The 55754-nt window shown below is 65.7% G+C and carries 50 protein-coding genes, 1 tRNA gene, 1 pseudogene and 1 riboswitch (1 of these 53 running past the window's edge); of the genes and pseudogenes, 21 read left to right on the forward strand and 31 right to left on the reverse strand.

The features are described 5' to 3' along the window. Positions 1 to 148 precede the first annotated feature (148 nt). From KYG_RS00010 to KYG_RS00025, 4 genes are all read right to left on the reverse strand, one after another. A complete protein-coding gene (locus KYG_RS00010; protein ID WP_008902767.1) occupies positions 149 to 1138 on the reverse strand; it encodes a tripartite tricarboxylate transporter substrate binding protein in 990 nt (329 codons plus the stop codon). A 71-nt stretch (positions 1139 to 1209) separates the two neighbouring features. Next, positions 1210 to 1881: a response regulator transcription factor gene (locus tag KYG_RS00015; RefSeq protein WP_008902768.1), complete on the reverse strand. Its 672-nt coding sequence runs from the start codon at positions 1879 to 1881 to the stop codon at positions 1210 to 1212. Continuing rightward, positions 1878 to 4067, reverse strand: coding sequence for a PAS domain S-box protein (locus KYG_RS00020; protein WP_008902769.1), 2190 nt, complete (start codon positions 4065 to 4067; stop codon positions 1878 to 1880). The genes KYG_RS00015 and KYG_RS00020 overlap by 4 nt, the downstream gene beginning before the upstream one ends. Positions 4068 to 4112: 45 nt before the next feature. Next, positions 4113 to 5165 (reverse strand): CDP-6-deoxy-delta-3,4-glucoseen reductase, encoded by a 1053-nt coding sequence (locus tag KYG_RS00025; protein WP_008902770.1) that lies wholly within the window; start codon positions 5163 to 5165, stop codon positions 4113 to 4115. Between the two features lie 48 nt (positions 5166 to 5213). Between KYG_RS00025 and KYG_RS00030 the strand changes: the two genes are divergently transcribed. Then, a complete protein-coding gene (locus KYG_RS00030; protein WP_008902771.1) occupies positions 5214 to 6158 on the forward strand; it encodes an SDR family oxidoreductase in 945 nt (314 codons plus the stop codon). 36 nt (positions 6159 to 6194) lie between these two features. On the opposite strand, the gene KYG_RS00035 is transcribed toward KYG_RS00030, so the two are convergent. From KYG_RS00035 to KYG_RS00045, 3 genes are all read right to left on the reverse strand, one after another. Continuing rightward, positions 6195 to 6923, reverse strand: coding sequence for a DUF4124 domain-containing protein (locus KYG_RS00035; protein ID WP_008902772.1), 729 nt, complete (start codon positions 6921 to 6923; stop codon positions 6195 to 6197). Positions 6924 to 6941: 18 nt separating this feature from the next. Continuing rightward, the gene (locus tag KYG_RS00040; protein WP_008902773.1) at positions 6942 to 7442 is read right to left on the reverse strand and encodes a hypothetical protein; all 501 of its coding nucleotides are present in this window, start codon (positions 7440 to 7442) and stop codon (positions 6942 to 6944) included. A 306-nt stretch (positions 7443 to 7748) separates the two neighbouring features. Then, positions 7749 to 8708: a chemotaxis protein gene (locus tag KYG_RS00045; protein ID WP_008902774.1), complete on the reverse strand. Its 960-nt coding sequence runs from the start codon at positions 8706 to 8708 to the stop codon at positions 7749 to 7751. A 283-nt stretch (positions 8709 to 8991) separates the two neighbouring features. On the opposite strand from KYG_RS00045, the gene KYG_RS00050 reads away from it, so the two are divergent. Continuing rightward, positions 8992 to 9477 carry a hypothetical protein gene (locus KYG_RS00050; RefSeq protein WP_008902775.1) on the forward strand — a complete coding sequence of 162 codons (486 nt, stop codon included), beginning with the start codon at positions 8992 to 8994 and terminating at the stop codon, positions 9475 to 9477. 137 nt (positions 9478 to 9614) lie between these two features. Beyond that, positions 9615 to 9785, forward strand: a riboswitch (FMN riboswitch). A 220-nt stretch (positions 9786 to 10005) separates the two neighbouring features. Next, a complete protein-coding gene (locus KYG_RS00055) occupies positions 10006 to 10548 on the forward strand; it encodes a 6,7-dimethyl-8-ribityllumazine synthase (RefSeq protein ID WP_008902777.1) in 543 nt (180 codons plus the stop codon). Positions 10549 to 10637: 89 nt separating this feature from the next. Here the strand turns inward: KYG_RS00055 and KYG_RS00060 are convergent. The 3 genes and pseudogenes from KYG_RS00060 to KYG_RS00070 form a co-directional block, all read right to left on the reverse strand. Further along, positions 10638 to 11039: pseudogene (locus tag KYG_RS00060) on the reverse strand (methyl-accepting chemotaxis protein); the annotation flags it as partial. Between the two features lie 196 nt (positions 11040 to 11235). Beyond that, positions 11236 to 12504 carry a CaiB/BaiF CoA-transferase family protein gene (locus tag KYG_RS00065; RefSeq protein ID WP_008902779.1) on the reverse strand — a complete coding sequence of 423 codons (1269 nt, stop codon included), beginning with the start codon at positions 12502 to 12504 and terminating at the stop codon, positions 11236 to 11238. 78 nt (positions 12505 to 12582) lie between these two features. Then, positions 12583 to 13779, reverse strand: a complete 1197-nt coding sequence (locus KYG_RS00070; RefSeq protein WP_008902780.1) for an acyl-CoA dehydrogenase — start codon at positions 13777 to 13779, stop codon at positions 12583 to 12585. Between the two features lie 175 nt (positions 13780 to 13954). Between KYG_RS00070 and KYG_RS00075 the strand changes: the two genes are divergently transcribed. From KYG_RS00075 to KYG_RS00085, 3 genes are all read left to right on the forward strand, one after another. Beyond that, entirely contained in the window at positions 13955 to 14899 is a 945-nt protein-coding gene (locus KYG_RS00075) for a LysR family transcriptional regulator (RefSeq protein WP_008902781.1), read from the forward strand. Positions 14900 to 14979: 80 nt separating this feature from the next. Continuing rightward, complete coding sequence (locus KYG_RS00080) at positions 14980 to 15195, forward strand: hypothetical protein (RefSeq protein ID WP_008902782.1); 216 nt, start codon at positions 14980 to 14982, stop codon at positions 15193 to 15195. 206 nt (positions 15196 to 15401) lie between these two features. Next, on the forward strand, positions 15402 to 16271 hold the full coding sequence (locus KYG_RS00085; protein WP_008902783.1) for a DUF6279 family lipoprotein: 870 nt from the start codon (positions 15402 to 15404) through the stop codon (positions 16269 to 16271). 157 nt (positions 16272 to 16428) lie between these two features. Here the strand turns inward: KYG_RS00085 and KYG_RS00090 are convergent. Then, positions 16429 to 16513, reverse strand: a tRNA-Leu gene (locus tag KYG_RS00090). Between the two features lie 40 nt (positions 16514 to 16553). On the opposite strand from KYG_RS00090, the gene cysM reads away from it, so the two are divergent. The 3 genes from cysM (at position 16554) to KYG_RS00105 (ending at position 18372) form a co-directional block, all read left to right on the forward strand. After that, positions 16554 to 17456 (forward strand): cysteine synthase CysM, encoded by a 903-nt coding sequence (gene cysM / locus KYG_RS00095; RefSeq protein ID WP_008902784.1) that lies wholly within the window; start codon positions 16554 to 16556, stop codon positions 17454 to 17456. A 98-nt stretch (positions 17457 to 17554) separates the two neighbouring features. Further along, the gene (locus KYG_RS00100; protein WP_008902785.1) at positions 17555 to 18139 is read left to right on the forward strand and encodes an NUDIX domain-containing protein; all 585 of its coding nucleotides are present in this window, start codon (positions 17555 to 17557) and stop codon (positions 18137 to 18139) included. 5 nt (positions 18140 to 18144) lie between these two features. Next, positions 18145 to 18372 (forward strand): sulfurtransferase TusA family protein, encoded by a 228-nt coding sequence (locus KYG_RS00105; protein WP_008902786.1) that lies wholly within the window; start codon positions 18145 to 18147, stop codon positions 18370 to 18372. Positions 18373 to 18456: 84 nt separating this feature from the next. Here the strand turns inward: KYG_RS00105 and galU are convergent, their stop codons facing one another. Together galU and KYG_RS00115 are read right to left on the reverse strand one after the other, a co-directional pair. After that, positions 18457 to 19344, reverse strand: coding sequence for a UTP--glucose-1-phosphate uridylyltransferase GalU (gene galU, locus KYG_RS00110; RefSeq protein WP_008902787.1), 888 nt, complete (start codon positions 19342 to 19344; stop codon positions 18457 to 18459). 86 nt (positions 19345 to 19430) lie between these two features. Then, positions 19431 to 22352: a valine--tRNA ligase gene (locus KYG_RS00115; protein ID WP_008902788.1), complete on the reverse strand. Its 2922-nt coding sequence runs from the start codon at positions 22350 to 22352 to the stop codon at positions 19431 to 19433. A gap of 301 nt (positions 22353 to 22653) precedes the next feature. Here KYG_RS00115 and KYG_RS00120 point away from each other — a divergent pair, with 301 nt between their 5' ends. Continuing rightward, positions 22654 to 24501 carry a M48 family metallopeptidase gene (locus KYG_RS00120; protein ID WP_034692318.1) on the forward strand — a complete coding sequence of 616 codons (1848 nt, stop codon included), beginning with the start codon at positions 22654 to 22656 and terminating at the stop codon, positions 24499 to 24501. 144 nt (positions 24502 to 24645) lie between these two features. On the opposite strand, the gene KYG_RS00125 is transcribed toward KYG_RS00120, so the two are convergent. From KYG_RS00125 to hemC, 8 genes are all read right to left on the reverse strand, one after another. After that, positions 24646 to 25266 (reverse strand): VOC family protein, encoded by a 621-nt coding sequence (locus KYG_RS00125; RefSeq protein ID WP_008902790.1) that lies wholly within the window; start codon positions 25264 to 25266, stop codon positions 24646 to 24648. A 156-nt stretch (positions 25267 to 25422) separates the two neighbouring features. Beyond that, a complete protein-coding gene (locus KYG_RS00130; RefSeq protein WP_008902791.1) occupies positions 25423 to 25995 on the reverse strand; it encodes a YceI family protein in 573 nt (190 codons plus the stop codon). A 44-nt stretch (positions 25996 to 26039) separates the two neighbouring features. Then, positions 26040 to 26615 carry a YceI family protein gene (locus KYG_RS00135; protein ID WP_008902792.1) on the reverse strand — a complete coding sequence of 192 codons (576 nt, stop codon included), beginning with the start codon at positions 26613 to 26615 and terminating at the stop codon, positions 26040 to 26042. Between the two features lie 121 nt (positions 26616 to 26736). Then, on the reverse strand, positions 26737 to 27303 hold the full coding sequence (locus KYG_RS00140) for a cytochrome b (RefSeq protein WP_034692321.1): 567 nt from the start codon (positions 27301 to 27303) through the stop codon (positions 26737 to 26739). A 260-nt stretch (positions 27304 to 27563) separates the two neighbouring features. Then, positions 27564 to 28841, reverse strand: coding sequence for a heme biosynthesis HemY N-terminal domain-containing protein (locus KYG_RS00145; protein WP_008902794.1), 1278 nt, complete (start codon positions 28839 to 28841; stop codon positions 27564 to 27566). Positions 28842 to 28987: 146 nt separating this feature from the next. After that, positions 28988 to 30109, reverse strand: coding sequence for a uroporphyrinogen-III C-methyltransferase (locus tag KYG_RS00150; protein ID WP_008902795.1), 1122 nt, complete (start codon positions 30107 to 30109; stop codon positions 28988 to 28990). Continuing rightward, positions 30106 to 30927, reverse strand: a complete 822-nt coding sequence (locus KYG_RS00155) for a uroporphyrinogen-III synthase (RefSeq protein ID WP_008902796.1) — start codon at positions 30925 to 30927, stop codon at positions 30106 to 30108. Before KYG_RS00155 ends, KYG_RS00150 begins: the two co-directional genes overlap by 4 nt. A 5-nt stretch (positions 30928 to 30932) precedes the next feature. Then, the gene (gene hemC, locus KYG_RS00160) at positions 30933 to 31874 is read right to left on the reverse strand and encodes a hydroxymethylbilane synthase (protein WP_008902797.1); all 942 of its coding nucleotides are present in this window, start codon (positions 31872 to 31874) and stop codon (positions 30933 to 30935) included. A 129-nt stretch (positions 31875 to 32003) separates the two neighbouring features. On the opposite strand from hemC, the gene ppc reads away from it, so the two are divergent. Further along, positions 32004 to 34793 (forward strand): phosphoenolpyruvate carboxylase, encoded by a 2790-nt coding sequence (gene ppc / locus KYG_RS00165; protein ID WP_008902798.1) that lies wholly within the window; start codon positions 32004 to 32006, stop codon positions 34791 to 34793. A gap of 21 nt (positions 34794 to 34814) precedes the next feature. Here the strand turns inward: ppc and KYG_RS00170 are convergent, their stop codons facing one another. Further along, entirely contained in the window at positions 34815 to 36128 is a 1314-nt protein-coding gene (locus KYG_RS00170) for an AI-2E family transporter (RefSeq protein ID WP_008902799.1), read from the reverse strand. A 190-nt stretch (positions 36129 to 36318) separates the two neighbouring features. Between KYG_RS00170 and KYG_RS00175 the strand changes: the two genes are divergently transcribed. Both KYG_RS00175 and KYG_RS00180 read left to right on the forward strand, forming a co-directional pair. After that, on the forward strand, positions 36319 to 37062 hold the full coding sequence (locus tag KYG_RS00175; RefSeq protein WP_008902800.1) for a hypothetical protein: 744 nt from the start codon (positions 36319 to 36321) through the stop codon (positions 37060 to 37062). After that, positions 37059 to 37646, forward strand: a complete 588-nt coding sequence (locus tag KYG_RS00180; protein ID WP_008902801.1) for a FlgO family outer membrane protein — start codon at positions 37059 to 37061, stop codon at positions 37644 to 37646. Before KYG_RS00175 ends, KYG_RS00180 begins: the two co-directional genes overlap by 4 nt. 128 nt (positions 37647 to 37774) lie before the next feature. Here KYG_RS00180 and flhC read toward each other — a convergent pair whose 3' ends face one another. The 5 genes from flhC to KYG_RS00205 all read right to left on the reverse strand — a co-directional run bounded on the left by flhC (position 37775) and on the right by KYG_RS00205 (position 42212). Beyond that, a complete protein-coding gene (gene flhC, locus KYG_RS00185) occupies positions 37775 to 38326 on the reverse strand; it encodes a flagellar transcriptional regulator FlhC (protein ID WP_008902802.1) in 552 nt (183 codons plus the stop codon). 44 nt (positions 38327 to 38370) lie between these two features. After that, positions 38371 to 38697: a flagellar transcriptional regulator FlhD gene (gene flhD, locus KYG_RS00190; RefSeq protein ID WP_008902803.1), complete on the reverse strand. Its 327-nt coding sequence runs from the start codon at positions 38695 to 38697 to the stop codon at positions 38371 to 38373. Positions 38698 to 39014: 317 nt separating this feature from the next. Next, entirely contained in the window at positions 39015 to 39917 is a 903-nt protein-coding gene (locus KYG_RS00195) for a sulfurtransferase (protein ID WP_034692324.1), read from the reverse strand. A 103-nt stretch (positions 39918 to 40020) separates the two neighbouring features. Beyond that, the gene (locus KYG_RS00200) at positions 40021 to 40932 is read right to left on the reverse strand and encodes a DMT family transporter (RefSeq protein ID WP_034692327.1); all 912 of its coding nucleotides are present in this window, start codon (positions 40930 to 40932) and stop codon (positions 40021 to 40023) included. Between the two features lie 140 nt (positions 40933 to 41072). Next, positions 41073 to 42212: an aromatic ring-hydroxylating dioxygenase subunit alpha gene (locus tag KYG_RS00205; protein ID WP_008902806.1), complete on the reverse strand. Its 1140-nt coding sequence runs from the start codon at positions 42210 to 42212 to the stop codon at positions 41073 to 41075. 270 nt (positions 42213 to 42482) lie between these two features. Between KYG_RS00205 and xseB the strand changes: the two genes are divergently transcribed. The 5 genes from xseB (at position 42483) to KYG_RS00230 (ending at position 48269) form a co-directional block, all read left to right on the forward strand. Next, the gene (gene xseB / locus KYG_RS00210; protein ID WP_008902807.1) at positions 42483 to 42725 is read left to right on the forward strand and encodes an exodeoxyribonuclease VII small subunit; all 243 of its coding nucleotides are present in this window, start codon (positions 42483 to 42485) and stop codon (positions 42723 to 42725) included. Then, positions 42722 to 43741: a polyprenyl synthetase family protein gene (locus KYG_RS00215; RefSeq protein ID WP_008902808.1), complete on the forward strand. Its 1020-nt coding sequence runs from the start codon at positions 42722 to 42724 to the stop codon at positions 43739 to 43741. Before xseB ends, KYG_RS00215 begins: the two co-directional genes overlap by 4 nt. A gap of 115 nt (positions 43742 to 43856) precedes the next feature. Beyond that, positions 43857 to 45767 (forward strand): 1-deoxy-D-xylulose-5-phosphate synthase, encoded by a 1911-nt coding sequence (gene dxs / locus KYG_RS00220; RefSeq protein ID WP_034692329.1) that lies wholly within the window; start codon positions 43857 to 43859, stop codon positions 45765 to 45767. A 126-nt stretch (positions 45768 to 45893) separates the two neighbouring features. Next, on the forward strand, positions 45894 to 46976 hold the full coding sequence (locus KYG_RS00225) for a TRAP transporter substrate-binding protein (RefSeq protein ID WP_008902810.1): 1083 nt from the start codon (positions 45894 to 45896) through the stop codon (positions 46974 to 46976). 210 nt (positions 46977 to 47186) lie between these two features. Then, positions 47187 to 48269: a TRAP transporter substrate-binding protein gene (locus KYG_RS00230; protein ID WP_008902811.1), complete on the forward strand. Its 1083-nt coding sequence runs from the start codon at positions 47187 to 47189 to the stop codon at positions 48267 to 48269. Positions 48270 to 48783: 514 nt separating this feature from the next. On the opposite strand, the gene KYG_RS00235 is transcribed toward KYG_RS00230, so the two are convergent. The 3 genes from KYG_RS00235 to KYG_RS00245 all read right to left on the reverse strand — a co-directional run bounded on the left by KYG_RS00235 (position 48784) and on the right by KYG_RS00245 (position 52576). Further along, the gene (locus KYG_RS00235; RefSeq protein WP_008902812.1) at positions 48784 to 50604 is read right to left on the reverse strand and encodes a TRAP transporter large permease subunit; all 1821 of its coding nucleotides are present in this window, start codon (positions 50602 to 50604) and stop codon (positions 48784 to 48786) included. Positions 50605 to 50622: 18 nt separating this feature from the next. Beyond that, positions 50623 to 51258 (reverse strand): TRAP transporter small permease subunit, encoded by a 636-nt coding sequence (locus tag KYG_RS00240; RefSeq protein ID WP_008902813.1) that lies wholly within the window; start codon positions 51256 to 51258, stop codon positions 50623 to 50625. 196 nt (positions 51259 to 51454) lie between these two features. Then, positions 51455 to 52576 carry a substrate-binding domain-containing protein gene (locus KYG_RS00245; RefSeq protein ID WP_008902814.1) on the reverse strand — a complete coding sequence of 374 codons (1122 nt, stop codon included), beginning with the start codon at positions 52574 to 52576 and terminating at the stop codon, positions 51455 to 51457. A gap of 74 nt (positions 52577 to 52650) precedes the next feature. Here KYG_RS00245 and KYG_RS00250 point away from each other — a divergent pair, with 74 nt between their 5' ends. The 3 genes from KYG_RS00250 to KYG_RS00260 are packed head-to-tail and all read left to right on the forward strand — an operon-like array spanning position 52651 to position 54937. Then, the gene (locus tag KYG_RS00250) at positions 52651 to 53388 is read left to right on the forward strand and encodes an ABC transporter permease (protein WP_008902815.1); all 738 of its coding nucleotides are present in this window, start codon (positions 52651 to 52653) and stop codon (positions 53386 to 53388) included. Further along, the gene (locus KYG_RS00255; protein ID WP_008902816.1) at positions 53385 to 54113 is read left to right on the forward strand and encodes a phosphate ABC transporter ATP-binding protein; all 729 of its coding nucleotides are present in this window, start codon (positions 53385 to 53387) and stop codon (positions 54111 to 54113) included. The genes KYG_RS00250 and KYG_RS00255 overlap by 4 nt, the downstream gene beginning before the upstream one ends. Continuing rightward, entirely contained in the window at positions 54110 to 54937 is an 828-nt protein-coding gene (locus KYG_RS00260; RefSeq protein WP_008902817.1) for an extracellular solute-binding protein, read from the forward strand. The genes KYG_RS00255 and KYG_RS00260 overlap by 4 nt, the downstream gene beginning before the upstream one ends. A 36-nt stretch (positions 54938 to 54973) precedes the next feature. Here KYG_RS00260 and KYG_RS00265 read toward each other — a convergent pair whose 3' ends face one another. Beyond that, positions 54974 to 55754, reverse strand: the final stretch of a protein-coding gene (locus KYG_RS00265) for an AarF/ABC1/UbiB kinase family protein (RefSeq protein ID WP_008902818.1). It continues 917 nt past the right edge of the window; 781 of the gene's 1698 nt are visible here — the last part of the coding sequence; its start codon lies beyond the right edge, outside the window; it ends in the stop codon at positions 54974 to 54976.

A 55754-nucleotide genomic window follows, 5' to 3' on the forward strand; every position in this document is an offset into this window, starting at 1 on the left:
TAAAAACACTTGAAAATCGTTCCCCACGCGCCGGGCTCACCCGCACCGTTTGAAACCGGTGCGGCCCAACGCCAGTCCCCCCGTGCAAGGGCCGCCCCGCCGCACCGGGGGCGTCGCCCTTGGGGGAAGCGGCGCAGCCGCCCAGGGGTCAATCAACCTTCGCACCCGAGGCCTTCACCACCTGCTGGTACTTCGCGCGTTCGGCGGCCATGAAGCTGTCGAACTGCTGCGGCGTGGTGGGCACGGGTTCAGCCAGCAGGGCGCCGAAGCGGGTTTTGGTTTCGGGGGCGTTGAGTGCCGCCACGAACGCCTTGTTCAGCTTTTCAATCACCGGCTTGGGGGTGGCTGCGGGTGCCACCAGGCCCCACCAGGTGTCGATGGAGAAACCCTTGAACGAAGCGGACAGTGGGGGCACGCCCGGCAGCGACGGGGAGGCGTCGAGCGAGGTCACGGCCAGGGCCTTGAGCTTGCCGGCGCGGATGTTGGGCGCAGCGGCGGCCAGGTTGTCGATGTTGAAGTCCACCTCCCCGGCCAGCAGCGCCAGCTGCGCAGGGTTGGCACCCCGGTAGGGGATGTGCAGGGCGTAGATGCCGGCTTTCTGCTTGAACATCTCGCCCGCCAGGTGGCCCGCGCTGCCGTTGCCGCCGCTGCCGTAGTTGAGCTTGGCAGGGTTGGCCTTGGCATAGGCAATGAGGTCGGCCACGGTGTTGATCTTGAGCTGCTCGGCCTTGGCGGCGTTCATCACCAGCACATTGGGTACGCGCACCATCTGCGTGATGCCGGCGAAGTCCTTGCCTGCGTCATAGGGCATCCTGGCGTACAGCCAGGGGTTGACCGCATGCGTGGCCGTGGCGGCGATGCCAATGGTCAGCCCGTCCGGCGCGGCCTTGGCCACGTAGTCGGCGCCGATGTTGCCGCCCGCGCCGCCCTTGTTCTCGATGATCACGGTGCCCAGCGAGTCGCGCACCCGCTCGGCCAGCGCCCGTGCCGTCACGTCGATGGGACCGCCCGGGGCGTAGGGCACAACCAGCCGGATCGGCTGGCCCGAGTCCTGCGCAAAGGCCGCGGTGGACGACAGGGAAAAGGCCGCTGCGGTGGCTGCGGCGCTGGCGAGGGAGAGGATGTTTCTGCGGTTCATGGACGCCATTGTGCAAAAAATTCGTAAGCAAGCTTACGAAGACCTTGTGAACGGCAGGTGGACCCGTCGTTTCAGGTGTCGCGTGGCATGGGCTGGGACAGGCCCAGGCCTTCCACCAGCAGGCCGAGTTCGTGGGAGCTGCGGATGTCCAGCTTGAGGAAGATGGCCGAGCGGTGCGTGTCCACCGTGCGCGGATCGATGGGGCGGTCCGGGTCGCGCAGGGTCAGGGCGCGGGCGGCCTCCTTGCTGCTCATGCCGGTGGCCAGGAGCCGCGCCACTTCCTGCTGGCGGGGGCTCAGGCTGCTCCACCGCTCGCGCAACAGCTGCTGGCGCTGGCTGCGGTGGGCCTGTACCTGCGAGAGCTCGGCGGCGCGGGCCACGGCAGCCAGCAGGGTTTGTTCGTCGCAGGGCTTTTCGAGCCAGTCCACCGCGCCGTGCTTGACGGCGGTGACTGCCGAGGCGAGCTCGCCGTGCGCCGAGAGGAAAACCGTCTTGACCACGGCGTCGCGCTCGCGCATGGCATCAAACACCTGCAGGCCGCTCATGCCGTCCATGCGCAGGTCCAGCAACACGCAGCCGGGGTGTGCGAGGTCGGCTCCGGCCAGAAACTCGGGGCCGCTGGCAAAGGTGCGAGGGGCGTGCCCGCCGGCCAGCAGCAAGGCGGCCAGGGAGTTGCGCACGCCCTCGTCGTCGTCCACGACATAGACATGGGCGGCGATCGTGGCAACGGGGGTGTTGGTCATGGTGTGGAAGGCAGGTGGGGCAGCCGGATTTCAAAGACCGCACCGCCGCCCTCGCGGTTGCGTGCGCGCAGCTCGCCGCCCATGCTTTCGACGATGGAGCGGCAGATGTTCAGGCCCAGCCCCAGTCCGTCGGAGCGCGTGGTGAAGAAGGGTTCGAACAGCCGTTCCGCGATCTCCGGCGGCAGGCCGGGGCCGCGGTCGAGCACCTCCAGGCAGGCAAAACGTCCATCGGAGATGGTGCGCAGGAGCAGTTCCCGGTCTGCGGGCGGCGTGCCGTGGGCCTGCATGGCTTGCAGGGCGTTCAGGCCCAGGTTCAGCACCACCTGTTCGAGCAGCACGCGGTCTGCGTTCACGCGTTGCGGGCCGGGCGCCAGCTCCAGCCGCACCGCCACGCCATGGCGCCGGGCCTCGGCGCGCAGCAGCAGGGCCAGGGACTGGTCCACGGTGGCATTGAGATCACAGGGCTCGCGCGCCTCGGGGTGCTGGCGCACCCAGCGGCGAATGCGCCCGACGATGTCGGCAGCGCGCAGGGCCTGGCTGGACAGCGCGGTGAGGCTGTCGTTCAGCAGATTGGTTTTGCCCTGGGCCGCGAGCGAGCGTGCCGCCGCCGCATAGTTGACCAGGGCCGCCAGCGGCTGGTTCAGCTCATGCGCCAGGGTGGACGCCATCTCGCCCACGGTGATCACGCGCTGCACGCGCTGCAATTGCGCCTCGCGCTGCTGCTGCTGTTCCTCGGCACGTTTCTGCGCGGTAATGTCCACCACCGAACTCATCCAGCCAATGTGCTGGCCGTCGCCGTCGATGAGCCGCGCGGTGTACACCATGGTGTGCACGTCGGATCCGTCGCGGTGGCGCAGCCGCGATTCAAAGCCCTGCGGCGCTGCCTGGCCTGCCAGTGCGGCCTCGCTGTTCTGCCAGTGCCGCTCCAGTTCGTCGGGGTGCCAGTAGGGGTACGGCGGGAGGCGCCCGATCAGCTCGGAGGCCGTGTAGCCCACCATGTCGCACATGGCGGCGTTCACGTAGACGATGCGGCCTTCCAGGTCGCGGGCGCGCATGCCCACCAGCAGCGAGTCCTCCATCGACTGCCGAAACGCCTGCGCCTGCTGCAGCGCGTGGGTGCGTTCGTGCACGCGCTGCTCCAGTTCCACGCGGGCCTGGCGGTTTTCCTGCAACCGCCGTTCGCGCAATTGCCAGTACAGGGCGCCCAGCACCAGCAGGCCGGATGCCAGGCTTGCCAGCGCCCAGGCCTGCTGGCGGGCCAGCGCCACCACCCTGCTGTCGGCCGTCAGGGTGAGGGTCCAGCCAAGGTCCGGCAGGGGTTCCTCCAACGCCAGGTATTCGCGTGCGTTGCCAGGCATGCGCAGCTCGGAGCCGGGCTGGTCGGGGCGTTGCACCAGCTCCCACGGCACGGCAGCCGGAATCCACTGCGGCCCGTACTGCTCATCGTGCTGCACCTGCCCGACCGCCTGCGGTGTGAGGGGCCTGCTCACGCGGTACAGCCAGGATGCCTCGGAGCCCAGAAAGACAATGCCCCGTTCGTCCGTGACGAACACCGGGTCGCGCAGCTGCGCCCAGGTGTCCACGATGGGCTCCATGCGCACCTTGACGGCCACCACGCCGATCACCTTGCCAGCACTGTCCGTGATGGGGCCGGAGGCGAACAGTCCGGGCGCGCCCGTGGTTTTGCCCACACCGTAAAAGCGCCCGGCCTTGCCTTGCAGCGCGTCCCGGAAATAGGGGCGGTTGCTGTAGTTGTGGCCCATAAAGCTGCTGGGCGTGTTCCAGTTGCTGGAGGCGAGGGTGAGGCCCTTGTCGTCCATCACATACAGCGTGTCGGAGCCTGCGTGGGCGTTGATGGCCTGGAGGTAGGCGTTGGCGGCTTCGCGCATGTGTGCGGAGTCGGGGTTGCGCAGCAGGTCTTTCACCACGGGCTGCTGCGCGGCGGTGAATGGCAGGTAGCTGTAGCGCGTGGCCACGCCGCGCAGGGCCAGCGCCTGCACCTCGGCAGAGCGGCGCAGGTTGTCCCACTGGTTTTCCATCTCGGCCCGCGTGGCCCATTCGCCCGCACCCAGCACCAGCAGGATGGCCACGCCCAACACGGTAAGCACCGGTCGTGTGCCGCGCAGCTTGGCGCGCGCCCGCGAGAGCAGGGACACAACGGCGGCCGGCGCGGGTACGGGTGCCATCACATCCTTGAGCGGGAGCGGTGGGGTGGGCAAGCCGTCGGGGCTTCAGCCGCCGTGTTTGTCTGCCTCCGAGGTGAACGAATCGGCGTAGAACTCCTCGGGGGGCAGGCCGCGGTGGGCGCTGTAGGCGTCGCGCGCAGAGTCCACCACGATGGGCGCGCCGCAGGCATACACCTGGTAGCCCGAAAGATCCGCAATGTCGTCCAGCACGGCCTGGTGCACAAAGCCGGTGCGGCCCGTCCAGCCGTCTTCGGGCAATGCATCCGACACCACGGGCACATAGCGAAGGTGGGGCATCTGTGCCGAGCGGGCGACGATCCAGTCGCTGAGATAAAGGTCTGTCGGGCGCCTGCCGCCCCAGTACAGCACGGTGGGGCGACTGATGCCCTTGAATTGCATGTGCTCGATCAGCGCCTTGATGGGCGCAAAACCGGTGCCTGAAGCCAGCAGCACGATGGGTTTGTCGGAATCTTCGCGCAGGAAAAAGCTGCCGAACGGACCTTCGACCCGCAGGATTTCTTTTTCCTTCATCGCGCCGAACACATGGTCGGTGAACTTGCCGCCCGGCATGTGGCGGATGTGCAGTTCCACGCCCGGCGCCTCGGCCTGCGTGTGGGGCGCGTTGGCCATCGAATAGGCACGGCGGGCGCCGTCACGCAGGATGAATTCGATGTACTGGCCCGCGTGGTACCGGAAGGTATCGGCGGCCGGCAGTTGCAGGCGCACCTGCATCACGTCGTGCGACTTTTTCTCCAGCGCAGCCACGCGCACCGGCATCTTCTTGATCGGATAGGCGCTCTCATCCGTGACCTGGCGCGATTCCAGCACCACGTCGGTCAGGGGCTGCGCGCAGCACGTCAGCACCAGGCCCGCTGCCTCTTCGTCGGCGGTAAGGGCCTTGGACTGGTGTTCACCGTGGTGCACGGCGCCGCTGAGTTTTTTGCACTTGCAGGAGCCGCAGGCGCCGTCCTTGCAGCCATAGGGCAGGCCGACGCCGTTGCGGATGGCCGCCGCCAGAATGGCCTCGCCCGCGTTGGCACTGAAGGCGCGGCCGCTGGGCTGCACGGTGATCTGGAAAGCGGTCTCTGCGCTGGTCATCGAATGGGTATCCTTGAGGGCTCTTGTAGTCAACAAACGGCCCTGATTTTGCCTTCAAACCAGAATCCCCTCGGCGCCCTGCCAGCGCGCTTTCGCCGCGAACGCCTTTTGATCGTGGGGTGTGGCGACGTTGGCCAGCGCGTTGCGCGCAACCTCAACACCGGCCCCGGTGCAGGGCGGCTGCAGGTGCTGGCCCTCACATCGACCCCCGGACGGGTAGAGGCTCTGCGCCGGCTGGGTGTGCGCCCGCTGGTGGGCAACCTCGACGATGCCACCACCCTGCGGCGCCTTGCCGGCCTGGCCACAAGGGTGTTGCACCTGGCACCTCCCCCCGGGGAAGGGGCCGCAGGTGGCCGCTGGTGGCTGGACCCCCGCACCGTGGCACTGGCCCGTGCACTGCGCCAGCGCAGCCTGCCGCAATCGCTGGTCTATGCGTCCACCAGTGGCGTGTACGGCGACTGCCAGGGCGCCCGGGTGCCGGAGACACGGCCCCTGGCGCCCGCCACGCCACGCGCCCAGCGCCGGGTGAATGCCGAGCGCGCCGTGCGTCACCTCGGCCGCGCGGGTGTGCGTGCGAGCCTGCTGCGTATCCCGGGCATCTATGCGCCCGACCGCGAGGGGGGCACGCCCGAGGCCCGCCTGCGCCGTGGCACACCGGTGCTGGTGGCCGAGGACGATGTGTTCACGAACCACATCCATGCAGATGATCTGGCGCGCGCATTGCTGGCCGCGATCTGGAAGGCGCGCCCGCAACGCGCCTACAACATCAGCGATTCGACCCACATGAAGATGGGCGACTACTTTGACTTGGCGGCCGACATGTACGGGCTGCCTCGCCCGCCCCGCGTGCCGCGCAACACGGCGCAGGACCAGTTGCCGCTGATGCTGCTGAGCTTCATGAGCGAGTCCCGCCGGCTGGAGAATCACCGCATGCAGCAGGAACTGGGGGTGCGGTTACGCTACCCGAGCGTGGCCGAAGGGCTGCGCACCTGATGCGCTTTCCTACCCACCTTGGCCAAGGCTTGCAGGTCAGCAGGGGGCTTGGCCGCCGTTGGAACGGCACACGCCGCCGGGGCCGGGGAACCGTCCCGGGCCGACACGGGGGTAGGTGTTGCCCAGGTTGTCGGTACAGCGGAAATCACCGCACTGGGTGAGCCGCGGCTTGGGCTGCACAGGGCCGGCCTGGGGGAACGGATCGGGAAAAAGCGGCCGATGGCGCGATGGCGGCACCACCACCACACGGGGTTGGGCTGCGCGGTTTTTCTCCACTTCGGCATAGCCCTGCGGACCCAGGCAGTCCAGGTCCATCTGGCGCTGGGCGGCCTCCAGCCGCAGTTCCTGGTCATAGGTAGACCGTGACAGGCCCGCAGCCACCAGATCAAAATTGCGCCGCGAGCGCGCGCATTCTGGCGAGCGCGCGTAGTCTTGCGGTTGGGGTGCGTTGGCGGCGGCCTGCGCGGCGCGTGCCCGGTCGCGTTCGGCATTGCGCCGAGCCTGCGTTTCAGCGGCAAGCGCTTCGGCCTCCAGGCGTTGCTGCTTGCGCTCCAGGGCCTCGGCAGCCAGCTCGCGCTCCTGCTGGAGTTCTTCGGGGCTCTTGCGGGCTTCCACCTCACGCGCCGCGGTGCCACCGGCGCAGGTTCCATCCGTATAGGTCACCTTGCCGGTCTGGGTATCCGTGCAGCGCAGCACCTGCGCAGCAGCGGGAAGCGCCAGGAGGCTCAGGCACAGGGCGGCATGGCTGAAAACATGGCCTGGCATATCCCGTCTCCCAGGGTATTAACGGTCGCTCAGTGGCGTCTGGCGGTTGCGCGGGTCGTTGTTGCTGCGCCATTGCTCTGGCGCCAGCTGGGTGCGTTCGCGGCGATCGTTCTCGCGCATCTGCTCGCGGCGAACCCGGTCGCGTTCCGCATCAAGCCGTGCGGCCTCAGCGCGCTCACGGTCGCGGTCACGGGCCCGGGCGTTGCGGTCTTGTTCGGCCCGCGCGCGGTCACGTTCACGTTCGCGCTCCCGCCAGTCGTTGCGGTTTCGGTCGCGGTCACGTTCGCGCCAGTCGTTGCGGTTGCGGTCGCGCTCCCAGCGGTTGTCCCTGTCAGAGTAATAGATATAGCCCGGTGCTGGCGCGTAGGCGGGATACACCGGGCTGGAGTAGCCCTCGTACCCCGGTGAGTAGTACGTGGGGCCCCCATCGTAGTACCCGTCGCCAGGAACGGTGGCACAGCCAGAAACGACGGCGCCCATGGCCGTCAGTGCAACGATGCGGGCGAGTGTGTTTTTCATGGTAGTCAGACCCCCTGCGCCGGGTGGTGTTCCGGCCCGTTCGTAAAGCCCCAGAAAAGCACCCCGGCGGAGTGTTACAAATTTCGGAGCTTGTGCCGTGAGGCGCTTTCAATGTAGCGCCCGGAGCCACCGTTTGGTTGACCTGCTTTTCCGTTGGGTGGCGTAGGACAGCACGCAAACAAGCACGATTCCCGGTGGTGCCTTGAAAAATTGATAGCTGTCCGCGCTTTACCAGCAAGCGATAGAGCCCTATTTTTTATAAAAACGGGCCCGCCCACCGCTCGCGTTGGCCCGAACCGGCGGTGCCTACTTCGGCAGCACGCGGCGGATCGTTTCGGCCAGATCTTCGGCCACGAACTTGGCCACGTAACCATCGGCGCCCACGCTGCGCACGTGATCTTCGTTGGCAGATCCGGACAGCGAAGAGTGGATGACCACCGGCAGCCCCTGCAAGCGGGCATCCTGCTTGATGTTGCGGGTCAGCGTGAACCCGTCCATTTCCGGCATCTCCAGGTCGGTCAGCACCATGGCTACACGGTCCAGCACGGTCTTGCCTTCCGCTTCGGCGCTGCGGGCAATGGCGTTGAGGCGGTCCCAGGCTTCTTTGCCGGACTTGACCATTTCGTAAGGGGCCGCCAGCGCCTTGAGCTCCTGCTCGATGAGAGAGCGCGCCACAAACGAATCGTCGGCCGCAAGGATGATGGTGCCAGGCTTGAGCTTGAGCTTGGGGCCCACCTTCTCTTCGGTGACCTCATGGCCGTCCGAGGGCGACACCATCTGCAGGATCGCCTCCACATCCAGCACCTGGGCCAGGCGGGATTGATCGGTGTTGCCGTCCAGGCGGGCGATGCTGGTGACCAGCTTGCCCGCGGCACCGCTGGTTTCGGCCGACAGCACCTGCTTCCAGTCCAGCCGCACGATGTCTTCCACCGATTCGACCGCAAACGCCTGCGTGGTGCGGGCGTATTCGGTCACCAGCATGATGTTCAGGCCCGTCTGGGGCTTGCAACCCACGATGGAGGGCAGGTCCAGCACCGGAATCACCTGTCCCCGCAGGTTGACCACGCCCAGGGAATGCGGCGTGCTGCCCGCGATGGGCGTGATGCTGGGCATCGCCACGATTTCGCGGATCTTGAAGACGTTGATTCCGAACAGTTCGGACTTTCCCAGCGCACTGTCCGTGCCCAGGCGAAACAGCAGCAGCTCGAACTTGTTCGTGCTGGTGAGGTTGGTACGCTCGTCAATGTCCTGCTGCACTGCTTTCATGGTGAATCCTTTGCGCGCAATGAAGAGATACGCGCGTTTACAAATTCTAGGATCAGAAAGCCTTGTGCAGTGCGCTAAAGCTTCAGGCAATACCCGAATAGTGCAGCGCAGCATTGTGGCGTGGCGGCGGCGTCACAGGGGCCGGGGTTGAGGTTTTCAATAACATGTCCGATCAGGACCCGTAATGGAATTTTCGATAACCATTGGCTCTTGAAAAAATGGGGGCCGCCAAGCCTTGCCGTTATGCTCTGCGCCCTTTCCCGCCATCCAGACCTTTTTCTCCATGACCGACGCACCCGACACGCCCGACACCATCCAGGAACCCCGCTGCTGGAGCGATGGGCGCTGGACGGCGCAGGTCATCAAGAACGAGGATGACGACGGCTGGGCCGTGTCCATGACGCTGAAGGGCGAGGCCGAACCCGCGCTGGTGGGCCCCTGGACCATGGGGCGTGACAAGAAGAACCCCAAGCCGCTCGATGTGTCGGCCTTCCACACCCTGGTCAAGACCGCGAGCGAGGTGGTGCGCCGCCACGAGCAGCAACTGCACGCGCAGCTGAACAAGAGCTTGCACATCATCACCGCCGACGGCCAGCGCCTGCGCGTGGCGCTGGCCATCGTGCCCGACGAGGATGGCGCCACGGCCACGCTGAGCGCGCAGGACGAGCTGGGTGAAGAGGTTGCCCGTGCGTCCGCGCCGCCCACCTTCAAGCTCACGCCCGCCAACGCAGCGGCCTGGGCCGAAGGCGGGTTTCAGCGTGTGCGCTGAGCAGACTTCGGCATTCAATACAGCCCACAGCCGCAGAAACCGGCACTGCCAGTGCTGGCAATCGCCTGCGCGACGGCGTGCCGCGTGCCCGCCGCCTAAAATCCCACCCGTCGGCCCCGGATGACCTTCGGGGCCGACAGCGTTCTCAGGGCGGGGCGAAATTCCCCACCGGCGGTATTTGTTGGCTGAAAGGCTAGCAAGAGCCCGCGAGCGCCTGCGGTGCCGTTTTTCGGAACAGGCCTGCAGGGTCAGCAGATCTGGTGCGAAACCAGAGCCGACGGTCACAGTCCGGATGAAAGAGATCGCGAAACGAGGGGGTGTCCTGCATAACCATCGCGAGACCGCGCTATCGCGGACCGCAGGGAGTTATGCCGGGCATCCCTGGAGCACCTGCAACGGGTGGCTGGGCCCTTGGCGTTTGCCCGCGTGCTTTTGTCGCGCGCTGGCATGGCACTGGGCCTGCGCCGCCTTGTGTTGGTGCCGTGCTCGCGCGCGCCCTGATTCTGGTCTCACCTTTTCGAGGAACCCATGAATCAGTTTTCTTCAGCTTCCGTTTCCCCCCTGGCCCCCGTCGCTGCCCACCGTGGCGCCCGCGTGGCCATCATCAGTGCCAGCTGGCACCAGGACATCGTGCACCAGGCGCGCGACGCGGCCCTGGCCGAGTTCGACCGCCACGGCCTGCCACCCGCGCAGGTGGCGCTGTTCGATGTGCCCGGTGCGTTTGAGATTCCGCTGTTGGCCCGCAAGCTCGCGCGCAGCGGGCGCTACGACGCCATCGTGGCTTGTGCGCTGGTGGTCAACGGCGGCATCTATCGCCACGAGTTCGTCACCACCGCTGTCATCGATGGCCTGATGCGCGTGCAGCTCGACACCGAGGTGCCTGTGATGTCGGCCGTGCTCACGCCGCGCGACTTCCACGACCACGAGGACCATGTGCGCTTCTTCCGCGAGCATTTTGTGAAGAAGGGCACCGAGGTGGCCCAGGCCTGCCTGCAGACCATGGCCTACCTGCGCAAGCTGGCCTCGCCCACGCTGGCCACCGTGCAGCAGGCAACCCCTGCTGAAGCTTGAAAAGGCGCCAGTTGCTACTATTTGTGTAGCTGTTGGCGCATGATGCACTAGCGCTTCAAGTCGATCGGGCTTGAAAAGGCTGTGCCGCTTCAGCCTGCGGCCAACCGGGGCTGGTGGCGGCCCGGTGCGGGCACGCTGGCCTGCCTGGGGGTGTTCGCGTCGGTGTCTGCCAACCGGAACACCGCTACTGCCTGCACCAGCTGCTGCGCCTGCACCTTGAGGCTGTCGGCGGCAGCGGCGCTCTGTTCGACCAGCGCCGCGTTCTGCTGCGTGGCCTGGTCCATTTCGGTGATGGCGTCCCCCACCTGGGCCACGCCTGCACTTTGCTCGCTGCTCGCGGCGCTGATCTCGCCCACGATGTCCGTCACACGGCGGATGGCGCTGACCACCTCGCTCATCGTGGCGCCCGCCTTGTCTACCAGCGTGGTGCCCAGTTCCACGCGCTCCACGCTGGCGTGGATCAGGGTCTTGATCTCCTTGGCGGCGTCGGCACGTGGGGCCGACGCAAGCAGGCTCCGTCAGTCGCTCGCTTTGTCATCCGGTGAATAGCGGATAGCGGATAGCGCAAGCCAGATAAGCGCCAGGGGCCGATGCAATGCAGACTGCGCAAACAAAACGGCCTTGCCGGTGAGGGCAAGGCCGTGCAGTGGTGAGGGCATGGCGCAGGCCGATGCCGAGAGCGTCTGGCTAAAAAACCCCGCTGGCCCGCAGCGCCGCAATGCGCGCCGAGTCCAGCCCCAGCTCGCGCAACACCTCGTCGGTGTGCTGGCCCAGTGCCGGCGGCGCATTGCGCAGCACGGGTGGGGTGGCCGACAGGCGGAGCGGGCTGGCCACGCCGGTGATCTGCTGCACGTTGTCGGTGGCGGCCTCGCCGTCCTTCCAGCGCGGCAGCGTCACGGCCAGGCCACGGGCCTGCACTTGGGCGTCGTCAAACGCCTGGGCAATGGTGTTGATGGGGCCGCAGGGCACGGCCTTGTCTTCCAGCAGCGTGATCCAGTCGGCCGTGGTGCGCGTGCGGGTCACGGCTTCCATGGCGGGGATCAGTGCGGTGCGGTTTTGCACGCGCAGGGTGTTGGTGGCAAAGCGCGGGTCGCTGGCCCACTGGGGCTGCTCGGCGGCGGCGCAAAAGCGCTGGAACTGGCCGTCGTTGCCAATGGCCAGCAGCATGTTGCCGTCCTGCGTGGGGAAGTCCTGGTAGGGCGCGAGGCTGGGGTGACTGTTGCCCATGCGGCCGGGCGCCTTGCCGGTGGCGAGGAAGCCCGAGGCCTGGTTGGCCAGCACGGCCATGCCCACGTCGAGCAGCGCCATGTCGATGTGCTGGCCCTGGCCCGTGCCGTTCACCGCGTTGTCGCGCACGTGCAGCGCGGCCAGGATGGCGTTGCTGGCATACAGGCCGGTGAACAGGTCGATCACGGCCACGCCCACGCGCATCGGGCCGCCGCCGGGCTGGTTGTCGGCCTGGCCGGTGATGCTCATCAGGCCCGTCATGGCCTGCACCATCAGGTCGTAGCCTGCGCGCTCGGCGTAGGGCCCGTCTTGCCCGAAACCTGTGACGGAGCAGTAGATGAGGCGCGGATTCAGCGCGCGCAGGCTCTCGTGGTCCAGGCCGTATTGCTTCAGGCCGCCGACCTTGAAGTTCTCCACCACGATGTCCGCCTCTTGCGCCATCTGCTTGATGAGCGCTTGCCCCTCGGGCGAGGCCATGTCGATGGTCACCGAGCGCTTGTTGCGGTTGCAGGCGGTGTAGTAGCTGGCTTGGTTGGTGTCGTTGCCCTCCGCGTCTTTCAAGAAGGGCGGGCCCCACTGGCGCGTGTCGTCGCCCACGCCGGGGCGCTCCACCTTGACCACATCCGCGCCCAGGTCGGCCAGGATCTGCGTGCACCAGGGGCCCGCGAGCACGCGGGAGAGATCGAGCACCTTGATGCCTGCGAGGGCGCCTGTGTTGGAAGAGGTCATGGATCGTGTTTTTGAATGAAAAATGCCGCCATCGCTTATGGGTTAAGCGCTAGCAGCTATCGTTTCAGGAGTACGGTGTCAGTTGGCGAACGCCGCCAGCCCGGTCTGGGCGCGGCCCAGAATCAGCGCGTGCACATCGTGCGTGCCTTCATACGTGTTCACCACCTCCAGGTTCACCAGGTGGCGGGCCACGCCGAACTCGTCGCTGATGCCGTTGCCGCCCATCATGTCGCGCGCCAGGCGGGCGATGTCCAGGGCCTTGCCGCAGCTGTTGCGCTTGATGATGGAGGTGCCTTCCACGCTGGCCGTGCCCGCGTCCTTCATGCGGCCGAACTGCAGGCAGGCCTGCAGGCCGATGGCGATTTCGGTCTGCATGTCGGCCAGCTTCTTCTGGATGAGCTGGTTGGCGGCGAGAGGCCGGCCAAACTGCTTGCGGTCCAGCGTGTACTGGCGGGCGGTGTGCCAGCAGAACTCGGCCGCGCCCAGGGCGCCCCAGGCGATGCCGTAGCGCGCGCTGTTCAGGCAGGTGAAGGGGCCCTTGAGGCCTTGCACTTCAGGGAACGCGTTTTCTTCGGGCACGAACACGTCGTCCATCACGATCTCGCCGGTAATCGATGCGCGCAGGCCCACCTTGCCGTGGATGGCGGGGGCCGTCAGGCCTTTCATGCCCTTTTCCAGCACGAAGCCGCGAATGGGGCCCACGGCGCCGCCTTCGGAGACTTCCTTGGCCCAGACCACGAACACGTCAGCCACGGGGCTGTTGGTGATCCACATCTTGCTGCCCTTGAGCTTGTAGCCGCCGTCGACCTTGTAGGCGCGCGTGGCCATGCTGCCGGGGTCGGAGCCGTGGTCGGGCTCGGTCAGGCCAAAGCAGCCAATCCACTCGCCGCTGGCGAGCTTGGGCAGGTACTTCTGGCGCTGGGCTTCGCTGCCGAATTCATATATGGGCACCATCACCAGCGACGACTGCACGCTGGCCATCGAGCGGTAGCCCGAGTCCACACGCTCCACTTCGCGGGCGATCAGGCCGTAGGCTACATAGCTCAGGCCGGGGCCGCCGTACTGCTCGGGGATGGTGGGGCCCAAGAGGCCCACTTCGCCCATCTCGCGGAAGATGCTCACGTCCATCTTTTCGTGGCGGAAGGCATCCAGCACGCGAGGGGCCAGCTTGTTCTGGCAATACGCAGCGGCGGCGTCGCGGATGGCGCGCTCGTCGTCGGTCAGTTGCTGGCTCAGGAGGAAAGGGTCATCCCATTGAAAAGCGGCGTGGGCCATGTGTGTCTCCGGTCGAAAAGAGAGGGAAAGAAACGGGTCTGGAGCGCATCGTAGGTCGTGGGGTAGCAGTCTGCAAGCGAGTTCTTTTCATTCAGATATGCGTTCATGGAATGTATGGAATACTTGTGGCCGTTATTTCAAAGCGTGGCAGCCTCGTTAAAAGTTCCTCCTCATCATGCGCCGAAACATCCCATCGACCCAGGCCCTGGCCTGTTTTGAAGTCGCCGCCCGACACGAGAGCTACACCCGCGCCGCGCAGGAACTCTCGCTCACGCAAAGTGCTGTCTCGCGCCAGATCCAGGCGCTGGAGGAGTTCTTGGGCGTGCAGCTGTTTCGCCGCACACGCCACGGCGTGGTGCTGACGCCAGCGGGCGCGCACTATGGCCGCCAGGTGGCGCGCTGGCTGCAGGGGCTGGAGCGCGACACGCTGGACGTGATGGCCCACCAGGGCGAGGGCGGCACTCTCTCGCTGGCCGCAGTGCCCACCTTCGCCACGCGCTGGCTCATCCCCCGCCTGCCGCTGCTGGCGCAGGCGCACCCCGACATCGTGGTCCACATCGACACGCAGACACGGCCTTTTTTGTTTGCCGACACCACGTTTGATGCCGCGCTGTACGCGGGCACTCCGGAGCAGGTGAGCAACTGGCCCGGCGTGCAGGCGCAGCTGCTGATGCACGAAGACGTGCTGCCCGTGTGTTGCCCGCGCCTGCTCGAACACGCCGCGCCACGCGGCCGGGGCCGCGCGCACCAGCCCGTGGCGGCCGAGGCGCTGGCCGAGTTGCCGCTGCTGCAGCAAAGCACGCGCCCGTATGGCTGGCGCCAGTGGTTTGATGCGATGGAGGTGGATGCGCCGCACGCGCTGGATGGCCCACGCTACGAGCTGTTCTCCATGCTCGCCGTGGCCGCAACCCATGGCATGGGCGTGGCGCTGATCCCGCCGCTGCTGATCGAGGCGGAACTTGCCAGCGGCGAGCTGGTGGTGGCCTGCAACCGCCCGCTGCGCGGCGAGCGGGCGTACTACCTCATCAGCCCCGCGCAGGCCCAGCCCCCGGTGCTGGCAAGGTTTGCGCGCTGGCTGCAAGGCATGGCCGAGGCCGGAAGCCCGGCGCCTGCGGGATGACTCCCTTGCGTCCACCCGGGGGCTGAACTAATCTGGCGGCGCTGGAGTCCGTCTGCACCTACCGATCCGGGAGTGAACCCATGACCACCTACCATGCCCCGCATTTCGACCCCACCGTGGACGAGATCGAGACCCTCAAGCAACTGGAAATGGGCCAGGTCATCACGCTGCCCCACGCGCTGAAAGACCATGTGTCCGGCCGTCTGCTGGAATGGGGGTTCATCACCAAAGGTTCGGGTGGTGAGCTGGCCATTACCCCCAACGGTCGGCAACTGATCCGTCGCCAGGACAACTAGCCCGCCGGCCTGCCTGCCGCCGGCGCCTTTCCTGCCTGCCGCCGGCGCCTTTCCAGCGCGCAGGTGCGTGCAAAAGCCGGCGCGGCAGCGGCGGGCAACCCCTTGGCGATTGACGGGTATTGCGCCCGGCCGAGCTCGCCTGGCAGCGTTGTGCCTATGCTGCGGGGCTCGCCACCTGCCATCCCTGAGGAGTCTTCTTGCGCGCGATGTCCTCCTTTCGCAAAGCACTGTGTGTTGCCACGCTGGCGGCCTGCGTGCTCATCCTGCAGGGCTGCAGCGCTGTCAAACTGGCCTACAACCAGGTGCCGCACCTAGCCTACTGGCAGCTCAACCGCTACCTGGGTCTGTCGGATATCCAGACCGAGCGCGTGCGCGATGAACTGGGCGTGCTGCACCAGTGGCACCGCGACACCATGCTGCCCCGGCATGCCGAGCTGCTGCAGACCGTGCAGCAACAATTGCCCGACGCAGTGGCACCCGACCAGGCCTGTCGCACCTATGACGCAGTGCGCACCCAGATCGACAAGGTCATCAGCCAGGCCGAGCCCAAACTGGTGTGGTTGGCCACGCAGCTCACCGACAGCCAGATCCGCAACCTGCAAAAAAAGCAGGCGGACAGCAACGCCGAGTGGAAGAAGGAGTGGGTGGACATCACCCGCGACCAACTGCGTGAGCGGCGCTTCAAGCTGCTGCAGTCGCGCGCTGAGGGCTTTTATGGTGCTCTCGAAGAACCGCAAAAGGCCGCGTTGCGCGCTTTCATTGCCCAATCTTTGTTTGAGCCGCAACGCCACTACGCCGAGCGCCTGCGCCGCCAGAAAGACCTGGTGCAGGTGCTGCAGAAAATCGCGGAAGACCGCACCAACACCGAGCAGGCCCGTAGCCTGCTGCGCGGCTACATCAGCCGCTTCAACGCATCGCCCGACGCTGGCTACCAGCGCTATGCGCAGGCGCTGCTGAAAGAAAGCTGCGAAGGCTTCTCGCGCGTGCACAACGCCATGACTGCAGCACAGCGCGCCAAAGCCGTGCAGTCGGTGAAGGGCTACGAGCAGGATTTTCTGGTGCTGGCGGCCCAGTGACGGGGCTCACGGCGCACGCGGTCGATGGCGCAGGGCCAATGTCGCCGACGCGCAAGCACAAGCTGCATGAAACAGGGCGGGAGCCCGCCGCAGAGCCTGAATGTGGCGACACAAAAACAAAAAGGCCGGTAGCTCGCTGGGAGCTACCGGCCTTGTCTGGTGCCCGGGGCCGGAATCGAACCGGCACGCCTTGCGGCGGGGGATTTTGAGTCCCCTGCGTCTACCAATTTCACCACCCGGGCTGGAATTCGTGAAGCCCCAAATTATGGCACAGTAGGGCGCATGAAATATCCGACGATTGAAGACGCGGTGGGCAACACGCCGCTGGTGGCACTGCAGCGCATTGGCGCCAAGGACAATGCGGCGCGTGGCAACGTGGTGCTGGGCAAGCTGGAGGGCAACAACCCGGCCGGCTCTGTGAAAGACCGGCCTGCACTGTCGATGATCCGCCGGGCCGAAGAGCGCGGAGACATCCGCCCCGGCGACACGCTGATCGAGGCCACGTCGGGCAATACCGGCATTGCGCTGGCGATGGCGGCGGCCATCAAGGGCTACCGCATGGTGCTGGTGATGCCCGAGGATTTGTCCATCGAGCGCGCTCAGACCATGAAGGCGTTTGGCGCGGAGCTGGTGCTCACCCCCAAGAGCGGCGGCATGGAACACGCGCGCGATCTGGCCGAGGCCATGCAAAAGCGTGGCGAAGGCAAGGTGCTCGACCAGTTTGGCAACCCCGACAACCCGCGCATCCACTACGAAACTACCGGCCCCGAAATCTGGGAGCAGACGGGCGGGCGCATCACGCACTTTGTGAGCGCCATGGGCACCACGGGCACCATCACGGGCGTGTCGCGGTTCCTCAAGGAGAAGAACCCGGCCATCCAGATCATTGGTGCGCAGCCCGAAGAAGGCTCGCGCATCCCAGGCATTCGCAAGTGGCCGCAGGAATATCTGCCCAAGATCTACGACGCCAGCACAGTGGACGAGCTTGTGTACGTGAGCCAGGACAACGCGGAAGACATGTGCCGCCGCCTGGCGCGCGAAGAGGGCATCTTTGCCGGCATCTCGGCCGCGGGCGCTTGCTGGGTGGCGCAGCAGATTGCGGCGCGCGAGAGCAACGCCACCGTCGTGTTCATCGTGTGCGACCGGGGCGACAGGTATCTGTCCACCGGCGTGTTCCCGGCCTGACCTGCTGTGCGCCTGCAAGGCGGTAAATTTGAATGAAATTGGCATCTGGCGCATGATGGGTAAGCGCTGATAGCTATAAAAACAATAGTAAATAATCTATGCACTACGAAGTTCGCCATTGCTCCCATTGCGGTACCGCACTGCAGCCCATCACGCTGGCCGAGGACGGTGGCGACAAGGAGCGGCTGCGCTGCCCCGCCTGTGGCTGGACGCACTGGAACAACCCCACGCCCGTGCTGGCCGCCATTGTGGAGATCGACGGCAAGGTGCTGCTGGCGCGCAACGCGGCCTGGCCGGGCAAGATGTTTGCGCTGATCACGGGCTTCATGGAGGCGGGCGAGTCGCCCCAGGAAGGCATTGCGCGCGAGGTGAAGGAGGAAACCAACCTCGACGTGCAGTCCACCACGCTGGTGGGCGCGTATGAGTTCCTGCGCATGAACCAGATCATCATTGCCTACCATGTGGTGGCCACGGGGCAGGTTCAGTTGTCGCCCGAGCTGGTGGACTACCGTCTGTACGATCTGGCAGACCTCAAGTGCTGGCCTGCGGGCACCGGCTATGCGCTGGCCGACTGGCTGCGCACCAGGGGCCATGAGCCGGTGTTTTTTACCGCCGAAGAAAATGCAGAGCGCCGCCGCGGGCTGGATGACCAAGCCCCGGTCGCGACGCCGCCTAAGGATTGATGACCATGGACGTTCACAAAGAAATCGACACCCGGGGCCTGAACTGCCCCCTGCCCATCCTCAAGGCCAAGAAGGCGCTGTCGGACATGGCCAGCGGCCAGCTGCTCAAGGTGGTGGCCACCGACAACGGATCGCTGCGCGACTTTCAGGCGTTTGCCAAGCAGACCGGCAACGAGCTGGTGGAGCAGCAGACGGTGGGCGAGGAGTTCATCCACATCCTGCGCCGTCGTTAACAAGTAAAAATAGCTGCCAGCGCTTGCGCATCAAGCGCTGGCAGCTATATTTTTGATAGTAATTTGAAGCGTTGGCGGCACGGGTTACAGCGCCAGCGTCTTCAGGTATTCGCGGAAGTGCTTGCCCACCTGCGGGTGCTGCAAAGCCAGTTCCACCGTGGCTTCCAAGAACCCTTCCTTGCTGCCGCAGTCGTAGCGCTTGCCCTCGTACTGAAAGGCGTACACCGCCTCGTGCTGCATCAGACGGGCGATGCCGTCGGTGAGCTGGATCTCGCCGCCCACGCCGCGTGGCTGGTTGCGGATCTCGTCGAACACGCCGGGCGTGAGGATGTAGCGGCCGGCCACGCCCATGCGCGATGGCGCGTCAGCGGCCTTGGGCTTTTCGACGATGCGTTCAATGCGGATCAGCGGGCCGCCTGCGGGCTCGCCCGCCACGATGCCGTATTTGTGCACCTGGTCTTCCGGCACCTCCTGCACGGCGATCACCGAGCGGCCTTGCTGGCGGAAGGCTGCAGCCATCTGCTTGAGCACGGGCTCGCCATCCTTCGGGCCCACCATCAAGTCATCGGCAAGCAGCACCGCAAACGGCTCTTTGCCGACCAGCGGCTCGGCGCACAGCACGGCGTGGCCCAGGCCCAGCGAGCGGGGCTGGCGCACAAAGGCGCAATCCATGTCGTCGGGCTGCACCGACCGCACCAGGTTCAGCAGGTCCAGCTTGCCAGCGGCCTCCAGCTCGTTTTCCAGTTCGTAGGCGGTGTCAAAGTGGTCTTCGATGGCGCGCTTGCTGCGGCCGGTGACAAAGATCATGTGGCGAATGCCAGCGGCGTAAGCTTCTTCCACTGCGTACTGGATCAGCGGCTTGTCCACCACGGGCAGCATCTCTTTGGGCGATGCCTTGGTGGCGGGCAAAAAGCGCGTGCCCAGGCCTGCAACAGGGAAAACGGCTTTACGGACGGTGGTGGCGGTCGTCATGGGGCTCCTTCAGTGCAATGGGGTGGTCGTCAACCGGGTGGCCTGCCGCAAAAAAGCAGGCCGCTCGGTCGAGTATCGGGGCGTCCTCAGCCCAGCCGTGTCAGCTGATCGCGCAATCTGCCCAGCGTGGTGCCGAAGTCGGCAATGCGCTTTTTCTCCTGCTCGATCACCGCTGCAGGGGCCTTGGCCACAAAGGCTTCGTTCGAGAGCTTGTTGTTGGCCTTGGCGACTTCGCCTTCGATGCGGGCGATTTCCTTGGACAAGCGGGCCTTCTCGGCGGCCACGTCAATCTCCATGTACAGCGCCAGCCGAGCTTCGCCCACCACGGCCACAGGCGCTGCCTGCGCGGCGGCGGCCCAGGCGGCCTCGTCGTCAAACACCTTGACCTCGCTGAGCTTGGCCAGTGCCTGCAGCACCGGCGCCACGCCGCGCATGAAGTCGGCATCGCCCACCACATACATGGGCAGGCGGGTGGAGGGCGAGACGTTCATCTCACCGCGCAACGCACGGCAGGTGTCCACCAAGCCTTTGACGCGGTCCATGTGGGCGATGGCCGCCTCGTCAATCTTCTCTGGCTGGGCTTGCGGGTAGTGGGCAATGCTGACCGACTCTCCCTTCAAGCCAGCGACGGGTGCCACCACCTGCCACAGGGCTTCGGTGATGAAGGGGATGATGGGGTGGGCCAGGCGCAGGATGGCTTCCAGCGTGCGGATCAGCGTGCGACGCGTGGCGCGCTGCTGCGCTTCGGTGCCGTTCTGGATCTGCACCTTGGCGATCTCCAGGTACCAGTCGCAGTACTCGTTCCAGACAAAGTCATAGATCGTGTTGGCCACGTTGTCCAGGCGGTACTCTTCAAAGCCCTTGGCGACTTCGGCCTCGGTCTTTTGCAGCAGCGAGCTGATCCAGCGGTCGGCCTGGCTGAACTGCATGTAGCCGTGGGCGGGGCCGCCGGGCTGGCATTCTTCCTTGGTGTGCTCTTTCAGGCCGCAGTCCTGGCCTTCGCAGTTCATCAGCACAAAGCGGCTGGCGTTCCAGAGCTTGTTGCAGAAGTTGCGGTAGCCCTCGCAGCGCTTGCTGTCGAAGTTGATGCTGCGACCCAGGGATGCCAGCGCCGCAAACGTAAAGCGCAACGCATCGGCGCCATAGGCCGGAATGCCGTCGGGGAATTCCTTTTGCGTGTTCTTGCGCACGGTGGGCGCAGTCTCGGGCTTGCGCAGGCCGGTGGTGCGCTTGTCGAGCAGGGGCTCCAGCGCAATGCCGTCGATCAGGTCCACCGGGTCGAGCACGTTGCCTTCGGACTTGGACATCTTCTTGCCCTGCGCGTCGCGCACCAGGCCGTGGATGTACACGTGCTTGAACGGCACGCGGCCCGTGAAATGCGTGGTCATCATGATCATCCGGGCGACCCAGAAAAAGATGATGTCGTAGCCCGTGACCAGCACGGTGCTGGGGAGGTACAGGTTGAAGTCGTCGGTGGCGCTGTCGCCCTGGTTGGGCCAGCCCATGGTGCTGAAGGGCACGAGGGCCGATGAGTACCAGGTGTCCAGCACGTCTTCATCGCGGCGCAGCGTCTTGCCCGGAGCCTTGGCCTGGGCTTCGGCTTCAGTGCGGGCCACGATCACGTTGCCCTCTTCGTCGTACCACGCCGGAATCTGATGGCCCCACCACAGCTGGCGGCTGATGCACCAGTCCTGGATGTTGTTCATCCACTGGTTGTAGGTGTTCACCCAGTTCTCGGGCACAAAGGTCACTTCGCCGCTGGCCACGGCGTCGATGGCCTTTTGCGCAATGCTCTTGCCCGTGGGGTCCTGGTCGCTGACCTTGCTCATGGCCACGAACCACTGGTCGGTCAGCATGGGCTCGATCACCTGGCCGGTGCGGGTGCAGATGGGCACCATGAGCTTGTGCTTCTTCACCTCCACCAGCGCGCCGATGGCTTCCAGGTCGGCCACGATGGCCTTGCGGGCCACGAAGCGGTCCATGCCCTGGTACTTGGCGGGCGCGTTCTCGTTGATGGTGGCCTGCAGGGTCAGCACGCAGATCATCGGCAGCTTGTGGCGCTGCCCAACGGCGTAGTCGTTCTGGTCGTGCGCAGGCGTCACCTTCACCACGCCGGTGCCAAATTCCTTGTCCACGTACTCGTCGGCAATCACCGGGATCTGGCGGTCGCACAGCGGCAGGTTGACCATCTTGCCGATGAGGTGCGTGTAGCGCGCATCCTCGGGGTGCACCATCAGCGCCACGTCGCCCAGCATGGTTTCAGGCCGGGTGGTGGCCACGGTCAGGCTGACCGAGCCCGAAGCCGCAAGGCTTCCATCAGGGTCTACCAGGGGGTAGGCGATGTGCCACAGCGAGCCGTCTTTTTCTTCGCTCTCGACCTCCAGGTCGGACACGGCGGACTGCAGCTTCGGGTCCCAGTTCACCAGGCGCTTGCCACGGTAGATCAGGCCCTGTTCATACAGCTTCACGAAGGTGTCGGTGACCACGGCGCTCAGCTTGTCGTCCATGGTGAAATATTCGCGGCTCCAGTCCACGCTGTCGCCCATGCGGCGCATCTGCGTGGTGATGGTGTTGCCCGACTTTTCCTTCCACTCCCACACCTTGCTCACAAAGTTCTTGCGCGCCTCGGGCGGGGTGGGGCCCATGTCGTAGCGGCTGATGCCTTGCTCCTGCAGCTGGCGCTCCACCACGATCTGCGTGGCGATGCCCGCGTGGTCGGTGCCGGGCACCCACACGGTGTTGTAGCCGCGCATGCGGTGGTAGCGCGTGAGGCTGTCCATGATCGTCTGGTTGAACGCATGGCCCATGTGCAGCGTGCCCGTGACGTTGGGGGGCGGCAGCTGGATGGAAAACGCGGGCTCGCCCGCCTGCGCAGCGCCCGTGCCACGGTGGCCTGCGGTGCCATAGCCGCGCTTTTCCCATTCGGGGCCCCAGTGGGCTTCCAGCGCAGCGGGTTCAAACGACTTGGACAGGCTTTCGAGGCCGGGTTGTTGCACGGGCATGTTCATGGGGTGTGGCTATGGAAGAGGCGGCCGCAGGGGCGCCTCGACAGACGGACAAGAGGGTGAACCGGGCATTTTAAGGGGAGGGCGCCCCTTCGGGCGGGCGCTGGTGGCTGGTGGGCGCCTTGGGCGACTGCGCCACGGCCGCCGCCGGAGGGCGCTATCCATTTGTTACCTTGATCCTCCCTGTGCCAGCGCCAGCGTCCTGATAATCGCGCCGCACGGAGCCCGAGGGGGGGCGCGGCAACGCGAACCAGCTCCGTGCGTGCATGCGGACAACACCATAAAACACACCGTCAGAACCACCATGACTCTTCAATCTGCTCTCAAAACGGGCTTGCTCAAGGTCTTTGTCTATGCGCTGCTCGCGCTGTTCTTGATCCCGGCGTTGACATATGTCTTCACCGGCTACGCGCAGCGGGACAGGGATGAGCGTTTTGTCGCGGCCATCAGCCAGCGCATTGATGCCGAAAAAGGCATGCCGGCCTCTGAAAAACAGGCCCGCAAGGACTATTACCGCAGCAACCCGCCGTCCACCATCTGCAGCAGCACCGACCCCCAGGCGCAGGACTACCGCGCAGCCCTGTGCGAGCGCTATGGCGAGGTCTGGCAGTTCACCCTGGTGCGCACCGTGTCGCTGTGGACCATGGTGGTCAGCGCGCTGTTGCTGCTGGCCGTGCTGGGCCTGGGGGCGCTGGCCTTTGCTGACCGCAAGATGCAATACACGAGCTTTGTCACGGGCTGGCGGCTGACCACCTGGGCCAGTGCTGCATCGTTGCTGGTGCAGGGCGCGCTGGCGGTGTGGCTGTCGTTCTGGGTCACCGCCTTCTTCTTTCACCAGTACTCGCCCAAGTTCATCGTCCTCGTGGGGCTGGCGGTGGCGCTGGGGGTTTTTGTGGCCGTGGCAGGCATCTTCAAGCGCGTGCACTGGGACAACCAGGCCGTGGGCGAGCTCGTGTCCGAAGCCGATGCGCCTGTGCTGTGGAAGCGCATCCGCCAGCTGGCCCAGCGCCTGAACACCGAGCCGCCGCGGAACATCGTGGCCGGCATCGACGCCAACTTCTTTGTGACCGAGGCGCCGCTCACCGTGGGCAACCACACGCTCACGGGCCGCACCCTCTTCGTCAGCCTGCCGCTGCTGCGCATCCTTGACCAGTCCGAGGCGGACGCCGTGCTGGGCCACGAGCTGGCCCACCTGCGCGGGGGCGACACCCGCAGCAGTGCGCGCCTGGGCCCCAAGCTGGTGCAGTTTGACCATTACCGCCACGCCATCCGCGCCGGAGGACTGTCGGCCGTCGTGTCGCCCGTGCTGGACCTGTACCGCACCATCTTCGAAATTGCCCTGGCACGCGACAGCCGCGAGCGCGAGTTCAAGGCCGACCGCATTGCGGCCAAGCTGGTGTCACCCGCGGCGATTGCCCAGTCGCTGGTCAAGATTGCTGCCTACGCCCAGTACCGCGACAAGATCGAAGACGAGCTCTTCGGGCAAGACCAGCGTCACGACAACCAGCTGGGCATTGCCCGCTATGTGGCCAGCGGCCTGGCACCCTATGCCGCGTCGGACGATTTTCTGGATGCGATGAAGAGCGCCAATGTGCCGCACCCGTTCGACTCCCACCCCGCCATGCCCGAGCGCATGCGCAACGTGGGCATGAGCCTGGCAGAGCGGGACTATGGTGCCATTGCCGTGCGCGCGCCCGCTGCCACCTGGGCGCAGGAGATCCTCACCGCAGATGCCATCGAGCAACGCCTGTGGAGCGCCTACGAAACCGAGTTTGCCCAGGACCACGAGCGCAGCCTGGCCTACCGCTACGAGCCCGCCACCGATGCAGAGCGCGCGCTGGTGCTCAAGTACTTCCCGCCGGTGTCGTTCGCGCTCAAGGGCGGCGCTACAGTGGAGGTGAGCATTGATGGCATCCGCACTTCGGCCGACGCAATGACGGTGTTCTGGGATGCGGTGAAAGACCTGCAGTTCAAGGAGAGCAGCTTGGGCAATGCCCTGGTGGTGACCCATCCCGAAAAAGGCCTGATTGGCCAGAAGACCACCAAGGTCAAGCTGCCCGGCCTCAAGAAGGAAAAGGACCACTTCAATGCCGTGGTGGGCGCGTACTGGCAGCGGCACCAGATCATGCGCGTGCAGCAGCTCGAAGGCTGACCAACGGTGCCGCGCAGGCCGGTGGTTGATTTGCTATTGAATAAATAGCTGCAAACGCTTTATGGTAAAGCGCTGCAGCCTGTTTTTGCCATAAATCCAACCGGGTGGGTGCCCCACGGGCGGGGGGCGCATGGCTGTGGCCGGTCAGCCCTTCACATACTCCGGCCGGTCGTTTTGCTGGGGCTTGAGCGGGGCTGCCACCTTGCCCTCAGCCCGCTCTTTGCGCCACTGCTCCTTGCGCGCTGTCCATTCGGCCAGACGGGCATGGGCCACGGTGCTGTCCTTGGCCATCTGCTCCTCGTCGGCCAGCTGGGCCGACAGTTCCAGGCGGATGCCGTTGGGGTCAAAGAAATAGATGCTGTGAAAGATGTGGTGGTCCGTCACGCCCAGCACTTCTATGCCGTGGGCTTCCAGGCGCTTCTTGGTGTTCTCCAGCTCCTGCACCGTGTCCACCCGGAAGGCGATGTGGTTGACCCACAGCGGCGTGTTGGGCGAGGGCTCGGCCTTCACGTCATCGCCCAGGTCGAAGAAGGCGATGAAGGAACCATCCTTCAGGCGGAAGAAGAAATGCGTGTACGGGCAGTACTCGCCGGTGCTGGGCACGTAGTCGCTCTGGATGATGTGGTACAGCGGCAGACCCAGTATGTCTTCGTAGAACTGGCGCGTTTCCTCGGCATCACGCGCCTTGTAGGCGAAGTGGTGCAGCTGCTGGATGGCGGCCGGTGGGGGGAGCGTGGCCAGGTCAGGTTTCAGGATGGCGTTCATGCAGTGTCTCCTCAAAGCGGTTTGCGGATTCTACTATTCGTAATTGATTTACGTTAAGTTGAATTTTGACCCTGACCCCCACATTGAAAAAGCCCCCCACTGCGTTCAGGCTGCGGGGGGCTTCTGTGCCACGGTCTGGACGGTGACGGATGCCGGTTATTGCTTCACGGCTTCGATCTGCAGCACCAGGCGCACGTTCTTGGGGAAGCCCCAGTCAATGCCGTAGTTCACACCGAAAGCAGTGCGGTCGATGGTGGTTTCGAAGTCGCCGCCGCACACCTCGCGCTTGAGCATGGGGCTGTCGTAGCAGGCAAACTGGTTGGCCTTGAGGGTGACGGGCTGGGTCTTGCCCAGCAGCGTGAGCTTGCCGTCGACCGATGCGAGCTTGTCGCCATTGAAGTTGAACTTGTCCGAGGCAAACGTGGCCTTGGGGTGCTTGGCGGCGTCCAGCAGCTCGGCGCTTTGCAGGTGCTTGTCAAAGGCGGCGGTGCCGGTGGTGACCGAGGCGACGTCGAACGCGATCTCCACCTTGCCGCTCTTGCCGACCTTGTCGAACTGCACGGTACCTTCTTTTTTGTCAAAGCGGCCGCGGTTCACGGCGGCGCCAAAGTGGCTGATCTCGAAGGTGGCAAAGGTGTGCGTGGGGTCGATGGCGTAGGTGGCGGGCGCTGCGTGGGCGGCGGTGGCCACAACAGCGGTGGCGGCGAGGGCGAAAAGGGATTTGCGCATCAAAAACTCCTGAAAAAACAGTTGAAAAAAAGAAACGGAAAAAACTACAGCTTGCCCACGCCGGTCAGCGCGAGCTTGAACTTCACCTGAACGTCGTCGGCCACCATCGAGGTGTCGGCCCACTCGTTCTCGCCGATCTTGAAGGCCAGCCGCTTGATGGGCAGCGCACCCGCTGCGGTGGTGGTGGCACCGGATTGCGTGAGGGTGACGGGCACCACCACACTTTGCGCTTGGCCCTTGATCGTGAGCGTGCCCGCCACATCAAACTTGCCACCACCCAGCGCCTTGATGCTGGACGACTCGAACTGCGCCTGGGGGAATTTGGGCACGTTGAACCAGGTGGGCTTGGGCAGCTCGGCATCGGTTTCGCGAGAGCCCAGCGTGGCACTGCCGGTATCCACCGTGAAACGGATCTTGCTGGTGGCCAGCTTGGCCGGGTCAAACGCCACCTGGGCGCTGAAGGTCTTGAAGTGGCCTTCCAGCGGCACACCCATCTGGCGGGCCGTGAACTTCACCTCGCTCTGCGCTGGCACCAGTTGCTGCTGGGCCAGGGCGGCCTGGGCGGTGACTGCCAGGGCGGTGCCCAGCACCAGGCGGGAGAGGGTGGAAGACAGTTTCATGCGGGAACTCCAATCAAAAACAGAAGGCGAAATGCGGACTTCGTGGTGTGGTGTGGGGCACGGTGGCCGGGGCCCGCGGCTGAAGGTGCGAGCTTTCCATGCGCCAGGCGCCGCAGCGGGCTCAGGGCAGCATGCGCGCCAGCAAGCCATCACGGTCGATGAAGTGGTGCTTGAGGGCTGCCGCAATGTGCAGCACCACCATCCCTGCCAGCGCGTAGGCCGTCACCTGGTGCCAGGGCTTGATGGCCTCTGCGAGGCTCTCGCTCACCGGGACCAGGTCGGGCAACTGCCAGACCCCGAGGAACACGATGGGGAACCCGGCCGCCGAGCTGTAGGCCCAACCGATCAGCGGCACCGCAAAAAACAGCGCGTAAAGCAGGTAGTGCGTGGCATGGTGGGCCAGCTTCTGCCAGCCGGGCATGGCCTGCTGCACCTTGGCTGGCAGTGCGGGGGGCCGGTGCACCAGTCGCCACACCAGGCGCAGGGCCGACAGCGCAAGCAACGTCACGCCCGCCCATTTGTGCCAGTTGTAGAGCTTGAGCCGCTGTGGCGAAAACGGCAGGCTCGTCATGTAGAGCCCCACAGCAAACAGGCCCACCAGTGCCAGGCCCAGCACCCAGTGCAAAAGCATGGCGGTGTGTGTGTACCGGGGCGCGGTGGTGGCCGTGGAAGGGGCAGTTGAAGTCATCAAAAAAAAGCGTGCGTGGGTCTGGAAGGGGGAGGGGCCGGGCTCGCACAGTCGGTGCGGCGCTCAGGCGATGACGCAGTGTAGGAACCGGCGGCCCCCTGCTGCTTCAGGCAGATTGATGCCTCAATTCAAAAAATATGAATTGATGTGGCTTGAATGCTCAAAGTTCCCCAATGCTCGCGGCGCGCAGGTTGCAGCGCGGGGCCGCTGCAAGTGAAGGGGGGCTGCTCATGTGCCGCCGCGCGGCTTGTGCGGCTCACCTAGCGGCTGAGCGCGGCCTTCTTCCAGGCCTCGGCCGCAGCGGCATCGTCGCCGCGCGCTTCCGCCAGCTCCGCCAGCGTACGCCAGGCGCTGGCACGCAGGCCCGCGTCGCCAAGCTGCAAGCTGGCCTGGGTGAGCAACTGCTGCGCTTTGCCCCACAGCTGGCGCTTGCGGCAGGCCATGCCTGCAAGGTATTGCAGGCGCGCATCGCGCGGGTTGGCCTGGTAGGCCGTTTCGATGCGGGCGAGCCAGGCGGGGTCGAGCTCGTCCAGACCGGACTCCAGCGCACGCACCAGTTTGAGCGCATGGTGCTCGGCCAGCGCGTCGGGCAGGTCCACCATGCGTTCCCACACGGGCAGGAGCCACGCGCGCACCAGTGTGCCATCGCCTCCCAGGGCGGCAAGCCGCTGCGCTGCATGGATGGCCAGCTCGGGCATGTTGCGTTCTGCGGGCTCCAGCGACATCCAGACCCGCTGCAGCTGGGCGGTGTCGTGCGCGCTGTTGATGAGCTCGATGGCCAGGCCCCGCACAATGCTTTGCGCTGCGCTGGGGGAAAACGCACGGTGCTTGGCCAGCAGCCGCGCGGTATCGAGTGCGTCCTGCGTCTGGCGCGCCAGGCGGGTGGCCTTGAGCTTGATGCGCAGCGCCAGGGTGCGGCGCGCGGCGCCCTGTGGCAGGGCGGCCAGGCGCTCCAGGGCAGCGTCCGCATCGCGGTCGTCCAGCGACCAGCGCGCAGCGCGCATCTGGGCACCTTCGCGCATCTCCTGCTCGTTCACGCTGCCGCGCGCGGGGGCTTGCTGCAAGGCGTCCTGCAGATGGCTCTCGCGCGTGGCGCCATCCTGCAGTGCGTGGGAGGCCTCGGCTGCAATCATGTGTGCCAGCGCGCGCAGTTGCCGCCCGTGCGGCACGGTTTCGCCGGCTGCAGCCAGCGCGTTTTCCTGCGACAGCGCGGCAACGGCTGCTTTGCGCGACCTTATGAAGCGGCCACCGAGCATGTGGGTCAGTGCGTCGAGCAATGCGGCGTGCATGGCGCGTTCTTTTTGCTGAACGCGCCAGCGGCGTGCCTGGTGGGGCAGCTCCAGCAGCGCGGCCAGCGCGCGCAGCGCGGCATAGATGGTGACAAAGCTGCCGACCAGCAGCAGCACCACCATGTTGAGAGACAGGTCGATTCGGTAAGGCGGCCAGTACAGTGTGACGGTGCCCTGGTTGTTGCCCGCGAACAGCGCTGCGGCCACGGCCACGCCAAACAACGCCAAAAGCCAAAGTGCAGCGCGCATATCAGTTCAGTTATCCATTGCGCTGCGCGCAGCCTTTAGCCAATCCAACGGCGCGCACAAGGCGAGCGCCCCCGTGGAACTGGCTTTGCCAGGCCACTGGGGGCGTCCCCCTTGGGGGAAGGCGCAAAGCGACTCAGGGGGCATCTTTATCTCCCCGCAGCGGCGGTCGCCAGCGCCGACAGGGTTTCGTCCAGGCGTGGCTGCTCTGCGGCCTTGATGCTGGCCTGCGCGGTCTGCAAGGTGCTGGCGGCGTTCTGGGTGCGGCGCGAGGCCGGGTCGAAGTATTTGTTCAGGGCCACCGTGGCGGCTGCCAGATCTGCCCGGGCGGACTCGAACTGGCGGGCCAGCACCCCGAGGCGCGCGTTGAGCAGCTTGAGCTTGAGGTTCTCGCGCAGGAAGAAGGTCTGTTCGGGCGCCAGCAAGATGGCTTCGGGCTGGTCGATGCGGCTTACGCGCACCAGGCCCCGGGCCTCGTCGCGCACCACCTCCCAGCTGCGCTGCAATGCGGCTTGCCACCAGGCCATGCCCTCGGTGGCTGCCGGGGCGGTGGTGCCCGGCGCAGGGGCCGCCGCCGCAGCCGCCAGCCGGCGCGTGGCAGCAGCCTGGGCCACAGCATTGAGCACGGGCAGGTCGTCCACCTGGCGCACCAGGTCATCCAGACGCGCCAGCAGGCCCGCGGTATCTGTGACGGTGGCACGGGTCAGGCGGTCCAGGTCGCGGCCAATGGCACGTTGCACAGGGGCCAGCCGGGGCTGGGCGGCACGTTCGATGCGCTGGTCGGCACTTTTGAGTGCGGCCACCAGCGGCTCCAGGCTGCCGGTGAGCTGTGCCTGTTGCAGCGCGAGCCGGATGGCAGATTCGATGTCCACCACCAGGTTCTCATCGCGCGAGCGTGAGAGGCTTTGCATGAGCTCTTCGAGTTGGCTGCGCTGCAAGGCCACTTCGCTCACGCGTGCTTCGGCCACCGACAGGCGGGCGGCGGTGTCGCGCACCAGTTCCTCGGCCTGGCGGGCCATGGTGCGGGCCTCGATGGCCTGCGAGCCCGCGTCGGCAGACTGCCGGGCCAGCTGTTCCTGGATGGAGCTGAGTTTTTGCCAGAGCAGACCACTGCTGACAAGCGCGGCAGCCGCTACGGCTCCCAGCAGCAGCGTCACGGCGCCACCCCGGCCGGCCGCCGGTGCAGGAGCGGCGGCAGGTGCCAGGGGCGTGGCAGGCACAGGGCTGACGGCGGGGGGGCTGGTCAGGTCGTCGGGGGGCGCGGAGCTCATGCGGCCGATTCTATCGAGGCCACCACGTCGTCCAGCGCCGGTCGGCATTCCCCCACGGTGCCAAAGCCCGCTGCGCGGGCCGCTTCGGCAATGCGCGGGTGCGTGGCCAGTGCATGTGCGGCGCCCCAGTGCTGGCCGGGCAGGGCTTCGGCCAGGTGGGCCACGGCTTCGGAGCTGCTCAGCAGCCAGAGGGATCCGTCGCAAGCCGCCTGTTGCGCCAGCGCCACCTCGTGCGCTGAAAAGTGGGGCGCGCCGCGTTGGTAAGCCACCACAAATTCCACCATGCCACCCGCCGCTTCAATCTGGCGCGCCAGCCAGTCGCGGCCGTTGCCCTGGCTGCTGTCGTGCGCTCCCTGGGCTGTGGCAGAGCGCCCGCGCACGATCAGCACGCGGTCGCCGGGCCGGATCTGGGCGGCCACTTGCTGCCACAGCGCTTCCGAGTCGAACTGCGGCGCATCGGGCGCCGGGCCATCGATGCAGTCGGGCGGCACGCCGGCTTGCTCCAGTGCGCGCACGGTGCCGGGGCCGGGGGCCCATGCTCTTGTTTTGATAGCTGCAAGCGCTTGACCATCAAGCGCTGGAGGCTTATTTTGTTCAAAAAAATGGACCACAGCATTGCCGCTCACAAACATCAGTGCGCGGTACTGTGCGAGCCGGGCCTGTGCCTCTCGGAGCGCCTGCACTGCCGCCGCATCACGGCAGGGGCCGATGTCGATGAGCGGCAGCGCCACGGCGGTGATACCGCGCGCGCCCAGCAGCCCCACCCACTGCGCGGCCTCGCGCGAGGGCCGCGTGACGATCACCCGTGGCGTGGGCATGGCACTCAGTTCTGCGTGAAATCCGCGCCTCGTGCACCACCTGCTCGCAGCTGCTGCGCGATCGCATCGCCCAGGGCTTCGGCCTGGTCCAGGGTGGTGACAGCCGCACTGGCCGTTGCGCGCACCAGCGGGGCCTGCGCCTGCACGTCGCCCCAGGCGGCATCGAGCTGCAAGACACCGTTGCTGAACGTGCCGTGCGCGGCCAGCGGCATCGAGCAGCTGCCCCCCATGGCGCGGCTCACGGCGCGTTCGGCAGCCACCGTGAGCCACGTGGACTGGTGGGCCAGCGGGGCCAGTGCGGCGATGAGGTCTTGCCGGTCGCTGCGCACTTCAATGCCCAAGGCGCCCTGGCCCGCGGCGGGCAGCATGGCCGTGGGCGCAAACGTGGCGCGGATGCGGGATTCGAGCCCCAGGCGCTTGAGGCCCGCCGCCGCCAGCACGATGGCGTCGTACTGGCCTTCGTCCAGCTTGCGCAGGCGGGTGTCGAGGTTGCCACGCAGGGGCTCGATCTTCAGGTCGGGCCGCAGGGCCTGCAGCAGCACCTGGCGGCGCAGGCTGGAGGTGCCGACCACGGCGCCCTGGGGCAGGGCATCGATGTTTTCATAGCGAGGCGACACGAACGCATCGCGCGGGTCCTCGCGCTCCATAACGCAGGCCAGCGCAAAGCCCTCGGGCAGCTCCATGGGCACGTCCTTGAGCGAGTGCACGGCGATGTGGGCGCGGCCTTCTTCCAGCGCCACTTCCAGCTCCTTCACAAACAGGCCCTTGCCACCCACCTTGGACAGCGAGCGGTCCAGAATCTGGTCGCCCTTGGTCGTCATGCCCAGCAGCTCCACGGTGTGACCGCGTGCCTGAAGCAGAGCCTTCACATGCTCGGCCTGCCACAGCGCCAGGCGGCTTTCGCGGGTGGCGATGACGATATGAAGGGGGCTGCTGGAGTTGCTCAAGTTCGTAACCTGTTTGTAATCTTTCAGGGGCGGGCGATGCTAGCATGCGCCCGCACCGGGGCTGGTGCCGCCTGCGGTGATGCGGGCCTGCGGCACCGGGCCATACCTTCCATTCCCGGAGACACCTGCATGAAACGATCCGACAAGGACCAGCCCCTGATCGACGACATCCGCTTGCTCGGCCGCATTCTGGGCGATGTGATCCGGGAACAGGAGGGCGTGGCGGCGTATGAGCTGGTCGAGCAGGTGCGAAAGCTCTCGGTGGCCTTCCGTCGCGATGCCGACCAGGAGGCCGACCGCGCTCTCAAGAAGCTGCTCAAGTCCCTCTCGGGCGACCAGACGGTGAGCGTGATCCGGGCCTTCACCTACTTCAGCCACCTGGCCAACCTGGCCGAAGACCGCCACCACATCCGTCGCCGCGCCGTGCACGAGCGTGCGGGCGACACGCAGGAGGGCAGCATCGAGGTCGCCCTGTCACGCCTTCGATGGGCCGGCATTGCGCCCAAGACCATCGCGCAAACGCTGGCCGGCAGCTACGTGGCGCCGGTACTCACCGCCCATCCCACCGAGGTACAGCGCAAGAGCATTCTGGACGCCGAGCGCGACATCGCCCAGCTGCTGGCCACGCGCGACGACATCCAGGTGCGTGCCCAGCTGTACAACAGCGCCAAAGATGCGCTCACTCCGCGCGAGCTGACCGCCAACGAAGCCCAGCTACGCGCCCGCGTGGCCCAGCTGTGGCAGACGCGCCTGCTGCGCTACAGCAAGCTCACGGTGGCCGACGAGATCGAGAACGCACTCTCTTATTACGAAGCCACCTTCCTGCGCGAGATTCCCAAGATCTACGGCGACCTGGAAAACGAACTCGGCCAATACCCCGTGCACAGCTTCTTGCGCATGGGCCAGTGGATCGGCGGCGACCGCGACGGCAACCCCAACGTGACCGCGCAAACCCTGCAATACGCCATGCGCCGCCAGGCCGATGTGGCGTTGCGCCATTACTTGACCGAAGTGCATTACCTGGGCGGCGAACTGTCGCTGTCGGCCCGCTTGGTGCAGGTGTCGGCCGAGATGGAGGCCCTGGCCCAACGCTCGCCCGACACCAACGAACACCGGCAGGACGAGCCCTACCGCCGCGCGCTCACGGGCATCTATGCGCGTCTGGCCGCATCCCTCAAGGACCTGACCGGCGGAGAGGCCGCGCGCCATGCCGTGGCCCCACAAAATGCCTACGTCAGTGCCGACGAGTTTCTGGCCGACCTGCGTGTGATCGAAGCCTCGCTCCAATCGCACCACGGCGAAGCGCTGGCGCAAGAGCGCCTGCACCCGCTGATCCGCGCCGTGCAGGTGTTTGGCTTTCACCTCGCCACCGTGGATTTGCGCCAAAGCTCCGACAAGCACGAAGAAGTGGTGGCCGAGCTTCTGGCCAAGTCCCGCATCGAGCCGAACTACGCGAACCTGCAAGAAGCCGCCAAGCGCGCACTGCTGATCAAACTGCTGAACGACGCGCGCCCCCTGCGAGTGGTGGGCGCCGAATACTCGGCCCATGCGCAGGGCGAGCTGGCTATCTTTGAAACCGCCCGCGTCATGCGCGAGCGCTTCGGGCACGAGGCCATCCGGCACTACATCATCAGCCACACCGAAACGGTGAGCGACCTGCTTGAAGTGCTGCTGCTGCAAAAGGAAGTGGGCCTGATGAATGGCACGCTCGATGCCGAATCGCGCAACCACCTCATCGTGGTGCCCCTGTTCGAGACCATTGAAGACCTGCGCAATGCCGCGCCCATCATGCGCGAGTTCTACGCACTGCCCGGCGTGGCCGCGCTGGTGCAGCGCAGCGGCGGCGAGCAGGACATCATGCTCGGCTACAGCGACAGCAACAAGGACGGCGGCATCTTCACCAGCAACTGGGAGCTGTACCGCGCCGAAATCGCCCTCGTCGAACTCTTCGACGAACTCGCCACCAGCCATGGCATTCAGCTGCGCATGTTCCACGGCCGCGGCGGCACCGTGGGCCGGGGCGGCGGCCCCAGCTACCAGGCCATCCTGGCGCAGCCCCCCGGCACCGTGCGCGGCCAGATCCGCCTGACCGAGCAGGGCGAGGTCATCGCCTCCAAATACGCCAACCCCGAGATCGGCCGCCGCAACCTCGAAACCCTGGTGGCCGCCACGCTGGAGGCCACGCTGCTGCAGCCCACCAAGCCTGCCACCAAGGCCTTCCTGGATGCGGCCGCGCAGCTCTCGCTGGCCAGCATGGGCAGCTACCGAGCGCTGGTGTACGAGACGCCGGGCTTTACTGAATATTTCTTCAACTCCACCCCCATCCGCGAGATCGCCGAGCTCAACATCGGCTCGCGCCCTGCCAGCCGCAAGGCCAGCCAGAAGATCGAAGACCTGCGCGCCATCCCCTGGGGCTTCAGCTGGGGCCAGTGCCGCCTCACGCTGCCCGGCTGGTTTGGCTTCGGATCGGCGGTGGATTCGTTCATCAACGCCGAAGGCAAGGACCCCAAGGCCCAGCTGGCGCTGCTGCAGAAGATGTACCGCCAGTGGCCGTTCTTTCGCACCCTGCTGTCCAACATGGACATGGTGCTGGCCAAGAGCGACCTGGCCCTCGCCTCACGCTACAGCGAACTCGTGACCGATGCGCGTCTGCGCAAAAAGGTGTTCACCAGTATCGAGGCCGAGTGGCACCGCACGGCCGATGCACTCACCCGCATCACGGGCGACAAGCAGCGTTTGACGCACAACACGGCGCTGGCCCGATCCATCAAGCACCGCTTTCCGTACATCGATCCGCTGCACCACTTGCAGGTGGAGCTGGTGCGCCGCTGGCGCGCTGGGCAGGGCGACGAGCGGGTGCAGACGGGGATTCATATTTCCATCAACGGGATTGCGGCAGGGCTGCGCAATACGGGTTGATCTTTTGGGGGCGCTCAGGATTCAGTCCCCCAGCAGTTCCCCCACGGCCTTCAGGTCCTCCACCCGGTCGCACACGGCCTTTACGGCCATCATCACCGGGATGCCCAGCAGCAGGCCCCACAGGCCCCACAGCCAGCCCCAGGCCAGCACGCTGACAAAAACCGCCACGGGGCTCATGCTGCTGGTGCGGCTGGTGAGCCAGGGGGTGAGCAGGTTGCCCACCAGGGTGTGGATGACCAGCGATGCACCGCCGATGGCCAGCGCCATGTCCAGGGTACCGAACTGCAGAAACGCCACCAGGGCCGATGCGCCGGTGACCAGGGCCGAGCCGATGTAGGGTGCGAGGTTCAGCACACCGGCCACCACGCCCCACACGGCAGCGTTCTCCAGGCCCAGGGCCCAGTAGGCGACACCCGTGGCCACGCCGACCAGCACGCTGGTGACCACCTGCACCAAGAGGTAGCGCTGGATCTGGTTGGTGATGTCCTCCAGCACATGGATGGTGATCTTGCGCCGCTCAAAGCTCGTGCCGGCGATGCGCAGCAGCTTGTTGCGAAACAGGTTGCCCGATGCCAGCGCAAAGTAGGTCAGGAACACCACCACCGTGAGCTGCCCGAGTGCGGACATCAGCCCCATCGTGCCGCTCCAGAGGTAGTCGCGGATATTGAACGGCGGGCGCTCCACCACCACGCGTTGCACCCCGCGCCGGGGCGGGCTTGCGGCGCTGCTTTCGGTGGCGGCCTGCTCGATCTGATTGGCGGCCTTTTGCACGTTATCCAGCGGGCTCGCGGTGCCGGTGCGGGTCTTCAGGCTGTCCCGCACTTTCTTGGCGGCAACAGGCAGCGAATCCACCAGTTGCACAGCGCCGTCACTGAGCGACCAGGCCGTGCTGGCCAGCCCCCCCACGATGGCGATGAGCAGCACCCCGGCACCCAGCCAGCGGGGTACATGCCAGCGCCGCATGAATTCGACAATGGGCCGCAGCGCCGTGGTGAGCAGCAGGCTGAGCATGATGGGGATGAACACGGCGCTGGCCCAGTGCAGCAAGGCCACACTGGCAAACAGCGCCAAGAGGGCCAGCGACACATTGCGCACATCCACCGGCATGTGGAGCATGAGCGGGCCGCTGAAAGGGGACGGCGCCACGGCGGCTTCCGCTGCGGCGCCGGGCAGCGGCGTGGGCGGGGGGACATTGGAGGAAGAGCTTTCTGCAGCCGCCGTAACCTGCGGTGGGGAAGCCGGGTCAGGTGCTGGTGCGCTGCCCTGCGCGGCAGAGGGGCCGGGCAGGGGCGCCACGGGCTGGTCGGGGGTGGTGGGGGCGGCAGGCTCGGTCATGCGCGGATTGTGCGGCAGGCCGCAACCGCGTTGTGTAGGCGGCCACCCCAGCGCCCCGGAGGCGGCACCGAAAGCGGCGCAAACAGGGCGCTTATTGCCCGATGGCCGTTGTGCCCGGCCATTACGATGGCGCTATGCCATTGCTTTGCATGCATTTCAACCCTCTCCTGCCGCCAAAGGGTCCCTGCGCATGAACCACCACCCATCCAACAACGGAGTGCGGCCGAGGCTGGCTGCTGCTGCCGCTGTGGCCGCGCTGCTGCTGCTTGGGGGCTGCGCTTCGCTGGACGTGCCCCGCGCCGACAACTACCCCGCCTCCGACCAGAAGAAGGCGCGGGCCGTGCACCATTGGGATGTGCTGGCCGATGACGTCGCCCACCGCATAGCCGACAAGATCAGCGCCTGGCCCGCGGGCGAGTACCCGATCTTTGTGGCGGCCTCCCCCGGCGATTCCAGTTTCAACAACGGCTTTCGCAAACTGCTCATCACGCGGCTGCTGGACCGGGGTGTCACGCTGTCCACCCAGCCTGCCGCCGTCACGCTGACTTTTGAGACCCAGCTGGTGCAGCACGAGGCACGGGTCAACAGCACGGGCCCCTTGCCCTGGACACGCCTTGCGCTGGGAGTGGGCGTGGCGCGGGACTGGTACCTGTACCAGCAAAGCGCCGGGTCTGTGCTGGCGGGCATCACGGCCCTGGGCGTTGTCACCGATCTCACGCAGTACGCCATCAGCGGACCGGCTGCAGGCGGCCCCACACGCACCGAGGTGCTCATCACCACCTCCCTGGAGAGCGGAGACCGGTATCTGGCCCGCACCGCGGATGTGTATTACATCGAACAGGAGGACTCGGCGCTGTACCGGGCCAAGGTGGCCGAGCCCCCCATGCCCCCGCCGCCCACGGCGGTGAAGACCTGGCGGGTGGTGGCACCATGACGGAGTTTTTGCTCGGTTGCCGAAGTGCGCGGTCGGCGCGCTGGACGGCCTTTCCGTTGCTGGCGCTGGCGTTGCTGGTGCAGGGCTGCGCCACCAGCCCCATGCATACCTATTACTACGGCGACAGGTCTGCGGGCCTGCAGCGTACCAACCTCATTGATACCAACGAAAGGGCTGCAGACGCGTTGCTGGAGAACGCACCGCTGGACGCCAGCCAGCCCGTGCTGGTGGCGACGCTGGTCCATGTGGACCGGCTGACCGAGTCTTCGCGGCTGGGCCGCATCTTCTCGGAGCAGATTGCAGGCCGCATGGTGCAGCGTGGCCTGAAGGTGACCGAGGTCAAGATGCGCGAGAACCTGCTGCTGCAGCGCGACCAGGGCGAACTGTTGTTGTCGCGCGAGGTGCGCGAGGTAAGCCAGGCGCAGGACGCGCAGGCGGTGGTGGTGGGCACCTATGCGGTGTCCACGTCGGTGGTGTACATCAGCCTCAAGCTGGTGAACCCGGTGGGCAACACCGTGGTGGCGGCGCACAACTATGCGGTGCCCATGGATGAGAACGTGCGCGCCCTGCTGACGGGAAGGTGACCGCAGATGGCGAGCACCGCCGCATCGCGGCAAACAAAAAAGCCCCGGGAGGGGCTGTGTTGTTAGTATGAAATTGATAGCTACAAGCGCTTACCGCATAAGCGCTAGAGGCCAATTTCTCTTGAAAATCAATGCAACATCAACGCACCAGCAGACTTGCTCTTGCCAGCGCGGGCGGGTGGGTTGCACAGGCCGCAGGTGAAGTGGCGGTTCTCATACAGCTCGGTCACGAACTGGCCGCTGCACTGGCTGCACTTGGTGCGCGTGAGCATCCCGGCGTCCACAAACTTCACCAGGCGCCAGGCGCGGGTGAAAGACAGCAGGGGCTCGATCTCGGCCGTGGCCACTTGTTCGTTGTACAGGCGGTAGGCCTTGGTCAGCAGCTCCACTGAATCCAGGTCCACGCCCTTGGACAGGTATTCGTAGATGTTCAAAAACAGCGAGCTGTGGATGTTTTCCTGCCAGGTCAGAAACCAGTCGGTGGAAAACGGCAGCTGTCCCTTCGATGGCGACTTGCCCGCGATCTCCTTGTACAGCCGGATCAGGCGTTCGTACGACAGCGTGGTCTCGGACTCCAGCACCTGCATGCGGGCGCCCATCTGGATCAGCATCGCAGCGCGTTCGATCTGCTTGGACTCATTCAGAACGCTCTTGACGGGGGCTTTGGCGGTGGTGGACATGGCGGGCTTTCAGGCAGGACGGGGATCAGGGTGGCGGTGGGGGCTCAGAGCACTTCCGACACGCGGCTGGCCATCAGGATGTTGGCGTGCAGCGTGTTGGTGGCTTCGTTGCCCACCTTCTTGGCCGAGTGGTTCGTGAGCAAGCTCCACACCAGGTTGTCGTCCACGCGGAAGCTGCAAAGAAGCGTGTTGCGGGAGGCCAGTTTCATCACTTGCGCTGCCGACAGTGATGCCAGAATGTCGGCAGACTCTTCGTTCATGCCCAGACGGAACACGGCTTCGGCCTTGTCCTGGCGAATCAGGGTCTGGGCCAGCATCAGGTAGGTGAGGTTGGCTTCGCGGATTTCGGCGAGGAGTTGTTCGTTGGTCATGGCGGCTTCCTTTTTTCCAGTACCGGGTCTTGCGTTTCCTGCTGACTGCAGGCTTTGCGTGATCCGTTGAAATGGATTGTGAAACCGCCCCAATCAGAAATTAAGTCGGGGTTTGGATGTGCCGCGCGTCTGGTTTCGCGGTGGGCCATGTAGGAATTTGCCCTACACGCGCATCAGATGCGGGCTGGCATTCCACCCGATGGCGCTTGCTGCAGCACCGGGCCCGGGCTGCCCCATTCTGTTCATGGTTTTGATAGCACCCTCAAAGCCATCTTTTTTGCACTTTTACAACCCGCGCCGCAGTGCTGTGCGCTGCATCAGCCTTTTTCGACCGGGCGCGCGGGGTCGGAACACCACTCGCTCCAGCTGCCCGCAAACAATGCTGTCGGGCCGAGGCCCGCCACCTCCATGCCCAGCAGATTGGGCACGGCGCTCACTCCGCTGCCGCACTGGTGCACCACGGTGGCGGGGTCGCGGCCCCCCAGCAGAGCTTCAAATTCGGCGCGCAGCACGGCTGCAGGCTTGAATCGGCCATCCGCGCCAATGTTGTCGGCGAAAGGGCGGTTGAGCGCACCCGGGATATGCCCCGCCACGGGGTCCAGCGGCTCGACTTCGCCCCGGTAGCGAGCACCCGCACGCGCGTCAATCACGGTCTGGCCGGGTTGCTGCAGGCCCGCCAACACCTCGCTGGCCGTAGCCAGCCGGCGCAGGGGGTCGCCCAGCTGGAAGTTGGTCTGGAAGTGCGCGGGCTCTTCGCCGCTGTTCACCGCGCCTCCGGCGGCCTGCCAGGCCTGCAGCCCACCGTCGAGCACGGCCACGGCATCGTGCCCCGCCCACTTGAGCATCCACCACAGGCGGCCACAGTAGTTGGCGCCCTGGCGGTCGTACACCACGGCCTGCATGTTGTTGGCAAAACCCACGCTGGACAGCCACATCGCAAAACGCTCGCGGCTGGGCAGCGGGTGGCGCCCGCCCGATGCAGGCTGGTCGGCTTCCTGCGCGGTCAGCGTGCCGTGTGCGCCGGGGGCACCGTGTTTGGCGCTCAGGTCGTTGTCGAGGTGGGCGTACACCGCACCGGGGATGTGCGCCTCTGCGTACTGCTGGGCACCGGCCGTGGGTTGCATCAGCTCGAAGCTGCAGTCAAACACCATCAGCGGCGCGCCGCTGGCGATCAGCGACTGCAGGTCGGGGGCAGGGATGAGGGTGGTGTAGGTGGTCATGGGCAGAGGAGGGTACGAAGTGACGGGATGTGCCGGACAGTGCTCCATTGTGTCCATCCTGGCGCGGCGTGTCCGGTGCAGTTCGTAACGGTTGTCGTATCTCTCAGTGTTCTTCTGCCGGTGCCCCCGGCGCAGCCCGCGCGCGCAGGATGGTGGCCACAATGCCGCTGCCCACGATGAGGGCCATGCCGATCCAGCCGATGGGTGGAATCTCGTCGCCAAACAGCAGCACGCTGTAGACGGCGGCAAAAACGATGCCGGAATACTGCAGGTTGGCAACCACCAGCGTGCCGCGCTGCGTTTTGGCGCTGGCGTAGGCACGCGTCATGCACAGCTGGCCACCGGCGGCCAGCACGCCAATGGGCAGCAGCCACAGCGCCTGCCAGCCGGGCCAGTCTGACATGCCGGTAAACAGCATGGCCCCACCGCCTGCCACGGCAGAGCCCACGGCAAAGTAGAAAACGGTGCGCGATTCTGGCTCGCCCAGGCGCGACAGCGCCACCACCTGCATGTAGGCAAAGGCAGCGGTCAGGCCGGACATCAGCCCGATCAGGCCCGCAAACGCCTGGTTCTGGTCCAGGCTGGGGCGCAGCATCAGCACCACGCCCACAAACCCCGTCAGCACGGTGACGATCAACGGCCCCTGGAAGGCCGGACGGGGCGCTGCCGCAGAGGGTCGCCACGCGAGCAGAGTGCCGCCCACCAGAAAGGCCGCGATCCAGACGCTGCTCATGTAATTGAGCGTCATGGCCGTGGCCAGCGGCAGGTGGGCAATCGCATAGAACCAGGCTCCCAGCGACGCCACGCCCACCAGGCTGCGCCACGCGTGCATGCCCGGATATCGCGTGGCCAGCGTCACCTTTTGTGACCGGGCCAGCAGCCACAGGATGAACATGCCGATGATGCCGCGGTAGCACACCAGTTCGGCCGCGTTGAAGAAATCCGATGCGATCTTGACGCACACGCCCATGCTGGCAAACAGGAACGCGGCCAACACCATCCAGAGGGCTTGCATCGGGTTGTAATCTCTTGAAGCGCACCGGCTGGTGCAGAAGTAAAAATAGCCGCCAGCGCTTGTTTACCAAGCGGCGGCAGCTATTGTAATGAGAGCAGGTCACAGCGGGCCTGCGGATTGGCGGGGTTTTGTCGCCGTATTCAGCGTTTCGGGACGCCGGCGCCCATCGCCTCGCGATACCACTCGTGAAAGTGCTGCATGCCGTCTTCCATGGGGCTCTGGTAGGGGCCCACCTCGTTGTCGCCGCGCTCCAGCAGCGCCTTGCGGCCGGCGTCCATGCGCTCGCCGATTTCGTCGTCCTCGATGCAGGTCTCCATGTAGGCGGCCTTCTGCGCCTCGACGAATTCGCGCTCGAAGGCGGCGATTTCCTCGGGGTAGTAGAACTCCACCATGTTCAGCGTCCTGGTGGGGCTGATGGGGTGCAGGGTGGACACGGTGAGAACATGCGGGTACCACTCGATCATGATGTGCGGGTACAGCGTGAGCCAGATGGCGCCGTACTTTGGCGGCTTGCCTTCACGGTAGTCCAGCAGCGCCTTGTGCCAGCGCTCGTACACCGGGCTGCCCGCCTTGCCCAGGCGGTTGGCCACGCCCACGGTCTGCACGGAGTAGTTCTTGCCAAACTCCCAGCGCAGGTCGTCACACGTCACAAAGCTGCCCAGGCCCGGGTGGAAGGGGCCGACGTGGTAGTCCTCCAGATAGACCTCGATGAAGGTCTTCCAGTTGTAATTGCACTCGTGCAGCTCCACATGGTCCAGCACATACCCGCCAAAATCCAGGTCGGCTCGCGGGCCCATGCGGGCCAGGTCGGCCGCGACGTCGTAGCCGTTGTCTTCAAACAGAAGGCCGTTCCACTCGCGCAGCTTGTAGTTGTTGAGGTTCAGGCACGGGTCGTGCGCGAAGTGGGGTGCGCCCAGCAGTTCGCCCTGGGGGTTGTACGTCCAGCGGTGCAATGGGCACACGATGTTGCCGCCCGCGCTGCCCTTTTGCTGCGTGTTCAGCGAACCCTTGCCCTTGAGCATGACCGCCTGGCGGTGGCGGCACACGTTGGAGATCAGCTCGATGCCGCCCTGGGCGTTGCGCACCAGCGCGCGGCCCTCTCCTTCCTGGGGCAGGGCGTAGTAGTCACCCGTGTTGGGCACGGCCAATTGGTGCCCCACGTAGCGGGGCCCGCGCTGGAAGATGGTATCCAGCTCGCGCTGGAACAGCGCATCGTCAAAATAGCTTGAAACTGGTAGTTGGCTTGCGGCCTGCTGCAGTTGAAGACTTAAATCAGACATGGGTGACCTGACCTAAAGACTCCCCACAGAGAGTGCGGGAGGTGCGCCGGGAAGGCACATCTGGAAAAAGAAAACCGGCTCAGAAGGTGGCCGGCTCGACGGGAATGGGATTATAGGCGGTGGGGTTATTCCCGCACCCCCGCTACGTGAATAGAAATCGCCGGTTCCAGAAAATAGAGGCCTCCTACGGATCTGCTGCTGTCTGACACGGGCGCCACAGCGCTGCGCCTAAAATCACCGGTTTTTCACCCGCGCACTGCCGCCCCCTCCATGCCCAAGGCCCCCGCAACACCCCTTCCTCCCGCCGAACCCGCCAGCTACGAGGCGGCGCTGGAAGAGCTGGAGCAACTCGTGGCCCGCATCGAGTCGGGCCAGTTGCCGCTGGACCAGATGCTGGCCGGCTACCAGCGCGGCGCCACGCTGCTGGCGTTTTGCCGCCAGCGGCTTGATGCCGTGCAGGACCAGATCAAGGTGCTGGATGAAGGGCAACTGCAACCATGGAACCAGGAATGAGCGCGGTGCCCATGATTTCCGAAAGCCAGTCGCTGGACATGACCGCCTGGACCCAGACCCGCCTGTCCCGCGTGGAGCAGGCCCTGTCGCAATGGGTGGGCGACGGCGCACCCGCCGGGCTGGGCGACGCCATGCGCTATGCCGTGCTCGATGGCGGCAAGCGCCTGCGGCCGCTGCTGGTGCTGGCGGCCTACGAGGCGGTCTGCAGTGGAGCCACGGCGTCTGAGGTGCATGACGATGCAGCCCTGCGTGCGGGCATGGACGAGGCGGCCCTGCGGGCCGGTTTGGACGAAGCAGCCCTGCGGGCCGGTTTGGACGAAGCAGCCCTGCGGGCCGCGTGCGCGGTGGAACTCATCCACGCCTACTCGCTGGTGCACGACGACATGCCCTGCATGGACAACGACGTGCTGCGCCGTGGCAAGCCCACCGTGCACGTGCAGTTTGGCGAGGCCCAGGCGCTGCTGGCGGGCGATGCGCTGCAGGCCTTTGCATTTGAGCTGCTCACGCCCGACAACACCCTCATCCCCGCCGCCACACAGGCCACGCTGTGCAGGCTGCTGGCGCGGGCCGCAGGGTCGGCCGGCATGGCGGGCGGGCAGGCTATCGACCTGGCCAGCGTGGGTGTGGCGCTGACCGAAGACCAGTTGCGCCAGATGCACCGGCTCAAGACCGGCGCGCTGCTGCAGGGCAGTGTGCTCATGGGGGCGGCATGCGGCCACGCTGTGGGCGCGGCCTACCAGGCGCTGTCCGACTACGGGGCGGCCATGGGCCTTGCGTTCCAGGTGGTGGATGACATCCTGGACGTGGTGGCCGATTCCGCCACGCTGGGCAAGACAGCGGGCAAGGATGCTGCGGCCGACAAGCCCACCTATGTGTCTTTGCTGGGGCTCGCGCGGGCGCAGGCCTATGCCCAGGAGCTGCTGGCCGAGGCGCATGAGGCCCTCGCCCGCAGTGGCCTGCCGGATACCCGTGCGCTGGCGGCCCTGGCCGACATGGTGGTGCGCCGCTCGCATTGAACCCGGCCCGATGACCCGTGCTGCACCCTGATCATGTCCGCTGCAGTCAATTCAATGCCAAATCGGCCTCCAGCGCTTATCTGTAAAGCGCTGGCAGCTATGAAAAGAATAGTGAATGTCTACGATGTCCTTCCCCCTGCTGCAAACCATCAATGACCCGGCCGACCTGCGCCAGCTTTCGCGCGCAGACCTCAAGGCCCTGGCGACCGAGCTGCGCGGGTTTGTGCTGGAAAGCGTCTCCCAGACCGGTGGCCATTTGAGCTCGAACCTGGGAACGGTGGAGCTCACTGTGGCACTGCACCACGTCTTTCATACGCCGGAAGACCGCCTGGTGTGGGACGTGGGCCACCAGACGTACCCGCACAAGATCCTGACGGGCAGGCGCGACCGCATGCACACGCTGCGCCAGCTGGGCGGCATCTCGGGCTTTCCGCAGCGGGCCGAGAGCATTTACGACACCTTTGGCACGGCGCATTCGAGCACCAGCATCTCGGCCGCGCTGGGCATGGCGCTGGCCGCCAAGCGCAAGGGCGAAAACCGTCACGCCGTGGCCATCATCGGAGACGGTGCGATGAGCGCCGGCATGGCGTTCGAGGCCCTGAACAACGCCGGCGTGGCCGACTGCAACCTGCTGGTGGTGCTCAACGACAACGACATGAGCATCAGCCCGCCCGTGGGTGCGCTCAACCGCTACCTCGCGCAGCTCATGAGCGGCCAGTTCTACGCCGCCGCCAAGAATATGGGCAAGACCGTGCTGCGGCCCGTGCCGCCGCTGCTGGAGCTGGCCAAGCGCTTTGAGCAGCAGGCCAAGGGCATGGTGGTGCCCGCCACACTGTTCGAAAAATTTGGCTTCAACTACATCGGTCCCATCGACGGGCACGACCTCGATTCGCTGATCCCCACCCTCGAGAACATCAAGAGCCTCAAGGGTCCGCAGTTCCTGCACGTGGTCACCAAAAAAGGCCAGGGCTACAAGCTGGCCGAGGCCGACCCGGTGGCCTACCACGGCCCCGGCAAGTTCGACCCCAGCGTGGGCCTGACCAAGCCCGCGACGCCGCCCAAGCAGACGTTCACCCAGGTGTTCGGCCAGTGGCTGTGCGACATGGCGGCACAGGACCCGCGCCTCGTGGGCATCACCCCCGCCATGCGCGAGGGCTCGGGCATGGTCGAGTTTGAAAAACGCTTCCCGGACCGCTACTACGACGTGGGCATTGCCGAGCAGCATGCCGTCACGTTCGCGGCGGGCATGGCCTGCGAGGGCGTGAAGCCCGTGGTGGCCATCTACTCCACCTTCTTGCAGCGCGGCTACGACCAGTTGATCCACGACGTGGCGCTGCAGAACCTGCCCGTGGTGTTTGCGCTGGACCGCGCCGGGCTGGTGGGCGCAGATGGCGCCACGCATGCAGGCGCTTATGACATTCCGTTTGTGCGCTGCATCCCCAACATGAGCATGGCCTGCCCGGCGGACGAGCGCGAATGCCGCCAGCTGCTCAGCAGCGCCTTCGAGCAGGACCACCCCGTCGCGGTGCGCTACCCGCGTGGCAGCGGCGCTGGTGTGGCGCCCCTGGCGGCGCTGGAAGGACTGCCCTTTGGCAAAGGCGAGATCCGCCGTGAGCGCCAGGGCAGCGACCCGAAGGCGCCACGCATTGCCATCCTGGCGTTTGGCACGCTGCTGTATCCCGCGCTGCAAGCGGGCGAGGCACTGGATGCCACCGTGGTCAACATGCGCTGGGCCAAGCCCATTGACGAAGCCTTGCTGCGCGAGGTGGCCGGGCGCCACGATGCCCTGGTCACGCTGGAAGAAGGCGCCATCATGGGTGGCGCGGGCAGTGCGGTGACCGAGGCGCTCAACGGCATGGGCATCGTGCGGCCGGTGCTTCAGCTGGGCCTGCCCGATGTATTCATCGAGCACGGCGACCCGGCCAAGTTGCTCGCGCTGCAAGGGCTGGATGCAGCAGGCATTGAAAAGTCCGTGCGTGCTTTCAGCGCGGGGTTGGTGGCGGCGCCTTCTGCCGGTACGGCATAGGCTCACTGGGGTATCCGACAACCCGGCCCCCAGTCGCTTGCTCCTAGAATCGGACCGGACCGCAGCCATCTCGCTTCGGCGCTGCGCTCGCGGGGTGGCACCGCCACCGTACTGGAGACAAACCCCATGGATCGTCGTTCCGCCATTCGGCACGCTGGCATTGCCGGTGTGCTCGCGACCGGACTCGCGCCTGCCGTGCAGGCGCAGCCGGTGGTGCGCTGGCGCCTGGCGTCGAGTTTTCCCAAGTCGCTGGACACCATTTACGGCGGCGCCGAGGTTTTTGCGCGGGCCGTGAGGGAGCTGTCGGGGGGGCGCTTCGAAGTGGTGGTGCACGCTGCGGGCGACCTGATGCCCGCCTTTGGCGTGCTGGAGGCCGTGCAAGGCGGCCAGATCGACCTGGCGCATACGGCGCCCTATTACTTCTACGCCCAGAACCAGGCGTTTGCCCTCGGCTCCGCGATACCGTTTGGCTTCAACGCCCGGCAGATGAATGCCTGGATGCTGCGCGGCAACGGGCGGCGCCTGATGGACGAGTTCTATGCGGGCTACAACATCGTCAGCTTTGCGGGCGGCAATACCGGCACGCAGATGGGCGGCTGGTACCTCAAGGAGATCCGGGATGTCTCCGACTTCAAGGGCATGAAGATGCGCCTGGGCGGGGGGCTGGTGGGCGAGGTGATGGCGCGCATGGGCGCGATCCCCGTGGACATGCCGGGCGGCGAGATCTACAGCGCCTTGCAAAAGCGGGCCATCGACGCGGCAGAGTGGGTGGGCCCCTATGACGACCAGAAGCTCGGGTTCAACAAGGTGGCGCCTTTTTACTACTACCCCGGCTGGTGGGAGGGCGGGCTGGAGCTGGATTTTTTTGTGCACCGCAAGGCCTTCGATGCGCTGTCGGCCGAGCACAAGGCCATCGTCAACGCGGCGTCGTCGCTGGCCCACGCGGACATGCTGGCCAAATACGATGCGCTCAACCCCAGCGCACTCAAGCAGCTTGTGATTGCCAAGACCAAGGTGCTGCCGTTCTCGCTGCCGGTGCTCGATACCGCTTTTCGCACCGCCATGGAGATTTTTGCGCTGAACGAGGCGCGCAGCCCGGAGTGGAAAAAGATCTACACGGACATGCGCAATTTCCAGCGCGACCAGATCTTCTGGTTCCGGTTTGCGGAAGCCCGCTACGACAGCTTCATGTCCGCCCAGCGGATCTGAACGCGTATCCAAACGCGCTGTCAGGCCGTGCAGCGCCTGCCGATGCTTGCAGAACCCTGAAGCCCTCGGGCGCAGCGCCCCGTTGCGGGGGAAAACCCGCACGACCCGGTGCGGTCATGTTTCTACAATCCCTCAGGGTCAATACCCTTGGCGGGAGGCGCACAACGCTCTCCGGTCGAGTTTCGCAAACAATACTTCGGAGAGAACCTCATGGATCGTCGCTCAATCATCAAACAGGCTGGCATTGCCGGCGTGCTGGCTGCAGGCGTTGCGCCCGCTGTACACGCACAGGCCGCAGTGCGCTGGCGCCTGGCTTCCAGCTTCCCCAAGTCGCTGGACACGATTTTCGGCAGCGCCGAAACCATGGCCAAGGCCGTCAAGGCCATGTCGGGTGGCAAGTTTGAAATCACGGTGCACCCCGCAGGCGAGCTGATGCCCGCGTTTGGCGTGGTCGATGCCCTGCAGGCCGACACCATCGACATGGCACAGTCCGCGGCCTACTACTTCACGGGCAAGGATCCGGTTTTTGCCTTCAGCTGCGCCGTGCCTTTTGGCCTGACCGCACGCCAGACCGCCTCCTGGAAGAAGTACGGCAACGGCGCCAAGCTGATGGATGCGTTCTTTGAAAAGTACAACTTCCACACCGCCAGCGGCGGCAACACCGGCACGCAGATGGGCGGCTGGTACCGCAAGGAAATCAAGACGGTTGCAGACCTCAAGGGCCTGAAGATGCGCATGGGCGGCGGTGTGTTCGGCGAGGCGATGGCCAAGCTGGGCGTGGTGTCGCAGAACATGCCAGCCGGTGACATCTACCAAGCGCTCGAAAAGGGCACGCTGGACGCCGCCGAATTTGTGGGCCCTTACGACGATGCCAAGCTGGGCTTTGCCAAGGTGGCACCGTTCTACTACTACCCCGGCTGGTGGGAAGGTGGCGCGGATCTGGAGTTCTTCGTCAACAACAAGAAGTACGCCGCCCTGTCGGAAGAGAACAAGGCCATCCTGAATGCCGCCATGGCTGTGGCCGCAACGGACATGACCGCCAAGTACGACGCCTACAATCCGATCGCGCTCAAGAAGCTGGTGGCAGAAAAGACCAAGCTCACGGCCTTCCCCAAGGCTGTCATCGACGCCGGCTTCAAGGCTTGCATGGAAGTCTATGCAGAGCACAACGCCAAGTCGCCCGAGTTCAAGAAGATCTACGACGACATGCGTGCCTTCCAGCGTGACCAGATCCTGTGGAACCGCTTCTCCGAGTATCCGTACAACCAGTACATGAACGGCGTGAAGATCTGAGCGATCTTTGCCGGGGGCAGCAGCCAGGGGTTGCTGCCCGTTCCATCTCAGAAAAGCCGCGCATGTCGCGGCTTTTTTGCGTTTGCGCCAGGCCCAGCCTGTACGGCGCATGCCCAGGCCTTCGCGCAGGCGGTCGGGGCTGCCAACGGCCCAAGTTCATAGGTAAAAAATGCTATGAAAAGAAGAGCTGCTAGCGCATGCTGGTAAAGCGCTTGCGGCATATTTGACTCAGATACTCGTTCGGCCACCCGTGCTGCCACCGTGCAGCCACCCGGCGATACATCAAACACAGTTTTTTTGTGCGGGGACTCGCCGCACGCACCCGCCTGGCGCTTTGCGGGTGCAACCTGGCAGGTCGCACGGTGGTGTTGTGATTCGCGAGGCGGTTTGCCGGCTCGTGCCGCCAGATCGTGTGTGCTGCGCGCAAAGAAAAAGGCCCCGCAGGGCCTTGGGTGGGAGCAGGGGGTTGGGGCGCGCGCGCACTGCGCCGCCCATTCCCCTCGGGTGGCCCGTTTCAGTTCGCCGGTTTCTCCAGCGCGTCCTGCATCGCCTTCATCGGATCGTCTGCGGGTGCTTCGCTGCCTGCGGGTTCGCCGCTGGCAGGGGGTGCGTCTGCCCCGGGTGCCTCGGCGGGTTCCTCGCTCGCTCCGAAGGGCTCTTCTCCGTACGATTCACCGTCTGACGGCGATCCCAGCGACTCGCGCATCTGGTCGCCCAGGCTCTCCATGTTGTATTCCACCTTCTTGTCCAGCGCACCTGTCACGAGCTGCGGGAAGGCGATCAGCAAGCCCACCATGGTCAGCTGGATCACCAGGAACGGAATGGCGCCACGGTAGATCTGCATCGTCGTCACGGGCTCCATGCGCTTGCGCGTGATGCGGTCCACATAGGGCTTGTCGGGCGCCACCGAGCGCAGGAAGAACAGTGCAAAGCCGAATGGCGGGTGCATGAACGAGGTCTGCATGTTCACGGCCAGCAGCACGCCGAACCAGATCAGGTCGATGCCCAGCTTGTCGGCCACCGGGGCCAGCAGTGGCACCACGATGAACGACAGCTCGAAGTAGTCCAGGAAGAACGCCAGGAAGAACACCATGACGTTCACCGCGATCAGAAAGCCCACCTGGCCGCCGGGCAGGTTCGTCAGCAGGTGTTCCACCCAGATCGGGCCGTCGGCCGCCTGGAACACCAGGCTGAAGGTGGTGGCGCCGATCAGGATGAACATCACGAAGCTCGACAGCTTGGTGGTGGATGCCAGCGCCTGTTTGAGCAGCTTCATGTCCAGGCGCTTGCGGCTCCAGCCCATGATCAGTGCACCCATGGCGCCCATGGCGCCGCCTTCGGTAGGGGTGGCAATGCCCAGGAAGATCGTGCCCAGCACCAGGAAGATCAGCAGCAGCGGGGGAATCAGCACAAAGGTCACACGTTCGGCCAGGCGCGAGAGCAGGCCGAGCTTGAAGCCCTTGTTGAGCAGCGCGATGGCCAGCGCCACGGCGGTGCCGCCGCACATGGCGACCACCACTTTTTCGTCAGTGGCCACAAACGTGACGGGCTGGCCTTGCCACCAGCTGTGCACGTCCTCCATGTGGCGGGCCAGGAAGATCGACACCGTGGCCGAAAGCCCCGCCAGCACGCCCAGCGAGGTGTAGCCGCCACTGCCATCGGCTTCGCGGTAGGTGCGGGCTTCAGGGGGCAGGGCAGGCACCTGGTGGGGCTTGAAGACGGCCAGCAGCATGACGTAGCCCACGTACATGCCCATCAGGATAAAGCCGGGGATGAACGCGCCCTTGTACATGTCGCCCACGCTGCGGCCGAGCTGGTCGGCCATCAGGATCAGCACCAGGGAGGGCGGGATGATCTGCGCAAGCGTGCCGGACGCAGCAATGACGCCGCTGGTCAGGCGCCGGTCGTAGCCATAGCGCAGCATGATGGGCAGGGAGATCAGGCCCATCGAGATGACCGATGCTGCCACCACGCCCGTGGTGGCAGCCAGCAGGGCGCCCACAAAGATCACCGCCAGCGCAAGCCCGCCGCGCATGGGGCCGAAAACCTGCCCCACGGTATCCAGCAGATCCTCGGCCATGCCGCTGCGCTCCAGGATCAACCCCATGAGGGTGAAGAACGGCACCGCCAGCAAGGTGTCGTTGGCCATGATGCCGATGAGGCGCTGCGGAAGCCAGGCCAGCACCGAGCTGGGGAAGATGCCCATCTCGATACCAATGACCCCGAAGAACAGGCCGCAGGCCCCCAGGCTGAACGCCACCGGAAAGCCCAGCAGCAGGAACATGATCAGCCCCGCAAACATGAAGGGGGCGAAATTGGTCGCAAAGAATTCCATGGTGAAGGTGCTCCGGGCTCAGCGTTGGGGCGTGGCAGATGGGGTGGCGCCGGCCGCCTGGGCGGCGGCTGCCTCCTCTTGCTGCTGGCGCAGGAGCTCGGCCAGCTCCTCCTCGGAAGATTTCTCCACCAGACGGCCCATGGGGTCGGGCCCTTGCCCGCGCAGGAAGGCGATGCGCTTGATGAGTTCAGACCAGCCCTGCAGCATCAGCAGCGTGAAGCCCACGGGCAGCGCCACCCACACGGGCCAGCGCACCAGGCCGCCGGGGTTGCCCGACATTTCGCCGGTTTCGTACATCTGTATCACCAGGGGCGTTGCGAGGTACAACACCAGCACACATAGCGGCGTGAGGAAGAGTGTGAACCCCACGATGTCGATCCACACCTGCACACGCTTGGGCAGGCGGCTGTTGACCACGTCGATGCGCACGTGCTCGCGGTGCAACAGGGTGAACCCGGCTGCGGCCAGAAACGACCAGGCGTACAGGTACCACTGGGCTTCAAGAAACGCGTTGGAGCTGACGCCAAAGATCTTGCGAACCAGCGCGTTGATGGCACTGACGGCGGTGGCCGCAAAAATGAGCCAGATGACGTATTTGCCAACGAAGGCGTTGAGCCCGTCGATGGCGCGTGAGAATTTGAGTAAGGCCTGCATGGTGTCTCCAGAGGAAGGGCGGTGCCTGCGCGCGCACGCACATCGCTGCCGCGGCACCGGTAAGCGCTGCGGCAGGACAAATTTTTACAACGGGGCGATTTTACGGAGCACTGTAAAACGATTCTGACGGATGTGTGACGGTGCAATCCCTTGGAAAAGACTCGTTGGTTTGCTCCGTTATTCGTAGCAATTAGGGTTAATGCCTAGGCGTGTGCGAGCGTTTCTTGCGTGCAAATTGCCACCAGGGCAGCACGGCGCTCATGGCCAGCACCTCTCCACAATGCAAAGGTTCGTACCCGGGCAGTGCGGCCAGCTGCGCCAGCCATTCGGGTGTGTGCAGCAACTGGCGCAATGCCAGGGTGGGCGGCTGGTCCAGGCTGGTTTTCAGGCACGCCAGGTGATACCGCTCATGAACCAGCGGCACAAAGCCCAGCCCGCGCGCCCGGGCGGCCAGCTCAATCCCCATGCCCACGTCGGCCGCGCCGGCTGCCACGGCCTCGGCGATGGCCGTGTGCGAAGGCTCGTTGTGTGCGTAGCCAGGGATGACGTCTGCTGCAATGCCCGCCTGGGCCAGCAGGTCGTCCAGCAACACGCGGGTGCCGCTGCCCAGCGGCCGGTTCACAAAACGTGCGCCGGTGCGCGCCACGTCGGCCAGGCTGTGCAGCGCCAGCGGGTTGCCCGGCGCCACGATCAGGCCCTGCGTGCGCTGTGCAAAGCCGATGATCTTGTGCAGGCCCGGCTGCAGCAAGGGTTTGTAGGTGCGCGCGGTCAGCGCATCGGCAACGGCATCCTCCACCGTGTGAAAGCCCGCCAGCGTGCACCGCCCCTCGTTCAGCGCGCGGATCGCGTCCACACTGCCGGTGAATCGGATGTCCAGGTGCAGCGCGCCCGCATCGGCCTGTGCGGCTGCGTGTTTGCGCAGTGCCACCAACGCATCGTCGTGGCTGGCGTACAGGGTGAGCACATGGGCGTTGGGGTCGAACGCCACAGCAAACGCGCGTTCCAGGTCGGCGTGCAGTGCGGCAATCTGCGGAGCCAGCCGTGCCTGGGCCTGGCGTTCGGCCCACAGCAGCTTGGTGCCGAAATCACTGAGTTGTGCTGACTGGCCCTTGCCCCAGACGATCAATTCGCCGCCCAACTGGTCTTCCCAGCGTTTGAGGGCGCCCCAGACATGGCGGTAGGACAGGCCGAGCGCACGCGCGGCGCCCGAGATGGAGCCGTGTTCGGCCACGGCCTGCAGCAGTTCGGGCAGCGGATTGCGGATGAGTGCATTGCCCGCATCGCGGCTGAGTGTGTAGTGAAGTTGGACCCTATGCACGGACGTTCATATCGCTGGGTATTGATGGGGTGCCTACGATAGCCGAACGCGATCACCAGGCCCCCAACGTTCCGATGTCCACCCTTTCCGAAAGCGCGAACACAGCGCTGCAGCTCACCCTCTCGTTCGACCCTGTCCTCTGGACCATCGTGGGCCGGTCCCTCTCTGTCAGTGCCACTGCGTGTCTCATCGCCTGCGGCGTGGGCCTGGTGCTGGGCGCCTGGCTGGGTGTGGCGCGCTTTGCCGGGCGCGGTGCCGTGCTGGCAGTGCTCAACACCTTGCTGGCGGTGCCGTCGGTGGTGGTGGGGCTGGTGGTGTATTTGCTGCTGTCGCGCAGCGGGCCGCTGGGTGCGCTGGGCTGGCTGTTCAGCTTCAAGGCCATGGTGCTGGCCCAGGCCATTCTGGTGCTGCCGGTGGTCACGGCGCTCACGCGCCAGGCCGTGGAAGACGCTGAGCGCGCGCATGGCGAGCAGTTGCGGTCGATGGGTGCTGGGCCGCTGCTGCGCAGCCTGCTGCTGGCCTGGGACGAGCGCTATGCGCTGCTCACCGTGCTGATCGCATCGTTTGGCCGCGCCATCTCCGAAGTGGGCGCGGTGATGATCGTGGGCGGCAATATCGACGGCTTCACCCGCGTGATGACCACTGCCATTGCGCTGGAGACCAGCAAGGGCGACCTGCCGCTGGCCCTGGCGCTGGGCATGATCCTGCTGGCCGTGGTGCTGGCGCTCAATGTGCTGATTGCGCTGGTGCGCCGCTGGCGCGAGCGCGTGGATGGCGCTGCCGCCAGCACGCCCGTGGGGGTGGCGGCATGAGCGGGCGCGCTGCCAGCGCTTGGGTGGACATGCACCAGGTCAGCGTGCGCTACGGCCGCGTGCAGGCGCTCGACCACGTCACGCTGCGCATCATGCCCGGCGAGCGCGTGGCGCTGGTGGGCGCCAACGGCAGCGGTAAAAGCACGCTGCTGCGGGTGCTGCATGGCCTGGCCGATGCCACTGGTGGCGGGTTTCAGTGCGATACCGCCATGCGCCAGGCGATGCTGTTCCAGCGCCCCCACATGCTGCGCACCAGTGCACAAAACAACGTGGCGCTGGCGCTGTGGCTGCGCGGCAGTCGCTGGCGTGATGCTCGGGCGGCGGCGCTGGGTGCACTGCAGCGCGTGGGGCTGCAGGACATCGCCGCGCAGAACGCCCGCACCTTGTCGGGTGGCCAGCAGCAGCGTGTGGCCCTGGCCCGCGCCTGGGCGCTGCGGCCCGATGTGCTGCTGCTGGACGAGCCCACCGCCAGCCTCGATCCGCATGCCAAGCGCGAGGTGGAGGCGCTGATGGCCGACTTCGCCGAGAGCCACGGCGCAGCCGGACCGGCATACCCGGTGACCATGGTGTTCAGCAGCCACAACCTCGGCCAGGTCAAGCGCCTGGCCAGCCGTGTGGTCTACATGGAGCACGGCCGGGTGATGGCCGACCTGCCGGTACACGACTTTTTTAACGGCCCCCTTCCGGAGGCTGCCCGTTTGTTTGTCAAAGGAGAACTGGTATGAAGAATTTCAAGTTTTTTCGGCCTCCGGCGCTTATCCATAAAGCGCTGGTAGCTACTATTTTGGTAGCGTCTGGTTCGGTTTTCGCGCAGAGTATCACGATGGCGTCCACAACCTCCACGGAACAGTCCGGCCTGTTCGGGCACCTGATGCCCGAATTCAAGAAGGCCAGCGGGCTGGACGTGAAGGTGGTGGCGCTGGGCACCGGGCAGGCGCTTGATATGGCGCGCCGCGGTGATGCCGACGTGCTGTTTGTGCACGACCAGGTGGCCGAAGAAAAGTTCGTGGCCGATGGCTGGGGCGTGAAACGCTACCCGCTGATGTACAACGACTTCATCCTCATCGGCCCCAAGAACGACCCGGTGGGCACCCAAGGCAAGGACATCGTGCAGGCCCTGCAGAAGCTGTCTGCCGCCAATGGCAACTTCATCTCGCGCGGTGATAAGAGCGGCACGCACGCGGCCGAGCTGCGCTACTGGAAGCTCGCCGGTGCCGACGCCGCCAAGGGCAGCGGCTACAAGGAATGCGGCTGCGGCATGGGCCCCGCGCTCAACATTGCGGCATCCAGCGGCGCCTATGTGCTGGCTGACCGCGGTACCTGGCTCAACTTCAAGAACCGTGCCGACCTGGCCATTTTGGTCGAGGGCGACACCAAGCTCTTCAACCAGTACGGCGTGATGGTGGTGAACCCCGCCAAGCACCCGCAGGTGAAGGTGCAGGACGCGCAGAAATTTGTGGACTGGGTGGTGTCGCCCGCCGGCCAGCAAGCCATTGCGGGCTACAAGATCGGCGGTGAGCAGCTGTTCTTCCCGAACGCAGGCAAGTAGCGGCGCGCGGCGCCGGGAGATCGCTGCGCAGGCACCTCAGTCATCATCGCGGTGGTGGCTGCTGCGCCAGATCGCGCGCACCAGCCACAGGCCACCCACCACGGCGCCAAAGAATCCCAGGAACCCAAACGCCGGCAGGCCGAAAAGCGTGGGCCCACCCTGGACCGTCATCACGATGGACGAGCCGATGATCAGCGCCGCAATCACCAGCGCCATGGCCAGCCGGTTGGCCGACCGGTCGATCTGGTCGCCCACACGCTTGAGGTGGGCCAGCTCGATGCCTACCTGCAGGTGCCCGCGCCGCGCGTTGCGCAGCAGCCGGCCGATGTCGTCCGGCAATTGTTCTACGGTGGCCAGGGCGCGCCGCAAGGTGCTCCAGGCCCGCCCGGCCAGCACCTTGGGCTCGTAACGCTCGCGCACTACCTCTTTGAGCAGCGGAAGCGCCTCGGTGGCCATGTGGAAGTCCGGATCAAGGTTGCGCCCCATGCCTTCGAGCGAAATGAAGGCCTTGATCAGCAGTGCCAGGTCGGAGGGCAGGCCCAGGTGGTGCTCGCGCAGGATGGCGCTCACATCGGCCAGCATCTGCCCCAGGCTCAGCTGCGCCAGTGGCACACCGTGGTACTGGTCTACAAAGGCTTCGATTTCGGTCTCCAGCTGGCCCGGATGGCTGCTGGAGGCGTCCCCGGTCCAGTCCAGCAGTACGTCCGCCACGGCCTGGGGCTGGTGCTCCACCAGGCCCAGCAGCAGCTGCAGCAGCTCATCGCGGCGGCGCTGCGACAGGCGGCCCACCATGCCGAAGTCGATGAAGGCAATCCGG

Source organism: Acidovorax sp. NO-1 (assembly GCF_000238595.1).
Lineage (GTDB): Bacteria > Pseudomonadota > Gammaproteobacteria > Burkholderiales > Burkholderiaceae_C > Acidovorax.

Bases quoted from the DNA above. Each gene is read 5' to 3' on its own strand.
- KYG_RS00125 (WP_008902790.1), bottom strand. From the start codon at position 25,266: ATGAACGCCATCCTGAAACCTGACCTGGCCACGCTCCCCCCACCGGCC.
- KYG_RS00170 (WP_008902799.1), bottom strand. From the start codon at position 36,128: ATGACCGAGCCTGCCGCCCCCACCACCCCCGACCAGCCCGTGGCGCCC.
- KYG_RS00230 (WP_008902811.1), top strand. From the start codon at position 47,187: ATGGATCGTCGCTCAATCATCAAACAGGCTGGCATTGCCGGCGTGCTG.
- KYG_RS00235 (WP_008902812.1), bottom strand. From the start codon at position 50,604: ATGGAATTCTTTGCGACCAATTTCGCCCCCTTCATGTTTGCGGGGCTG.
- KYG_RS00105 (WP_008902786.1), top strand. From the start codon at position 18,145: ATGGACGTTCACAAAGAAATCGACACCCGGGGCCTGAACTGCCCCCTG.
- KYG_RS00155 (WP_008902796.1), bottom strand. From the start codon at position 30,927: ATGCCCACGCCACGGGTGATCGTCACGCGGCCCTCGCGCGAGGCCGCG.
- KYG_RS00120 (WP_034692318.1), top strand. From the start codon at position 22,654: ATGACTCTTCAATCTGCTCTCAAAACGGGCTTGCTCAAGGTCTTTGTC.
- KYG_RS00015 (WP_008902768.1), bottom strand. From the start codon at position 1,881: ATGACCAACACCCCCGTTGCCACGATCGCCGCCCATGTCTATGTCGTG.
- flhD (WP_008902803.1), bottom strand. From the start codon at position 38,697: ATGACCAACGAACAACTCCTCGCCGAAATCCGCGAAGCCAACCTCACC.
- KYG_RS00240 (WP_008902813.1), bottom strand. From the start codon at position 51,258: ATGCAGGCCTTACTCAAATTCTCACGCGCCATCGACGGGCTCAACGCC.
- KYG_RS00150 (WP_008902795.1), bottom strand. From the start codon at position 30,109: ATGAGCTCCGCGCCCCCCGACGACCTGACCAGCCCCCCCGCCGTCAGC.
- KYG_RS00180 (WP_008902801.1), top strand. From the start codon at position 37,059: ATGACGGAGTTTTTGCTCGGTTGCCGAAGTGCGCGGTCGGCGCGCTGG.
- KYG_RS00175 (WP_008902800.1), top strand. From the start codon at position 36,319: ATGAACCACCACCCATCCAACAACGGAGTGCGGCCGAGGCTGGCTGCT.
- KYG_RS00115 (WP_008902788.1), bottom strand. From the start codon at position 22,352: ATGAACATGCCCGTGCAACAACCCGGCCTCGAAAGCCTGTCCAAGTCG.
- KYG_RS00065 (WP_008902779.1), bottom strand. From the start codon at position 12,504: ATGACCTCTTCCAACACAGGCGCCCTCGCAGGCATCAAGGTGCTCGAT.
- KYG_RS00130 (WP_008902791.1), bottom strand. From the start codon at position 25,995: ATGCGCAAATCCCTTTTCGCCCTCGCCGCCACCGCTGTTGTGGCCACC.
- KYG_RS00250 (WP_008902815.1), top strand. From the start codon at position 52,651: ATGTCCACCCTTTCCGAAAGCGCGAACACAGCGCTGCAGCTCACCCTC.
- KYG_RS00070 (WP_008902780.1), bottom strand. From the start codon at position 13,779: ATGGCCCACGCCGCTTTTCAATGGGATGACCCTTTCCTCCTGAGCCAG.
- KYG_RS00200 (WP_034692327.1), bottom strand. From the start codon at position 40,932: ATGCAAGCCCTCTGGATGGTGTTGGCCGCGTTCCTGTTTGCCAGCATG.
- KYG_RS00020 (WP_008902769.1), bottom strand. From the start codon at position 4,067: ATGGCACCCGTACCCGCGCCGGCCGCCGTTGTGTCCCTGCTCTCGCGG.
- ppc (WP_008902798.1), top strand. From the start codon at position 32,004: ATGAAACGATCCGACAAGGACCAGCCCCTGATCGACGACATCCGCTTG.
- KYG_RS00040 (WP_008902773.1), bottom strand. From the start codon at position 7,442: ATGAAAAACACACTCGCCCGCATCGTTGCACTGACGGCCATGGGCGCC.
- KYG_RS00010 (WP_008902767.1), bottom strand. From the start codon at position 1,138: ATGAACCGCAGAAACATCCTCTCCCTCGCCAGCGCCGCAGCCACCGCA.
- flhC (WP_008902802.1), bottom strand. From the start codon at position 38,326: ATGTCCACCACCGCCAAAGCCCCCGTCAAGAGCGTTCTGAATGAGTCC.
- KYG_RS00085 (WP_008902783.1), top strand. From the start codon at position 15,402: ATGTCCTCCTTTCGCAAAGCACTGTGTGTTGCCACGCTGGCGGCCTGC.
- KYG_RS00075 (WP_008902781.1), top strand. From the start codon at position 13,955: ATGCGCCGAAACATCCCATCGACCCAGGCCCTGGCCTGTTTTGAAGTC.
- KYG_RS00025 (WP_008902770.1), bottom strand. From the start codon at position 5,165: ATGACCAGCGCAGAGACCGCTTTCCAGATCACCGTGCAGCCCAGCGGC.
- dxs (WP_034692329.1), top strand. From the start codon at position 43,857: ATGTCTACGATGTCCTTCCCCCTGCTGCAAACCATCAATGACCCGGCC.
- xseB (WP_008902807.1), top strand. From the start codon at position 42,483: ATGCCCAAGGCCCCCGCAACACCCCTTCCTCCCGCCGAACCCGCCAGC.
- KYG_RS00140 (WP_034692321.1), bottom strand. From the start codon at position 27,303: ATGACTTCAACTGCCCCTTCCACGGCCACCACCGCGCCCCGGTACACA.
- KYG_RS00215 (WP_008902808.1), top strand. From the start codon at position 42,722: ATGAGCGCGGTGCCCATGATTTCCGAAAGCCAGTCGCTGGACATGACC.
- galU (WP_008902787.1), bottom strand. From the start codon at position 19,344: ATGACGACCGCCACCACCGTCCGTAAAGCCGTTTTCCCTGTTGCAGGC.
- KYG_RS00080 (WP_008902782.1), top strand. From the start codon at position 14,980: ATGACCACCTACCATGCCCCGCATTTCGACCCCACCGTGGACGAGATC.
- cysM (WP_008902784.1), top strand. From the start codon at position 16,554: ATGAAATATCCGACGATTGAAGACGCGGTGGGCAACACGCCGCTGGTG.
- KYG_RS00205 (WP_008902806.1), bottom strand. From the start codon at position 42,212: ATGTCTGATTTAAGTCTTCAACTGCAGCAGGCCGCAAGCCAACTACCA.
- KYG_RS00050 (WP_008902775.1), top strand. From the start codon at position 8,992: ATGACCGACGCACCCGACACGCCCGACACCATCCAGGAACCCCGCTGC.
- KYG_RS00255 (WP_008902816.1), top strand. From the start codon at position 53,385: ATGAGCGGGCGCGCTGCCAGCGCTTGGGTGGACATGCACCAGGTCAGC.
- KYG_RS00260 (WP_008902817.1), top strand. From the start codon at position 54,110: ATGAAGAATTTCAAGTTTTTTCGGCCTCCGGCGCTTATCCATAAAGCG.
- KYG_RS00145 (WP_008902794.1), bottom strand. From the start codon at position 28,841: ATGCGCGCTGCACTTTGGCTTTTGGCGTTGTTTGGCGTGGCCGTGGCC.
- KYG_RS00035 (WP_008902772.1), bottom strand. From the start codon at position 6,923: ATGCCAGGCCATGTTTTCAGCCATGCCGCCCTGTGCCTGAGCCTCCTG.
- KYG_RS00225 (WP_008902810.1), top strand. From the start codon at position 45,894: ATGGATCGTCGTTCCGCCATTCGGCACGCTGGCATTGCCGGTGTGCTC.
- KYG_RS00135 (WP_008902792.1), bottom strand. From the start codon at position 26,615: ATGAAACTGTCTTCCACCCTCTCCCGCCTGGTGCTGGGCACCGCCCTG.
- KYG_RS00045 (WP_008902774.1), bottom strand. From the start codon at position 8,708: ATGAAAGCAGTGCAGCAGGACATTGACGAGCGTACCAACCTCACCAGC.
- KYG_RS00055 (WP_008902777.1), top strand. From the start codon at position 10,006: ATGAATCAGTTTTCTTCAGCTTCCGTTTCCCCCCTGGCCCCCGTCGCT.
- KYG_RS00195 (WP_034692324.1), bottom strand. From the start codon at position 39,917: ATGACCACCTACACCACCCTCATCCCTGCCCCCGACCTGCAGTCGCTG.
- KYG_RS00100 (WP_008902785.1), top strand. From the start codon at position 17,555: ATGCACTACGAAGTTCGCCATTGCTCCCATTGCGGTACCGCACTGCAG.